42 protein-coding genes and 4 pseudogenes (1 of these 46 cut by a window edge) are annotated in these 57,671 nt (G+C 54.2%); 12 read left to right on the top strand and 34 right to left on the bottom strand.

Annotated features, from left to right (window positions below):
• Positions 1–198: 198 nt before the first annotated feature.
• The 29 genes and pseudogenes from BDD14_RS32600 to BDD14_RS25255 form a co-directional block, all read right to left on the bottom strand.
• Positions 199–729, bottom strand: a pseudogene (locus BDD14_RS32600) (SMP-30/gluconolactonase/LRE family protein); the annotation flags it as partial.
• Between the two features lie 219 nt (positions 730–948).
• Complete coding sequence (locus BDD14_RS32045; protein WP_165420242.1) at positions 949–1,158, bottom strand: aldehyde dehydrogenase family protein; 210 nt, start codon at positions 1,156–1,158, stop codon at positions 949–951.
• A gap of 37 nt (positions 1,159–1,195) precedes the next feature.
• Positions 1,196–1,786, bottom strand: a complete 591-nt coding sequence (locus BDD14_RS25380; protein WP_130422364.1) for an isochorismatase family protein — start codon at positions 1,784–1,786, stop codon at positions 1,196–1,198.
• Positions 1,779–3,401: an FAD-dependent monooxygenase gene (locus BDD14_RS25375; RefSeq protein ID WP_130422362.1), complete on the bottom strand. Its 1,623-nt coding sequence runs from the start codon at positions 3,399–3,401 to the stop codon at positions 1,779–1,781. The genes BDD14_RS25380 and BDD14_RS25375 overlap by 8 nt, the downstream gene beginning before the upstream one ends.
• A gap of 35 nt (positions 3,402–3,436) precedes the next feature.
• Complete coding sequence (locus tag BDD14_RS25370; protein WP_165420241.1) at positions 3,437–4,150, bottom strand: thiamine pyrophosphate-binding protein; 714 nt, start codon at positions 4,148–4,150, stop codon at positions 3,437–3,439.
• Between the two features lie 100 nt (positions 4,151–4,250).
• Positions 4,251–4,688 carry a universal stress protein gene (locus BDD14_RS25365; RefSeq protein ID WP_130422358.1) on the bottom strand — a complete coding sequence of 146 codons (438 nt, stop codon included), beginning with the start codon at positions 4,686–4,688 and terminating at the stop codon, positions 4,251–4,253.
• Positions 4,689–4,805: 117 nt separating this feature from the next.
• On the bottom strand, positions 4,806–5,804 hold the full coding sequence (locus BDD14_RS25360; protein WP_130422356.1) for a sugar phosphate nucleotidyltransferase: 999 nt from the start codon (positions 5,802–5,804) through the stop codon (positions 4,806–4,808).
• Positions 5,805–6,014: 210 nt separating this feature from the next.
• Complete coding sequence (locus BDD14_RS25355) at positions 6,015–6,737, bottom strand: hypothetical protein (RefSeq protein ID WP_130422354.1); 723 nt, start codon at positions 6,735–6,737, stop codon at positions 6,015–6,017.
• 450 nt (positions 6,738–7,187) lie between these two features.
• Positions 7,188–9,263, bottom strand: a complete 2,076-nt coding sequence (locus BDD14_RS25350; protein WP_130422352.1) for an FUSC family protein — start codon at positions 9,261–9,263, stop codon at positions 7,188–7,190.
• A 4-nt stretch (positions 9,264–9,267) separates the two neighbouring features.
• The gene (locus tag BDD14_RS25345; protein ID WP_130422350.1) at positions 9,268–10,467 is read right to left on the bottom strand and encodes an efflux RND transporter periplasmic adaptor subunit; all 1,200 of its coding nucleotides are present in this window, start codon (positions 10,465–10,467) and stop codon (positions 9,268–9,270) included.
• 8 nt (positions 10,468–10,475) lie between these two features.
• Positions 10,476–10,736 (bottom strand): YtcA family lipoprotein, encoded by a 261-nt coding sequence (locus tag BDD14_RS33860; RefSeq protein WP_130422348.1) that lies wholly within the window; start codon positions 10,734–10,736, stop codon positions 10,476–10,478.
• On the bottom strand, positions 10,733–12,067 hold the full coding sequence (locus BDD14_RS25335) for a TolC family protein (RefSeq protein ID WP_242618193.1): 1,335 nt from the start codon (positions 12,065–12,067) through the stop codon (positions 10,733–10,735). The genes BDD14_RS33860 and BDD14_RS25335 overlap by 4 nt, the downstream gene beginning before the upstream one ends.
• Before the next feature lie 1,649 nt (positions 12,068–13,716).
• On the bottom strand, positions 13,717–14,913 hold the full coding sequence (locus BDD14_RS25330) for a hypothetical protein (protein WP_242618192.1): 1,197 nt from the start codon (positions 14,911–14,913) through the stop codon (positions 13,717–13,719).
• 190 nt (positions 14,914–15,103) lie between these two features.
• Positions 15,104–17,305, bottom strand: a complete 2,202-nt coding sequence (locus BDD14_RS25325; RefSeq protein WP_207231828.1) for a glycogen debranching protein — start codon at positions 17,303–17,305, stop codon at positions 15,104–15,106.
• A 125-nt stretch (positions 17,306–17,430) separates the two neighbouring features.
• On the bottom strand, positions 17,431–17,925 hold the full coding sequence (locus tag BDD14_RS25320) for a DUF302 domain-containing protein (protein ID WP_165420240.1): 495 nt from the start codon (positions 17,923–17,925) through the stop codon (positions 17,431–17,433).
• Positions 17,867–18,244 (bottom strand): helix-turn-helix domain-containing protein, encoded by a 378-nt coding sequence (locus tag BDD14_RS25315; RefSeq protein WP_130422344.1) that lies wholly within the window; start codon positions 18,242–18,244, stop codon positions 17,867–17,869. Before BDD14_RS25315 ends, BDD14_RS25320 begins: the two co-directional genes overlap by 59 nt.
• Positions 18,245–18,334: 90 nt before the next feature.
• The gene (locus BDD14_RS25310) at positions 18,335–19,030 is read right to left on the bottom strand and encodes a hypothetical protein (RefSeq protein ID WP_130422342.1); all 696 of its coding nucleotides are present in this window, start codon (positions 19,028–19,030) and stop codon (positions 18,335–18,337) included.
• 210 nt (positions 19,031–19,240) lie between these two features.
• Positions 19,241–20,692, bottom strand: coding sequence for an aldehyde dehydrogenase family protein (locus BDD14_RS25305; protein WP_130422340.1), 1,452 nt, complete (start codon positions 20,690–20,692; stop codon positions 19,241–19,243).
• Between the two features lie 55 nt (positions 20,693–20,747).
• Positions 20,748–21,293: a hypothetical protein gene (locus BDD14_RS25300; protein WP_130422338.1), complete on the bottom strand. Its 546-nt coding sequence runs from the start codon at positions 21,291–21,293 to the stop codon at positions 20,748–20,750.
• 116 nt (positions 21,294–21,409) lie between these two features.
• Positions 21,410–22,132 (bottom strand): hypothetical protein, encoded by a 723-nt coding sequence (locus tag BDD14_RS25295; protein WP_130422336.1) that lies wholly within the window; start codon positions 22,130–22,132, stop codon positions 21,410–21,412.
• Positions 22,133–22,163: 31 nt separating this feature from the next.
• Complete coding sequence (locus BDD14_RS25290) at positions 22,164–23,210, bottom strand: alcohol dehydrogenase catalytic domain-containing protein (RefSeq protein ID WP_130422334.1); 1,047 nt, start codon at positions 23,208–23,210, stop codon at positions 22,164–22,166.
• A 503-nt stretch (positions 23,211–23,713) separates the two neighbouring features.
• A complete protein-coding gene (locus BDD14_RS35075) occupies positions 23,714–24,079 on the bottom strand; it encodes an AAA-type ATPase lid domain-containing protein (protein ID WP_479724015.1) in 366 nt (121 codons plus the stop codon).
• A gap of 48 nt (positions 24,080–24,127) precedes the next feature.
• Positions 24,128–24,580 (bottom strand): annotated as a pseudogene (locus tag BDD14_RS25285) (IS110 family transposase); the annotation flags it as partial.
• Positions 24,562–25,095, bottom strand: a complete 534-nt coding sequence (locus tag BDD14_RS25280; protein ID WP_130422332.1) for a reverse transcriptase domain-containing protein — start codon at positions 25,093–25,095, stop codon at positions 24,562–24,564. The pseudogene BDD14_RS25285 and the gene BDD14_RS25280, both read right to left, overlap by 19 nt.
• Positions 25,096–25,829: 734 nt before the next feature.
• Positions 25,830–28,760, bottom strand: coding sequence for a TonB-dependent receptor (locus tag BDD14_RS25275; protein ID WP_242618280.1), 2,931 nt, complete (start codon positions 28,758–28,760; stop codon positions 25,830–25,832).
• Between the two features lie 179 nt (positions 28,761–28,939).
• Positions 28,940–30,286: a YncE family protein gene (locus BDD14_RS25270; protein WP_165420239.1), complete on the bottom strand. Its 1,347-nt coding sequence runs from the start codon at positions 30,284–30,286 to the stop codon at positions 28,940–28,942.
• A 424-nt stretch (positions 30,287–30,710) separates the two neighbouring features.
• Complete coding sequence (locus tag BDD14_RS25265; protein ID WP_242618190.1) at positions 30,711–32,954, bottom strand: outer membrane beta-barrel protein; 2,244 nt, start codon at positions 32,952–32,954, stop codon at positions 30,711–30,713.
• A 382-nt stretch (positions 32,955–33,336) separates the two neighbouring features.
• Positions 33,337–34,767 carry a sensor histidine kinase gene (locus tag BDD14_RS25260; RefSeq protein WP_130422324.1) on the bottom strand — a complete coding sequence of 477 codons (1,431 nt, stop codon included), beginning with the start codon at positions 34,765–34,767 and terminating at the stop codon, positions 33,337–33,339.
• The gene (locus BDD14_RS25255) at positions 34,764–35,429 is read right to left on the bottom strand and encodes a response regulator transcription factor (RefSeq protein ID WP_242618189.1); all 666 of its coding nucleotides are present in this window, start codon (positions 35,427–35,429) and stop codon (positions 34,764–34,766) included. The genes BDD14_RS25260 and BDD14_RS25255 overlap by 4 nt, the downstream gene beginning before the upstream one ends.
• 513 nt (positions 35,430–35,942) lie before the next feature.
• Here BDD14_RS25255 and BDD14_RS25250 point away from each other — a divergent pair.
• The 4 genes from BDD14_RS25250 (at position 35,943) to BDD14_RS35070 (ending at position 39,450) form a co-directional block, all read left to right on the top strand.
• Positions 35,943–37,325, top strand: coding sequence for a TraB/TrbI/VirB10 family type IV secretion system protein (locus BDD14_RS25250; RefSeq protein WP_130422320.1), 1,383 nt, complete (start codon positions 35,943–35,945; stop codon positions 37,323–37,325).
• Entirely contained in the window at positions 37,322–38,302 is a 981-nt protein-coding gene (locus tag BDD14_RS25245) for a VWA domain-containing protein (protein WP_130422318.1), read from the top strand. The genes BDD14_RS25250 and BDD14_RS25245 overlap by 4 nt, the downstream gene beginning before the upstream one ends.
• Positions 38,303–38,809: 507 nt before the next feature.
• Positions 38,810–39,028 (top strand): hypothetical protein, encoded by a 219-nt coding sequence (locus BDD14_RS25240; protein WP_130422316.1) that lies wholly within the window; start codon positions 38,810–38,812, stop codon positions 39,026–39,028.
• Complete coding sequence (locus tag BDD14_RS35070; RefSeq protein WP_479724014.1) at positions 39,025–39,450, top strand: outer membrane beta-barrel protein; 426 nt, start codon at positions 39,025–39,027, stop codon at positions 39,448–39,450. The genes BDD14_RS25240 and BDD14_RS35070 overlap by 4 nt, the downstream gene beginning before the upstream one ends.
• Before the next feature lie 432 nt (positions 39,451–39,882).
• Here the strand turns inward: BDD14_RS35070 and BDD14_RS25230 are convergent, their stop codons facing one another.
• Positions 39,883–41,295: an ATP-binding protein gene (locus BDD14_RS25230; RefSeq protein ID WP_130422312.1), complete on the bottom strand. Its 1,413-nt coding sequence runs from the start codon at positions 41,293–41,295 to the stop codon at positions 39,883–39,885.
• A 285-nt stretch (positions 41,296–41,580) separates the two neighbouring features.
• Between BDD14_RS25230 and BDD14_RS25225 the strand changes: the two genes are divergently transcribed.
• Both BDD14_RS25225 and BDD14_RS25220 read left to right on the top strand, forming a co-directional pair.
• Positions 41,581–41,964 carry a hypothetical protein gene (locus BDD14_RS25225; RefSeq protein WP_130422310.1) on the top strand — a complete coding sequence of 128 codons (384 nt, stop codon included), beginning with the start codon at positions 41,581–41,583 and terminating at the stop codon, positions 41,962–41,964.
• Positions 41,965–42,128: 164 nt separating this feature from the next.
• On the top strand, positions 42,129–43,322 hold the full coding sequence (locus BDD14_RS25220; RefSeq protein WP_130422308.1) for a carboxypeptidase-like regulatory domain-containing protein: 1,194 nt from the start codon (positions 42,129–42,131) through the stop codon (positions 43,320–43,322).
• A 344-nt stretch (positions 43,323–43,666) separates the two neighbouring features.
• Here the strand turns inward: BDD14_RS25220 and BDD14_RS25215 are convergent, their stop codons facing one another.
• Positions 43,667–44,404: a response regulator transcription factor gene (locus BDD14_RS25215; protein WP_242618187.1), complete on the bottom strand. Its 738-nt coding sequence runs from the start codon at positions 44,402–44,404 to the stop codon at positions 43,667–43,669.
• Between the two features lie 491 nt (positions 44,405–44,895).
• Here BDD14_RS25215 and BDD14_RS25210 point away from each other — a divergent pair, with 491 nt between their 5' ends.
• The 4 genes and pseudogenes from BDD14_RS25210 to BDD14_RS25195 all read left to right on the top strand — a co-directional run.
• Entirely contained in the window at positions 44,896–45,558 is a 663-nt protein-coding gene (locus BDD14_RS25210) for a hypothetical protein (protein ID WP_130422306.1), read from the top strand.
• A 115-nt stretch (positions 45,559–45,673) separates the two neighbouring features.
• Positions 45,674–46,792 (top strand): YncE family protein, encoded by a 1,119-nt coding sequence (locus BDD14_RS25205; protein WP_130422304.1) that lies wholly within the window; start codon positions 45,674–45,676, stop codon positions 46,790–46,792.
• Between the two features lie 271 nt (positions 46,793–47,063).
• Positions 47,064–49,463 carry a TonB-dependent receptor plug domain-containing protein gene (locus BDD14_RS25200; protein ID WP_130422302.1) on the top strand — a complete coding sequence of 800 codons (2,400 nt, stop codon included), beginning with the start codon at positions 47,064–47,066 and terminating at the stop codon, positions 49,461–49,463.
• 1,237 nt (positions 49,464–50,700) lie between these two features.
• Positions 50,701–50,958, top strand: a pseudogene (locus BDD14_RS25195) (Tn3 family transposase); the annotation flags it as partial.
• Here BDD14_RS25195 and BDD14_RS25190 read toward each other — a convergent pair.
• The 3 genes from BDD14_RS25190 to BDD14_RS25180 all read right to left on the bottom strand — a co-directional run bounded on the left by BDD14_RS25190 (position 50,955) and on the right by BDD14_RS25180 (position 55,082).
• Positions 50,955–52,544 (bottom strand): GMC family oxidoreductase, encoded by a 1,590-nt coding sequence (locus tag BDD14_RS25190; protein ID WP_242618186.1) that lies wholly within the window; start codon positions 52,542–52,544, stop codon positions 50,955–50,957. The pseudogene BDD14_RS25195 and the gene BDD14_RS25190 sit on opposite strands and share 4 nt — an antisense overlap.
• 292 nt (positions 52,545–52,836) lie before the next feature.
• Positions 52,837–54,216: a bifunctional folylpolyglutamate synthase/dihydrofolate synthase gene (locus BDD14_RS25185; RefSeq protein WP_130422298.1), complete on the bottom strand. Its 1,380-nt coding sequence runs from the start codon at positions 54,214–54,216 to the stop codon at positions 52,837–52,839.
• A gap of 215 nt (positions 54,217–54,431) precedes the next feature.
• Positions 54,432–55,082 carry a DUF3455 domain-containing protein gene (locus BDD14_RS25180; RefSeq protein WP_165420237.1) on the bottom strand — a complete coding sequence of 217 codons (651 nt, stop codon included), beginning with the start codon at positions 55,080–55,082 and terminating at the stop codon, positions 54,432–54,434.
• Positions 55,083–56,318: 1,236 nt separating this feature from the next.
• Between BDD14_RS25180 and trpC the strand changes: the two genes are divergently transcribed.
• Positions 56,319–57,167, top strand: a complete 849-nt coding sequence (gene trpC / locus BDD14_RS25175; protein ID WP_130422294.1) for an indole-3-glycerol phosphate synthase TrpC — start codon at positions 56,319–56,321, stop codon at positions 57,165–57,167.
• 321 nt (positions 57,168–57,488) lie between these two features.
• A pseudogene (locus BDD14_RS25170) lies at positions 57,489–57,671 on the top strand (IS6 family transposase); it runs 519 nt beyond the window's last position.

Here is a 57,671-nt window from a genome sequence, read left to right as displayed (position 1 = left end):
CCTGCTGCTCCGAGGTGAAATATTGCTTTGAGGCTTGGTCGCCTTTTCAAGAGTGACTCGACAGGTCTCAACGTGATGCTGTGGTTTCGCATCGTCGCAATTCGATGACCCGACGGTCACGATCGCGCCTCACTCATTTTGCCCACGCGACGGACCTATTCGATTTACTCTGAGCGGCAGTGACATAGGATGGATTTCTCATTTGAGAAGGACAGGGCCCGCGTCAATTTTGACGCGAAATAGAGAGTAGGGCTTCTCTCTCAAATCTATACCCTCATGGAACAACGGCTGGCGCTCCACCTGGTTCACGGTGAAATACAAATAGCCGTTTGCCGCGACGGACAACGTATCGGGCCACAAAATTTGGGGATCGTGAGCGATGGTCTTCCACTCGCCATCTGTTTGCCGTTGGCGGATACTATCGTGTTCGTAGTCCCCAGCGTAAACGTGTCCTTTGTCATCAGACTCAAGCCCGTCGGAAGCACCTTTTTCTCCGAGATCGTTGACAGCTTGTCCCACGACAGTGTCGTCACTCGAACGATCAAGTAGAAGAACAGTCGGGACGGAGTAGAGATGACGGCTGGACAAAGAACAATAGTAGAGAGTGGCACCGTCGGCTGAGATTGCGATCCCGTCAGCGGACGCATTGAAGGTTGTTGGCCGTTTGCCTCTCTCGCGATTTGCCAGCCTTTCACCTTCGACAATTGGAATGAACGACGGGTCCGGAGATGTTGATGGATGCCCGGATAATTTTCGCCACTGTTACCGCTGTCGAGATCGACTACGATGATGCCGCCAAGTTCCGCTAGTGGGAAGTCAGTAATGTACGCAACCCTCCCTTCCCTTTCCTTAGGTCAAACCGGACATCATTGACATATGCCGTGGAAAATACTGTGGTAACCGGAAAGACGATTGCTTTGGCCACTTTCTTGGTTGCAAGATCAACCGCTACCAACTTCGCCGCACCCGGGGCAGGCGAGGAAAATTGATCTCGGCCGCGCGGTTGACGATTGCGGTACGCTGCACATAGCTTAGGCGGCACCAGTTACGGTACGCCTTCTGCGTAGTGGTAAGCGCGGCTTCCACTTCTACCGCAGTATGTTCTGAGAAAGTTTCCAACCGCTCACCAGTTGCCGGATTGATCGTTGCGTATGCCATGTTGTTCTCCTCCAAATCGCGATTCGCTTTAGTGTGTTCAGGCGGCCTTGATGCCTTGTACGATCTCAAACATCTGTTTTCCGAGATCTGTCGAAAAATCAGGCGATAGCTTTGTGCCAATAGAGACGACTGAGGTGGTGATTGCGCCAGCAGATTCCATTTGGTGAAGAACCGCCTGCTCGGTTCGGGCGCAAGGACTGCCGCAAGCATCGACAGCGACAAGAACTTCGTAACCAAGAGCAAGCCCATCGAGAACCGTATTGAGCACGACGGCTTCCATCATGAATCCGGCGACGATCAGCACTTTGCGGTCGGAGCGCGCGATTGCTTGCGTTGTGGCGGCGTCCCCAAAAAGGCTTGCAGTTGCACGCAGCATCTCGGGAGCGAAGCCGCCAATGCCACTCAACTCGGCGATGACCTGTGGAGGGTTGTTCCCGTCAGGAACCACGCTAATGATGGTGGGCAGTGAGAAAAGCTTCGCCAATTGAAGCAGGGCGCCGGCCGCACTTGAGAGTGCTCGCGCTGGAGTTGTTTCACTATGCTTGACGATGTCCGTCTGGAGATCGCAGAACAGCACTTGCGCGGTTTCACTAGACAACTGATCCCATGCAAGAGTTTTGTCAAGCATGACGCCCCTCCTGGTTGGTGGGGAGTGGTTTGGCAACAAGCCACTTGTCGCAATACTTCGCTAACTGCGGAATCGATCCTTCGTTGCCGGCGAAGGCAACGTAGCCGTCTGGCCGCACCAGCAGGATTGAGGAAGAGCTGCCAAAGAGATGTCTAAAGGCATCGTCATCGTTCTGCACAGCGGCGATCTGGTGCCCGTGCATGAGGTGGTGCCAAGACCGAAGGGTGCCGTTGATCTCGGCGTGGGTTTTGGAGGGGTCACTGATGTTGCTGTAAAAAAGGGTAAACGCGGAAGGGTCCAGCAGCTGAAATAGAGTAGATGGCTTTGGCTGCTGATCGGCTGAACCCTCCACGTTGAGCAGGGTCACTGGAAGGTCAGGGATGCGGTCACCGGCCTTTAGAGTGCCGGGACTGCCATGGTTTTCAGACAGCGGGCTTTCGCGATAGTTCAGACTAAGCTGACTCATACGCTCGGTACTGTTGTGCTGGACGAAATCCGTGCCTACAAACCAGGGAGCCAGGTGGTTGAAAACCGAGCGAAAGACCGGGTTCTCCGCGCCGATCGAGTGGGTTAGTCTTTCCGTCTTGGTAAGGACATTCTCAATGACCGGAATCCGATCCGAGGAGTACGTATCCAGGAGATCATCTTTCGCCTGACCCTTCAGGACCATTGCCAGCTTCCAGCAAAGGTCGATCATGTCTTGGATGCCAGTGTTCATTCCTTGTGCGCCAGCCGGGCTGTGGATGTGAGCCGAGTCGCCGCCGAGAAAGATGCGCCCGTGTCTCAGGTGGTGGATCATGCGGCTATTGATGTGAAACCAGGAACTCCAACTCATGTCGTGGAACTTGACCGGGATCGGTGACCGCTGATCGTAGAGTTGCTGAAGTTCTTCAATAGACGGCTCCGTGTCCTTTGAGGGCTTGCTGATGGGATTGCTTGCGATGAGGCGATAGCGTTTGTTGCCCATCGGGAACATGCCGAGAAAGCCATGTTCGGATGAGAAAACATGAAGGTCGGAATCCGGCAGGTCGCCGTCGATGTAGAAGTCGCCCAAAGCGTATTGCTCGTCCAAGGATTTACCTTCGAACGGCAGACCTAGCGTCTCTCTAACGGTGCTGTGCGCGCCTTCCGCCGAAATCAGATACGAGCAATCAACGCTTTCCAGAGACCCATCAGCACGCCTTAGTATCGCGGTGAGGTGATCGCCATGCTCCGTCTTGGAGAAGCCAATCATGCTTGTCTTCCACTCGATCTTGATGGACTCTCTCTCCAGGGCATCGCGGAGCGTCTTTTCTGTCTCCGCCTGCGAGATGAAAAGGATGTACTTGTACTTACTGTCGATGGTCTTGAACTCAAGGCGGAAGACTCGCTTCCCGCCCCCATAAACGCTTACGGCGATCCCCTGATTTCCACGTTCGACCAACTGCGAGCTCATGCCGCGCTGCTCAAACAGTTCGAGGGTGCGCGCCTGTACTCCTACCGCGCGAGACGTGGTTGCCGCCTTGGACGTCTTCTCTACGAGTCGGACGGGGATACCGAAGCGAGACAGTTCCATCGCCGCGGTCATACCGGCGGGTCCGGCTCCTACAATTAGTACCGATTTAATATTGCTCATCTCTAAATCTCCTCTTCAAGGGCGGTGCAAGTTGATTAGTCGTTCAGCCAGCGATCACCCTCATCCGGTTTGAGATCCCGACTGTGCGTTTCGAGGGTGTACAGACGAATACGATTTCCAGCCGTGTTCACAAAATCTTCCAGCATCTCAGTGTCGCTGGAAAAGGTGACCAAGAAGGGGGCCTGGGGTGTTTCGATCTTTATGTGGGCCAGGTCGGAGGGAAGTTGGAGGTAAACCGGCTGCTTCTGAAGGATGCATGCCCGGAGACAGTGATCGATCTCAACTACTGCGTTCTGGGGTGAAATTCGAGCCTGGGCAACGCTGAACTGACGGCCACATTCCATCATATTTTGAAAGTTGCCATCGCCGACCGTGTGGTGGACCAGTCCCCCGCGTGCGATCTCACTTATGCGAGGAGCCCCGGTGATCGCGATGATTGGGAGATGCTCGGCGAAGGCGCCAGCGATACCGCAAAGCGCGCTGAGTTCGCCGACTCCGTAAGTTGTGATGAGCGCACTCAGTCCGTGGGTCCGGGCATATCCGTCGGCTGCGTAGGAAGCGTTAAGTTCGTTGCAGCACCCTACCCACTTGGGACCATCCGCGGACTCCATTTGCTCCAGGAGCTCAAGGTTGAAGTCGCTCGCCACCCCGAAGACGTGAGCGAGCCCAACCTCACGGAGTCGCCGAAGCAGAACATCACCAATGGATTCTTCGAGTGTGATGCTGCTGGTCGGAGTCTTTCGCGTCACGATTATTTCCTCACTGTTTCCTGCCGGTCTGACGAGCCAGCAAAGTGGCTCAAAGAAAATGGTTGGGACAGGTCTTCCATGATTCCTTGGCTTATCAAATTTAGTGAACTCCAAGAACGTCACATCGCGCTCTCCGCGCCAGTTCCATCGCCGTACTACCCAATATCAGGCCGCCAATCCCGAAGTGAGGAGAGATTCCTAAAACGAGAAGGTCTGCATGTACTTGCTGAACAGCTTCCAGAATGCTATCCGCCGGCTTACCCTCCGCGAGGGTCGAATGCAGATGAATGGAATGGCTCTGTGCCTGCTTCTGCGCATCATCGAGAAGGTGTCGGTACAAATTCATTCGATCTTCTTCTAGTATTTTGGCGAGGTTGTCTGAAACCGCCCAGACAATGGACTCAAAAACAGGTAGTCCCTCGTCTATTGACACTACAAATAGATCTCCGTTATCGATTTCGGCCAGAGCTATCGCGCGATGCAGGGCTCGTTCGGCTGCCGGTGAATCATTTATGGCAATCAATACATTCTTGTACATGTCATCCTCTAACCGGGTCTTGCTGTTCCTGGTATTAGTGGCCCCTCCCAATTCGTCGCAACGACGGCGTCAATCCAAATTTAGGTAAGAGCAACGCAGTGCAGGTCTGCAAGGAAGTCATCCCGCAGCTTTTGAGAAGCAGAACCCGTCGCGCAACCACGCTGGTTGAATTTTGTTACGAGTCAGGATATCCATCACACGAGTAGGACTGCCGAGATCGGCCCATCCCGATGTCGTATCGGGCACCGCCAACAATCGATGAGGCTGAGGAGCCAAAACTTCGCGCGAAAAATCCACGGCCGGCATGAGCCGGTACGCAACGTCGAGTTCATTTTCTGCCATGGCCTTAGCGAGAGACGGAACGACGTTCGGAACCTGTGAACAGACCAAATCGAGGAAGGCTCTGGCGTGTCCGACGGTCACGAAAGTGTTCCAGAGGCAGCCGCGTTGCAAAAGTGTTTGAGCCTGCAGCAACGATGGCTTTTCCCAAAACCGGTTCACCTGCAGCAATGGAATTGGCACATGCGAAATGGCCGAGCCGAGTTCTATCCATCCGTATTCGACTTCCGGATAGTGGGCCTTGGCACCCACAAGGACGATCGAATCCGGATATTGTTCGGCGCCAGATATAGCCGCCCTGATGGCTCGGCCGCAAGCCTCAGAGTCGGAGTAGTAGTGATCACACGGGACGAACATGACTACCGCATCCGCGTCACGCTGCAGTATATGAAGAAGTGCTATTGCAACCGCGACACCAGTACCGCGATTCAAGGGTTGCGAGATGATGCGCGAGTCGTCCACATCCCGTAATTCCTCGCGATAGTAACTTTCGTGTGCACGTGTCACGACGAAGAGCTCTCGATCAACATGAATAAGCGATTCGATGCGCGCTCGCGTTTGGGCGAGAAGGCTCTCTCTACCGACGATGGAACAAAACTGCTTTGGCCTCGAGTCGCCCGCGATTTTTAGCGTCAAACTTTGCAAACGGGCCCCGTCGCCACCTGCTAGCATTACAGCCCAGCGGCGTCGTGATTTTTGGGCAGAAGGCCTGACGACTGAAGCCTCCTCAACTGGAGTCCGAACTCTGCTGCTTGCTTCGGTCAAATCGGAAGACACCGCTTCACCTCTTTCCTGAAAAGAACTCGTTGACTACCAACACCACTTTGCCCCTAGACTTTTGATAATCTCTCGTGGCCCATTGGGATTAGTTCGAGGTAGTACTTCCCCCCTTGACGTGCGTGGTCAGGGCGGCCACAAGCATTTCGCTGAAGACAAAATTGCTATTAAGTGTTTACTTCCTGTCATAGACTTCTATCCTTCCAAGAACTAGCTCATGACCTCGAAATCACTCAGATCAAGTGAGATCAGGAGAAGGTCGCGAATTGCTTTCAGATGTGGCCCGCGGACGTATGCACGTCTCTTCGTGGGAAAGCGGAACCCGTCCGCATCGACAAGGTCATATACGTATTGCGCTACGGGGACTCCACCAGCGATCTCCAAGTGGTAATCATGCCGGCGAAGGAGGAAGTCATCGCCGAAGTAGAAGTCCTGTTCTCTGCTGTGGCTGGCGATTGTGCCCGGAAATCGTGCGCGCAAACCTCGCCACTGCTCTGCACCCTCTTGCCACGGCGCAATCTCGGTCACCTCGAAGTCTGGCATTGCCATCAGGAATGGAGTCGTAAGGTATGTCCACCGTGCGTAACCGTTGAAGTATGCGCGATGAAGTAGGTCCCAGGGCGTATTCATCGTGTGACCAGCAAACGCTCCTCGGGGGTTCGAGCGCTCCTGTACGACAAGACCCGCGGTCGTTTCGATCGAGACACAGTTGGGCGTAAATATCATTCGCCAATCGGGTTGTCCAAAAGGTCGAATGACTGTACTTTGCTCATGGATTGTGACCGTTCCATCGAGAGGTTTCGGATCGGCCTCAAGCCCCTTCATGGGCAGCAATCCGCCTCCGGCCACAAATGTTGCGCTCACCTTGTTGAATTTGTTCCAGCGATCCAGACCGCCGTGTGCTCGTAAAACCAAATCAAGAAGCTCACTCATGGCATTCTCCCCGGTGACCGGCAACTCCTGAAGGTCATTGGCATCGCCTCCACGCCGAAGCGTAATTTACAGCCAAAATGTACATTTGCTAATGCAAGCGGAATGCCATTCGCAAATGCCTGAAAAGGCATCGATGTACGCTGATTCGTCATCGTGGTTTTCGTGGAATTCGTTGGGGTCGTGTTTCCACCTACTCGTAAATGGCCTGAGCAGAGTTCGAGGTGGCTGTTAGCTTGGCTGCGGCCCGTTGGCATGTTCGCTTACGTGCGTTTGTGCCTCTGCCCCTTGATCACGCAGACAAACGCAACTTGTCTGCCTCGATGCTGGGCCAGACGTGCTCTCAATGTGATCGTGCCGGGTGATCTTCTCCGAAACCGAATCGACCTAGTAATTCCGACGGTTCACAGCGATCACTCGCGTTGCCTTTCAGAGAAAAACGCCGATTGTGGCCTATGCTTCCCGGCTGAGGGCTGAGGCCAGATTTTGTAGGTCTTCGTAGCGAGCGATCGTGTTCCGGGTGTATTCGCCATTGTGCTCGCTATTCAACAACGACGGGCTGGCAAGGCCGGCTGAAGATTCTGGGGGAAAGCCGGTCTTCCGGCCTATAGCCTCGGCCATGACGTTCATGTGGTCTGCCAGTTTTCGGCGCATCTCCACAAGACCGGGTTCGGAAGAAACGTCTATCCCTTGTTGATCGTGCAGAACTGCGACCTGATTCCAGATCAGTGCTGCAGACGTGATGGAGATCTGAAGGATCAATTCACTTGAACGAAGGTGTTGATCACGATCGACACCGAATTCGTATTCGACTGCTTCGCTCATGGTTCGGAGGGCGGAGATATTCTTTCCCACCCGGTCGCGTACGCTCTCTGTTTCCCGTAGAAGTTGATCGCGCTGCTCGGCAGCGTCAATTAGCAGAAAGAGACTGGCCCCGCTTCTTAGTACGGAAGCCAGTACACGGCGCATGGCGGTCACCGTGCGTACCGGCCAGATTTGATCGAATACGAACCACATAACGACAAGAGCAAAGATTATTCCGATGAATCGATCGCGAGCTGGCGCCAACTCCGTGGACGCGCTAAAGTCCAAAAGCGCCACGAGGTAAAAGGCAAATGCAACCTGAATACCCAAGTAGTTGAACCGTGATCCTCCGGAGATCCATGATGCGGCAAACGCGATGGTACCTACCAGGACAATGAGCGAGGTGATCGAGTCCATGTAAGGAAAGAGAAGCGCAATAGTTCCGAGTCCAAGCAACAGGCCACCCAAGAGCGAGCCCAGTATGCGAAGAGTGACCCGCTGTTTCATCGCAGCTGTAGTGCTCAGTCCTGTAACCATGACTGTAGTGACCGATGTCGATACTCCCGGCCAGTCGATTGCGTTGTACACGATGTAACAGACCGTGGCGCAGAGACTGATCTTGAGAGCGAAGGCGATATTATCCTTATCTCGGATCGCACCCGGAATCAGAAAGGGGACATTTCTGGAGGGCAGGACAGCCAACTCCTTGTTCTTCGCAGCGCCCAGATTGACGGGCATCACCAGGATGGAGTGGATGGTCGCTTCCACACGATCCAGTAAGGTATTCGTTGTTTGCGGCCCGGGCTCCAGGCGCTTCTCCGATTGCGGGATGGCTGCAGGAATCAGGCGGCCACATTGTTCAGCGATGCGCGCACAACGCTCGATAAATTCGGGATCGTCGCGGGTGTCGCTCTGCAAGCCAAAGGCTGCAGAATGATCCATGAGTTCGGCCAGCATCGTGATCTGCACGCGCGTTCCAATGGGAAGGTAGCCAGTGTCAAGATTGCGGTCGACGATCTGGTTATATAGATCCATCATTCCTGTTTGCCCCGCAGCCGCAAGGCGTGACACACGGGCGGCAGCATCGAACCGTTGTTTCGGACTGACCCCCTCCCGTGCGCACAGGCTGAACATCTCCTCCAAAGACTGATAGCGAATGCGGAACTGGTCTTCCAGGCGATCAGCCGGGGCGCGCGCACCAAAGATGTACTCCACGGCAACGCCACAGACTGCAGCGATTGCAAACGCGGCTACCAGGCGAAGCGAATTCTTTACTATTGTGTCCTCGTGTGCGTGATGTTCCCAGAAGCCAATGACAACGCAGTAGATGAACCCAATGGCTCCGCCGAGTGACGGGAGGCTCGTGCTCACTAGAATCATTCCGCCAATGAATGTCACAATGGCAACGCTGAGGACGCGCGCCATCGGATCATTGTCACTGACAATAACAACAGCCATCTCGACGACGATCACGAGCACTATGGTCACAACAAGGACAAAGGCCGTTCGCAGGGATACGGAAGGACTCTCTCGTCCGATGAGAAACATGAAGTACAAGCCATAGGCGATGTACGGCATTTGCAGCACCAGCATCAACACCAGCACGAGGATGGATGCCAATGTCATCCGAAGAGAACTGTTGAGACGTCCGGGTGTGGGCTGGAGATCCTGCCAGACGCGTTGCAGCCACGGTGTGGGCTTCGGGAATGAGAAATCTTCGACCATCCGGCTATCTCACCACCGTCACGGCTGTAGCTCCGATACGGAACAGATCGGAATCGGGGTTCTGAATACGAATGCGAACCGGGAACCGCGACGAGAGATGCACCCAGTTGAGGGTCCGTTCGATATTGGGGAGTCCGGCGACTACGCTGCCATCCTCGGGGAACACGCCATACCCGATACTCTCCACCAGCCCAGTGAACTTTCTTTCTGGATGCCCCATGAGGTAAACTTCGACCGGTGAGCCGACGCGTATGTTTTTCACTTTCCCCTCACGATAGTTTGCGACGACCCACCATTTACGGGTATCGATGAGCGTGAACATCGGAGTGCCCGGTCGCGCGTAGGCGCCCTCTGAGATGTTCATATTGGTCACGTAGGCATTGAAGGGCGCGACGACGCGGCATCGTTCAAGGTCGAGTCGGGCGCGATCGACCTTTGCGGCGAGACCGGGCCGTTGCGACTCAAGAATATCCAGGGTGTCGATGACATGAATTGATTGGCCCAGCTTTGCGCGTGATTCGGATGCCTGATCGTCGGCTTCCTCCTGACGAAGAGCCGCCTGTGTCTCCTGGGCCTGTGCCTCGCTGAGCGCGGCCAGGGCTGCATCGTAGCTGCCGCGAGCTACTCGCACCGCCGTGTTGGCTTGATCTACTTGATCGACCGTCACGTATTGCTTCTGCAGCAAGGGTTCAATGCGATGCAGGTCGTTGGTGGCATATTTCAATTGGGCTTCTGCGGCATTGGCTGCAGCCTGGGCACGCAACACCGTTGCTTTGGCTAAATCAACCCCACTTCCGGCGGTGCGTATCGCGGTGGTGGAGTTATGGACGGCGGCACTTGCTGCGTCGACGGCGCTATTCTGCGCCGCGATTTTACGCTTCGTATCGATGATCCGCTGTTCCAGATTTTCCTGGTCGGAAAGAGCCTGCCGCAGAGCGTACTCGTAGTCGCGTGGATCAATGACGAATAGTAAGTCGCCCTGCTTCACGAACTCGTTGTCTTTGACCGGCAACTGGGCAAGACGTCCACTGATCTCAGGGGCTATTTCGATGAAGTTTGCCCGCACGCTGGCGTCGTCGGTCCGGGGATGCCGCTCGGTATCCAGAGTGACAAACAGCAATGCAACGACAGCGCCGGCAACTACTCCGAAAAAGATGCGGCGTCCCAGTTGCTTGCGATTGAGGTTCTCAGAGTCCTGTGTCATACATTGTCCTATCGGAAGAAAATCAACCACAACAAGCAGGTAGAAGCAGCGACCACGCATGGATAAAAAAGCGCAACCGGGCCCACTTCAGATTCCAATCGATAGCGCAGCAATAAATAGCGAACGGCAAATGCCAGAACCACTCCGGCGATGAGGCAAACCATCCACGCCGGGAAGAAGGAACCGATGATAGAGATAGAAGGCGCACGGCTACATCCGGTGCATAACAGGCACGTGACTGTAACGCCGAAGAGTCGCACTTTGGTCATTGCTTTTGGCCATCCTGTGTTTGTAGTTTGGTCGCGGGGGGCAAGCTTCGTAACAGATTCCCGGTCACGAATTCTAGTTGGACTGCTTGCAGAAAGAGTTGAGAGCGGGCGGATACAGAGGAGAGCCGGGCCAGCGCCAACTGCCTCTCTGCCGTTACCACGTCGACCAGGTTCTTGACGCCATACTTGTAGGCATCCAGCGATGCCGAGTACGAGGTACTGGCCGACTCGAGCAGCGCCACCGCTGCTTGTTCCTGCCTCTGTGCTGTGCGAAAGGCGATGAAACCAGTCCAGACTTGGCGTTGAGCCTGGTCATGCTTGTCCGTCAACTCATCCTGGGCCTCACGCTTTTTTGACTCAGCCATGGCCAATCGATTCTTTCGGTCGCCCCCGTCAAAGATTCGCCACTCTATGCCAAGTGAGGCAGACCATACGGGTTCATTCGCTGCTCCGAGCTGACCATAGTCAGCAGATGGCCAAATGGCTTGTTGCGCCCCCGAACCCGAGAGCACTATCTTTGGCCGGTATTCCGCCTTGGCCGAGCGGACCTCATTATCCGCGGCGCGGATTTCTGCGACCTGCGCCATCAGGTCGGGGCGGTCGGCCATTGCGCGATTGATCAGTTCATCGATGGAGAGGGTCAACGAGTCAGGCAAAGGAGCATTTTTTTGAGCGTCAATCACGATGTTCGGCGAAGGCTCGACGCCGAGTTCCTCTGCCAGAGTGACCCGTGCTATTTTCTCGTCGCCGTCGGCCGATTCCAGATCGAAGACAGATTGCGATGTTTCCGCCCTGGCATTAAGAACATCCGGCATCGTGGCTCGTCCGTTCTGTAGCCGGTCTTCGGCAGCGTCCTGCGTCGTCTGTGCGGTCTTCAGAGTTTCCTGGGCAGCTTGAAGACGCTCTTGTGCGGTGACCAGCTTGTAATAGTCGCTTGTGACCTGGAACGCTACTTCCTGGTTGGCCTGGATGAAATTCGCCCCGGCGGCCAGGGCCTCGGCTTTCGCCGCGCCGATGTTGGCCTCCCTCTTGCCAAAGTCGAAGATAAGATACTGCAGTGCAAGTTCGGGCTGCACAACAGTGGCTTCGACCATGATGTAGCCGCGCGGGGCAAGCGGTTTTGGAAAAGGCTCGATCAGTCGTTCATTTGCGAAGGTTGCAATCCCCGTCAAAACGGGATAATAGGCGCTTTTTGCGATGCCGAGTTGTTCCGCCTTCTGCTTAGCGCGCTCCCAAACCACGCGCGTGCGTGGATTGTTGTGTTCCGCAATATCGACGAGGTCAGCTAATGAATAGGCGTGGGTCGGGTCCAGCGTCGCGATCTTTCCCACAGGTATCTCATGAGCGGCGCAGTTGAATGCGGCGAGCGGAGTCGAAGCTACCCCGGCGCACTGCGACCATCCCTGTTCTCGCAAGAATAAGAAAAGGAAGAGCGACAAGGACAGCGGGCCGAATTGGCGCATTGAAGGAATGTACATCGACCTTATCGAAGTGAAGGAGTCAAACTTACTGGAAGATTTCAAACGCGCGAGACGGGTGGCCCGCCTGCCGATTGTTGTGCCACTGCAAGGGGCCTCCCGCTCACGTGCTAGGCACGCTAGGCGCGGAGTGCTCTACGACGGTGGCTGTCTGTAGCTCGGCGCCAAGCGTCTTGGCAAGAAAAATTGTTGAAGCCAGGGCCCCTAGCGATTCGTCAACGACTACAGCGATCCTTTGGAACATATCCTCTCCTACATCTACGCTTAAGAGCGTCGGCTGCCGTTCTACGCGATCTACTTTTTTCGCTCACAGACTGCAAGAAGCGTGGCTGCGTCGTCACCAGCTCGTGTCAATTCTGAAAGGTCGATCGTGTTCACAAATTCGATTTGCATCCGTCCACACACGTACACACGATGGCAATCACCTCGCTGTCGAGCCGTTTGATCGAGAAGCTCCTTGGCATCGCCTCCCCGCCGAGCCGAAAGTTACAATCGTCCTGCACGTTTACCAATGCAAGCCACATGCCATTCATAAGTGCTTGAAAAGGAGTCGAAGCAGGCTCATCTGTAATCGGGGATCTCGGGGATTTCGCGGATTTCGTGTTGCAGTCGAGGCGACATCTTCGCAGACTTTGAGGCAGCTCTTACGGATTCCAGTTTCGAGATCTTGGAATAAGAGCTGCGGTGGATTGATCGCTTTCGTACCGAGGTAAGTTTGCCCGATGGGTGTGCGCGATAGTGGATACTACATGGCATCCGGATTCCGTGATCGCAAGTTGTCGGGTTGGTTCGGACTCTGTGGTTGTGGTGACGATGGGCCTTCCCGAGGGGAAAGGTTTCAGAACAGAACGACCTTCTGAACCAACTCGAGTTGCTTCTGATTCTTTATGGGGCCAATCGGTAGGCTGGCCGGATCGCCGGCATTCTGACCTTGTGCGCAATCTACGTTCGGCCGATGAAGCACAACAAGCCATACTCGCGAATACCCGCGTCAGATGCTGGTTGCAACGGAATGCTGCCACGGAGTGCAACATTATGCTGCTAGTGGCAACATTCCCAATGCACTATTATCCTGCCGCCCGGTGCAATCCAACCAATCTTGCCATTCAATGCGAAGGGTCTCCATTGCCACATCCAGCGGCCCGCGGCTGCATGGCGAACCCCGGTCGGAGCAACCAGGCAGTAAGACGGGGTTTGCCCGTTATCCACCCGGACCCCGGAAGATTGGAGTTCGTCAGTGCAACTGGAGCGCTCCGTGAGTGACTCGGCGATGAAGCTCTCATTGAGATTCGCGGTAGCCGAAACTTCTCTATGGCCGACCACTCAGCAGGAACCGAAAAAGGGACCTCTGGCTCGTGCTTTCACCAAGTGCGTTGCCCGCCTCATGCTGAACCGTTGCGCCCAGCCATAACACTTTTCAGACACCCTCTTACAAGAAAAGCCCGATCTGAACCCCGTGGTTACGGGAGAACGCGCCCACGTGTAGAGACCGACCTAGGCTCTCATGCCTCCACAGGGAGTCGCATAGGGACAAGAAAGTTGCTGGCGAGAAGGTAGGTGAATAGATGTCCGAGAGGTGGCGCGCGACGCAGCTGGCTTGCCGAAACCCATCCATTCGTCTCACTCCACTCCCAACCGATAGCGGAAGCACTCTTCAGCCATTCCCGCAGATCCGCGACGGTCATCGGATAAACGTAGATGCGAACATTCTGGGCGAAGAGACGCGCGAGGGCCTCCAGAAGTCTGCCTTCGAGATTGCCGTAAACGTCTTCAAACGCTCGAATCACGAGGGAAAGACCTCCGACGACGCGTACAGGAGCCTGCGTATGGCGGTTTACGAGAGCTGTCATGTGGTAGAGCTCGGGTTTACGAAAAAGCAGCACGTCGCCGCCAGCGGCGAGAAGCGCATCGATGCGACGAAGCAAGTCGGGAATTTCCGGTGCTGGTTCGTCCGGCGTGAACGGAGCAACGTTTAGGCAAAAAAAACCAGCGGGCTCCGGTTTTGTTTCGCCAAGGTCCCCCTGAAGCTCTTGAATTGCCGAAGCCAATAATCGTAAATGGACGTGCGAGTGAACGGGATCGGTGTGGCCGAAGTATCCCGGCGCAAGCACGACGGCTTTCTTGTGGAGAACCTCGGTAGGGGGAACAGTCGAGCCATTGGCGGGGAAAAATACCGTCTCTGCGAGTCCCGCACGAACCAGGTGGACTTGCAGGGCACGGCGATCCCAGCTCTCGAATGCCGGCCCTCGAAGGTCCACGTAGTCGATCTCGATTCGCTCCGCGACGACGTCTTGTGTCAGGCCTTCCAGAAATGATTCCTTAGTTTGCACTTCATAGAACGCGGCATAGATGAGGTTGACGCCCAGAATACCGATGGCTTGCTGCTGGAGGACATTCGAAGGATCGCGCATATTGATGTGCAGCAGGACGTCGTTGGGAGGACCACCGGGCTGCAACTGGAACCGGAGACCTATCCAGCCATGGGAGTCGTTGGTTCCGGCGAAGTTACGCGCGGAGACGGTATCAACAAAGCAGAAGAACCGAGTCTGCGGCCCACGGGTTTTGCCTAATTGCGTGAGAAGTTGGGTCCATTCGTTGTCCAGCATCGCCTCAAGTCGCTGTTTGGATACGTAGCGCGACCCCGAGCCGTAGAGATCATCGCTGACTTCCTTGTCGTAAGCGGAAATGGTTTTAGCCACCGTGGCAGAAGCCCCTCCCACGAGAAGGAACCAACGCGCGACTTCCTGTCCGGCGCCGATTTCGGCGAAAGAACCGAAAGTGGATGTATCAAGATTCAGGGTGAGCGCTTTGTGGTGAGTGTCGAGTTTTTGATCAGCAGTTCCGTATCTCCGGCTCAGCGATAATGACCGCGACTGGTCACAGACTCTCTCATTCTGCATGGTTTTCTTCTTCCTTCCCATTGGAATCCTCCGGCGACGCGGTCGTGGTCCTCACGTGGCTCTTTCCGGATCGACGTAAGACAACGATCGATCTCGGAGCCAGCACGTATTTCGTCTGTTCTAGGTCAACTCCGTCGTTCGAGAAATCGTCAGGACTCGGTAAAGATGTGTCCACGATTCTCTTCCACTCCTGTGCCGCTCCTTCCTGAACCTGGAACTCTAGATCTTCCCAATACGCGTTGATCATCGTGTAGATGTCATCATCGCCTTGAGATGCGCCGTGCAGGCAGAGCGCCAGGCTGTGGGAGTTGTGAGACAGATCGACTGTCGAACCGGTTCCGTACCAGGAAACATCCTCCCTCCAGAACCTGCTGCGGCTGAGGGTAGGATGATTTTTTCGGAACGCGATCATGTTTTGGAAGAAACGGAAGATGTCGGCGTTCGCCTGGAGACGGCTCCAGTCCAACCATCCTGTTTCGTTGTCTTGATTATAGGGATTGTTGTTGCCAGACTGGGTGTTGAGGAATTCGTCTCCGGCGCGCAACATCGGTGTTCCGTTCGAGAGCAATAGCAAACAGCAGAAGTTCTTAGTCTGTTTTCGGCGCAACGCAAGCACCTCTGGCGGTGCTCCTTTGTCCCCCTCGTGCCCACAGTTCCAACTGTAGTTGGCGTCCGTGCCATCGCGGTTGTCGTTACCATTGGCCCAGTTGTACTTGCGATCATAGGAGACGAGATCGTACAAGGTGAAGCCGTCATGGCAAGTTACGAAGTTCACGCTCTGGTAAGGGTGATACGCGTTGGCGCGGCTGTCGGGGAACAAGTCATCGCTGCCATAGAGGCGACGCATCAGGTCAGGGACCATCCCGGGATCGCCATTCAGGAAACGGCGAACGTCGTCGCGAAAACGTCCATTCCACTGAAGCCAGGTCAATCCTGGAAATCCGCGACCAAGCTGATATGCGCCTGTGTCCCAAGGTTCTGCGATTAGATGTAACCGACTCAACTCCGGATCAGCAGCAATTTCGCTGAAGGTGGGGGCGTCTCCCCAATTGAGTGATCCATCGGCATTTCGGCTGAACACTGACGCAAGATCAAAACGGAAGCCGTCGATATGCATCTCCTCTTTCCAGTAGCGCAAGCTGTCCATCAGCATCTTGCGCACGTGCGCCTGGCCGAAGTTCAAGGTATTGCCGGTCCCTGAGTAATTTGCGTATGGGTTTGCCGGATCCGAGGACAGCATGTAATACCCAGCATTGTCGAGACCCTTGAAGCTGTAGATCGGCCCCGTATGATCGCCCTCGCAGGTGTGGTTGTACACGACGTCGAGTACCACGCAGATATCAGCCTCATGAAAGGCCTTCACCATTTCTCTAAATTCAATATGCTGTTGGCCGTCATCGCGCGTGCTCGCATATTGAGCATGCGGTGCAAAGAAGTTCAGAGGCATATAGCCCCAGTAGTCGCCCTCTTGTGGATCTCGCTGAAAGACCGGCATAAGCTCGACGATGGTTATGCCGAGTTTTTTTAGATATGGGATCTTTTCCACCAAACCGGCGTACGTACCTGCGATGTTTGGATCTACCCCGGAGTTAGGGTTCTTCGTGAAGCCGCTCACGTGAAGCTCGTAGATAATCGCATCGGACTCATGCCGCGGTGACCGATCTCCGGACCAGTCAAAGGCCGTGCGGTGAGCCATCAGCGCTCCCAAAGGCACGCGACCGGCATTTGCTCCTTCCTGCATAGCCAAGTCACGATCAAAACCGGGGGGGAAAAAGATGCATTTCGCGTATGGGTCGAGGAGAATCTTCTGGGGGTCAAAGCTATGAAGTGGAGGAACGGTCTGTCCCGATACGGAGTATGCATAGTAGCGAGCTTCGCCAATCTGTACGATTGGGATACGAGTGTGCCAAACCCGACCTGATTTGTTGCGCAGAAAATCGAAACGAAACGTCAGAACGGGGTTCACCAAATCGGCGGCGGAGAAGAGCAATAGAGTGACACTCTCCGCATGTTCAGAGTGAACGGCAAAGTTGAATGCCTGCTCTTCCTCAATCCACGTGACACCAAGCGGCAAGGGATTTCCTTCAGCCTGAGCCCATGTCGGGCGTTCCGTGAGTGTGGCCTCCATGGGGTGGGCGGCCTCAGTCGCACGCTCCACGTTGAAAAGCATGCTAACAGTTGAACTCTTCACTTTAGTTTCTCCAGTCCCCGGACCGACATATTGCCTTGGATACCCGCCGTCAGGCACGTCTGTCAGGGACCGTGCTTCGGTAGCACTGGGCATGATCCCACCTTCTAAATGTCGATGCCTTGATCTTAGGAGGCAGCCCGGGAAATCAGTTTTAGGACTTTAGAATCTAGATCCTTGGCTATCTCCAACGCCTTCGCGTTTCCATAAGGAGACAGAAAGCTCGCCATTGTGTCGTAAGCGAGATGTATCCCGTCCTGACTCTCGTAGATGAGAATGGTGACCGGAGCGTAAGAGCCAGCGTCGGGAACATGCTCCGCCATTCGCTTCATGATCAGAGGATTGCCTGCGATGATGCGTATCATCTTGTAGGCTGTTGCTGCGGGGTCCTTCCGCAAGGCCATACCCAAATCCAGGCGGAGGAATTCCATTAGATCAGAAGTGCCTACCGCTCCATTGACGAGTTGCTCAAACTCCGAAAAAGACTCGGCCGCAGCCAATTTTGGCGCAAGCGAACTCATTTCGGGGCGGCCGATCCCTGCGTAGATCCCGGCGAGAGTCTCCTCAAAGGATTTTGTCGATACGACGTTGAATCGCTCCACCCGAATCTCTGTAGATTTCATACCTCTGCTCCATTCTTCTTTGCAGGCTATTGGCCTGGTTGACTGTCGAAAGCCTAGTGTTGACCGCATAACCTTGTCCGCTAACCGTGCTCACATATCCAAGTTGGGACAGTGTGTACAGACATCGCCTAACGGCTGCGCGGCTGAGACCTGTTACAGCGCTGATTTTTGCGATCGTCGAGCACTCGATTTCCGAGCCGAAAGCCTCAAGAACAGCCAAGCCTTTGGCGAAGGAGAGCATGAAATCAGGGTCGCCAGAGAAGCGCCTGAGTTTCATAGCTTTGTTTTCGGGGTCGTCGATATCAGTGCCTGAAGCCATTCATATCTCCTTCTGACTGACGTGCAGCGAAACTGCGGGTGACTGGCCGAGAGTATCCCGCGCTCTGTTCGTGAACGTCTCACGCAGCATTCAGTGACGAGGGTAAGACATGGTCCAAACCGCCTTATCGCCCTCGCGGTATTCATTGCCTTCCCACGGGCTGCCGCAGACGTGCAGATACTCGTAGGGGGTTCCCGCGAACATCACCCAAGCGCCTTTGTCGCGAACGGTGGTCGGAAGCCCATTTGCCGCGGCATCGAAAGGCCACGTGATCATCCAGTGTGGTCCTATGGGAATGGCGGGACTGGTTTTATCCGCAGGGTTGGTGTTGCTTCTCTGTGTGGCGCCGCACAGCATGTAAATCATTCCGGGCGCTGTGTTCGTCGGCTTCGGCTTTCCTTGTATGGCATCCATCATCCATCGCATCCCCATAGGGTTCATACACATCGGTGGGACGCCGATTTTGTTTTCGTTTCCCGGTGTGCAAACCCACTCGTTGGTTCCTTTGGCTAGAACGGTCAGGCTGCCATCGGCAGCCATTTCGGCAACCGTCGCGTCTTTGGTCACTTGTTCGGGCCCAGCGAGGCGCGCCCTCGTAATTCTTGGATCTTCCCCCTTATCAGTCCCATATTGGCCTCCTGAAACCGGGTCGTTGGACACTGTATCGTTCCGTCCGATCTCATCCACAGTGGAGAGACCAGACAGAGCCTCAGCTTGGCCGGAACTGTTGGTCAGCAAAGCCGCAGCGGCTATCGTAGTTGCGAGAAATTCTCTTCGGGTTTTCATTGATACTCATTCCTCCAGTCAGCGTAAGTAACGCCAGCGCCAGAAGGAGACCGCCCCCAGTCTCTTCCAGGCCTGCCATTGACATGCAACGCCGGCTAGGTCCGCCGAACCAGCCGAACAACTTTTGTGTGCTGCGTGAGGTGAGGATCAATTCCACGATCAGCCGCAGAAAAAGAAATCCGATACCCATTTGACCCGTCCTTTGACAAGCTAGTAGTCAAACCACAGATTGGTTGCGCGCACCTTCTCCTCGGTGTAGGGCGGGAAGAGGTGATCAATGGCCACGTCAGGTGGCGAGAAGAGAATTGACTTGGCGTGGGTAAGGGAGTCGAACCCATACTTGCCGTAGTAATTCCCGATGCCGGAGCTTCCTACTCCTCCGAAGGGCATCGACTCAATGAAGACAAGAACGTTGGTCTCATTTACCGCGCCCCCACCGAACGAAAGTGACCGTAACACTTGGTCTATTGCCTGTTGATTCCGGCTGAACACATAACCGGCGAGTGGTTTGGGTAAGGACTTGATCTTCGCGATTAACTCCCCCAGATCGGAGTAAGTCAGGATCGGCAAGATCGGACCGAAGATCTCATCTTCCATGATTGTGTCGGACCAAAAAACGGGATAGAGAAGAGTCGGATCAAGGTAGCAGGCCGATTCATCGAACTTCCCGCCATAAACCACCTTGCTGGGATCGATCAGGGATGCAAGTCTTTTGACGGCTGAGGAATTGATGATTCGGGAGTAGTCCGAATTGCTCTTGGGGTCTCTACCGTAGAGCTCGACCACGGCCTTCATGCATTCCGCAACGAACTCCTCTGCCACCGATTCATGAACAGCGGCATAGCCGGGTGAAGTGCACCACTGTCCTCCCCACGCCGTTGCACCCCAGACAATTTTCTTGGCTGCATCGGGCAGGTTCGCCGTCTCGTCAACGATCGCGGGATTTTGGCCGCCCAATTCGAGCAACACCGGGGTGAGGTGTTCGGCCGCCGCTCTCATCACGACCTTTCCAGCGCTCACGCTTCCGGTGACAAACATGAAATCAAAGGGGAGTTGCAAAAGTTCTGTAACTTCTTCCCGGCTACCCATAACAGCGGCCAGAGCTTCCGGTTCGAAATACTTCGGGATCAATTCCAAAAGCAACTCGTCGGTCGCAAGTATCGCCTCCGACAGCTTCAATATGCACGGGTTGCCTGCGGAAAGAGCAGTGCAGGCTGGACGCAGCGACAAAACAAGCGGCCCATTGAATGGGCAAATGATCGGCGTAACGCCATACGGCTCGCGGTACACGATTCCTTTATGTCCGGACTTAGCGAGGAACTTTGGGATAGGCGCTTCGACTGGTTTCATCCACTCCTTGAGTTGAGACTTCGTGTATTCGATGGATGCGATAGTGGCAGAAACCTCGAAGATGTTCTCCTGGATCGCAGTCTTGAAATCTCTTCTCGATGCTTCGGAGAAGCGCTCGTTGTTTTCCTTGACCATGCGGGAAAGGCGGTCGAGCTGATCAATTCTCCATTCATAGGTCTTCGTGACGTCCGTGGCGAAGTACGCCTTTTGTTTGTTGAACAGATCTTGAGCAAAAGCTCCTCCCCTGGTGCCCTGGTTGGACTTCGCGAGGTCCGATGCTGCGACTTCAACTGCTCCAGTCGTGGCTTTCATTTGTCACTCCGTTTCATTTGTATTTCGTTCTGGTTGGACGACAGTGCACCAACCCTCAATGCTTGTCGGCTTCTTGAATCGGTATGACCAAAAACCATTGGTCGGCCTGACTGGGGAGAGGCAAATGAATGATGTATGTGCCGTTCTGGCCGCCGCGGGTGAAACCCTGGAGATCTTCTGGATGAGGGGTTACCAGCATAATGTGGGGTCCCACGTGAAACACCCCGCCGGACGCGCCCGGAACCCATTGCCCCATAAACATGTAGGAAACGCCAAGTCTCTCAGCGTGCTGCGGCCGTCCGGCAAGGCCATCTTTCAGCCACTGAAAGAAGACCTTATCGAAACATCCCGGGTCATCGTGCTTGGAGCCGGGCGGTGGGCCCGGCAGGCAGGTCCATTCACTGGTCCCCTGACGGAGAACTCGAAACTCGCCACCTTTGGTGGCTGGATAATCCACGATGGTCGCGCCATCGGTTATGAAGTTTGGTGCGGCCGTTAGTGCGTCCGCAATTTTCTCAGCGTCCGTTACAGGCAGGTGTTCGGTTGGGGTCTGCGCGCCGGCTGTGAGGGCAAAGAAAAGACAAAATACGGTTAACTTCATTTCAATCCTCCAGGAGCTTCTTTACAGCACAGCTTCGAATTCGACGTTGTCCATCTATGCAGCGCCCTTCGTCTATTGCAGCGCCAACCATCGAGACTTCCATACTTGCTAAGGGCTCACGTCTCGAACCGCACGTTGCTGATATCGATTGAGACCATCAGCATTTCCAGGATCGGCCGGCGATCGGGCCCACGCGTGTAGGCGCGCCGCTTGGTTGGCAGACGGATGCCATCCGCCACCACATAATCCGAAGTCAACTGCGCCGCATTAAAGCCGCCTGCGATATTCACGTTATAGTCATGCCGGCGCAGCATCAGGTCCTCACCGAAGAAAAAATCCTGAATGAGGCTGTGCGTCTCGATCGAACCAGGAAAGTATGCGCGCAACACGCGCCACGTCTCTGTGCCTTCACGCCAGGCTTCGGTCTCCTCGACTCGTACGCCATCCATCGCGAGGAGGAAGGGCGTGGTGAGATAGCTCCATAGGGCGTAGCCATTGAAATAGGCACGATGTAGCGGATCCCAGGGCGTGCTCATCTGATGGCCGGCGAACGAGTCTCTGGGCGCACCGCGCTCGGCAACAAGCGTGCCATCGAGTTTCTCAATGGCGATCCTGTCTGGCGTGAACATAGTGCGCTGATCAGGAGCTCCGTAGGGCGAGACTGACGAGCGTTCCTCCTGCAACCAAACGGTCATGCGACGCGGGCTTGGGTCCTGTGCGACTCCCTTGAGTGGGAAAAAGCCGCCGCCACTCACAATCGTCGCCTCGACTTTTTCGTATCGATTCCAGCGATCCATGCCACCGTGCGCGTCAATAATTCGGGCAAGTAATTCGTTCATCAGTTATCTCCTTCAGATTCAGGTTGATTCATCAGTTGACTGGCGCACTCTGCGCAGTTCCGTACTTTGTAACAAGCACCATGCGGAACCGCGCTTGGCCATGCATCATCCGAGCGTAAGCATCCGCTGCCTCTTCGAGAGGAACTGTTTCGATCATCGGACGGACGTTCTCTAGAACGCTGAAGGCAAGGGCATCCTCCGTTTCAATCGCCGTCCCGGTCAGCGAGCCATAGACCGAGCGTCCTCCGAAGACCAACGGCAACGCGCTTAGTTGCATCGGATCCTGCGGCACGCCCACTACGATCAGCTTCCCGCGGGCAGCAAGACCGGACACAAGTGGCCCCATAGCATCACCACTCGGAGCTGTTGCGAGTATCGCCCTGGCTCCTCCCATACGCTGCAGTGAGGCTGCGGAATCATCGACGGCAGTATCGATGTAGACGTGCGCGCCGAGATCTTTCGCAAGCTGTTCCTTCTCGCCTCCACGTCCGATTGCAACGGTATGGAATCCCATTTGTCGCGCAAACTGGATGCCAAGGTGCCCAAGACCACCAATGCCCTGCACGGCGACCAGATCTCCGCCGCGCAGGCCGGCATTACGAAGAGCATTGTAGGTCGTGATGCCAGCGCAGAGGAGAGGGGCGGCTTCTGCTGACCCAAGCTCATCGGGGATGGAGGCGAGGCCGCGCGCTTCAGCAATCACCACTTCCGCATATCCTCCATCTACGGTGACCCCCAAGACCACAGGATTCTGACAGTTCACCATGTCTCCGCGTCGGCAAGATTCGCATACACCGTCTTCGCCGGCAATGAGGCCGACACCCACCCTTTGACCGATCTTCCACCGGGACACGCCTGCACCGAGCGCTTCAATGCGGCCAATAACTTCATGCCCCGGAACGCGCGGCAGGGTTAGGCCCGGGTAAGTACCTGTGACCGTAGCGGCATCGGTGTGACAGATTCCACATGCTTCGACCCGAATCCGGACCTGACCCGCTCCGGGCTCGGAGATTTTCCGTTCCACTACCCGAAGCACGCCGGGTGCGGAGACTTCCACTGCTTTGTACGTGTCTTTCATGTGTCTCTCCCATGTGGAGTGGTCGTGGGTTGCTGCGAAGAGTCGAGTAGCCGATGTGGCCACAGCTTCGGTAAATTGCTACTGGACAATGCATTCTTGTTCTTTGTCAATCCACACACGAAGAAAGGCGGGGCACTTCCTGAGCCCGACACCTTTGCGCTCGCAAGCTGCAAGAAAAGTGGCTGCGTCGCGATTCGCAAGCGTCACTTCTGAAAGGTCGTGAGCGATCTTGGCGCTTTCCCCCTCGATCAGTTCCTTAATCGTGTCCACACAATCGATTTGCACCCGTCCACACACACGAAACACGATGGCATTCCCCTCGCTAACGAACCGGTCGATTCTAAAGGTCGTTGGCAGCGCCTCCCCGCCAAACCTAAGTTACGGCCAGGATGCGCGTTTACCAGTGCAAACCGGATGCCATTCTCAAATGCTTGAAAAGGCGGTCGACGCAGGCTGATTTGTTATCGGGGTTTTCGCGGAATTCGCGGAATTCGTGTTTCCATCTAGGGGTAGACGGCACTAGCTGAGTTTGATGGGGCTCTTACGAATTTGCAGTTTCTTGATCTTGGAATCAAGAGTAGACGCTGGAATTCGAAGCTTGGCTGCAGTTCCGTTGGTACTGTAAACTCGGCCTCCACTTTCCATGAGTACGGCTTCAATGATTTGGGGCTCTCGCGACCCGAGTCGCCGTCAGCAGGTTCAGGCACCTGTTGCCCCAATCTCTTCTTCGCGGTGTCTGTAGATAGCCAAGCTTCATCCACACAAAACACGTCATCAGGACTCACGATCACCGACCTCTCGACGACGTTCTGCAACTCGCGGACATTCCCTGGCCAATCATAAGATCGTCGAGAAGGAACTGAAACCAATCAACCCGCGCGCGGAAGTGACGAATGAAACACGGGGATTCACGTCCGAAACCGCAGAGACATTTCTTGCAGGCGCCGACGTGGTGATTGATGCAATCGACTTCTACGCAATCGAGGCCGATACCGTACACGGTGGATCGCCTGCAGGTCTAGCTGGTCATCGGTCTTGATCGGGACGAAGCGCATGTTTTGCCGAGCTACTGCTTCCGCGATGGCTTCAGCATCTAGGAAGTCGTTCTTGTTGGACTTCACGAATGGCTTAACGAACTGCGCAGGGATCAGCCGCACGTCATGACCCTGTGCTCGAAGGGCTCGGCACAGGAAATGCACCCCCGAGAAAGCTTCCAATCCGATCAGAGATGGCTGATTATGTTGGCCGTATGAGTCAACAAACTGCTTCTGCGAAAACTTCCGACGCACTAGAACCTGCCCAGTAGGTCCAAGTGCCACAAGCTGAAACGTCGTCTTACCCAGGTCAATGCCTATGGACGCAATCTGCATGTCGATAATCCTCCGATCAAAGTTGCCACCACAATCCTCCCTCTACGGGGAAGGATCAAGCGGTAGAGTCGAGATGTGGCGCGGTGGTCGAAATAGCTGCTGAGATCCGTATCTACAATCTTCCTATGGCCAGTGTTGATCAGCTTATGGACATGCCGCACTGCGTCCAATGCGCTGCGGTCTGCCCGATAGGCATACTGCTCCGGCTGCAGGTCGGCTTCGAAAATAGGTTCGAGCACCAACAGTGCTGCCGTCTGCACAACCCGATCCCGGATTGTTGGTATCCCTAACGGCCTTTGCTTTCCATCCGGCTTGGGTATGTATACCCGCCGCGCAGGGTGCGGTTGGTAGGTTCGACTTTTCAGTTCCTGCGCCAGTTCCTCCAACCACCGCTCCACACCGTACTGCTCGATGTCCTCGAATGTCCGATTGTCCACTCCGGCTGCTCCACCATTGGCTTTGCAACGTTTGCAGGCATACACCAGAACATCCTTGCGGTACACCTTGTCATACAATTAGGCTCATCACCAATCCCGTAGTCCTTTGTCGCTTATTACGTTCGTCTTCAACTGAGGCCTCTTCCCTCCACCGGCCTTACCCGGCTTCATCGGTACTACAAGCCTCTCCGCCACCCCAAACGGCCCGGCCTGTCTCTCGCGAGCTGCCAGTTGATCCAACCACAATCACCGCTGGGGCTTCCCGTGTTGCCTTCAGTCCCCTTTGCTTACATGCCGTCGCCACTACCCCGGCAGGTTGGAGGAAGCTGTTCGCTCATACTCTTCCCCCTCCTCGGCCTTCCCCAAGTCCGCGGCGGGTCCGCACCTGCATCATGAATTTCGAGGCTTGCTCAGCGTTCACTCACGTTACGGCCTGCACGCTTGCAGAGTCGCCTTTACGACCCTCTTCCATCGGAGGCTTCAGCAGCTTTGTTACCTCCACCGCTGCTCCGATTGCTACCGGGCGGAACGAACCAGTTCCCGGGTGGGACTTGCACCCACTGTGGACTAAACGCCTTTCACGGCGCACGCGGACCATCTCATTAGCCGACTTGCACTAAGACTTCCCAGGACTGGAGCACGTATGGAAAGGCAAGGAAGCTTCGCCCGCAAACGTCACACAGTCGGCATAGTACCGCCATCGAGGATGAACACGGACACTTGCAGTGCTCCTGGCCTCGCCTTTCACAATAGACGACCTCGGTTAATGCAACAAAGCCCTAAATTCGTTGGTGGTTATTTGATCTACCGGTTCAGAATGAAATGCTAGCAGCGAACTGCATGACACGTGGCGTCCCCGTCCCTATAAGGCCGGTGGCATTTGCTGTTGTGGTAATGGTGCCGAAGTTTCCTGCGCCAAAGGTTGCGTTTGGGTTTCCGTATTGTGCCCGATTAAATATGTTGAAGGCCTCAGCCCTGAAGTTCAACACGCAGCGCTCAACAAGGTTGAAGTTCTTGTCCAGCGCCAGGTCATCCTGCCAGAGGATCGGTCCGCGTCCGTAGTCCCGTGGCGCGTTTCCCCATGTCCCATTCACCGGAACGGCAAACGCACTTGGATTGAACCACTGCTTGATGGAACGATTGGCGAAATAGAGTGGTTGTCCTGGAACAAGATCAGGCCGTTGGTTCACGTTGTTGTGATCGGGAAGTGCGGCATTCGAACGGCTTACCACAATATTCACCGGAAGGCCTGAACGATAGTTCAGCAGATCGGTGAACTCCCAGCCACCGATAAGGACATCTGCGAGCCGATTTTGATTCAGGAATCTTCGTCCACGGCCAAAGGGCAATTCGTAAAGCAAGCTGATGTTCCCGGAGTTTCGGACGTCGAAGTCGCTTGATCCGCGCTCACATTGGAAACACACTACGTTTTGAGCGGAGTTGGATTCTCCCGCTCCCACCGATCCATCGTTGATGGCGTGGGACCACATATAGTTTCCTGCCAGGAACATTCCATTGTGAACCTCTCGTTTTACGTTTACTTGAAGCGCATTGAAACTGGAAGCACCTTCCTGGGTCTTCGTATCCACCTGACTTGGAAATGCAGGTGCGAGTGGGTTCTTGCCAAGCGCGGGGTCAAAGACATTTCCATATGTGCGACGGAATAGATGTGTGCCTTTGGCACCAAGGTAGGAGACCGTACTAACGACCTTGCCAGGCCACTGGTTTTGCATAGAGGCAGTCCAGTTTTGGACGTACGAGTCCGGATGGTGAAGAGACATGGATCGCGGAGTTACTGCTAGCCCTGTTGTCGGAATCAGACTGGGGTCGATCGGGTAAGCATAGGCCTGTGTCGCCGAACTCTGAAAGGTAATCGATGGCTCATCATTGACGGCAGGACTGTCCTGATCCGCAAGCTCCGACTCGCCGTGATACATTCCGTATCCAACCCTGAACACCATGTTGCCTTGGCTACCCGAGGGCGACCAAGTAATCGCCAAGCGTGGATCGAAGTTCAGATAGTTGGAATAAGAGAATGGTGAGCCAGGGCGGCAATAGCCCCCGCAAACCTGAATATCGAATGGGTTAGAGAGACCGTGCGCCAGGCTAAACGGCTGGAAGAACCCGTAACGTACGCCGGCATTCACGGTCACGTTTGAGCTAAACTTCCATTCGTCCTGAGCATAGGCAGCAATCTGCGTCTTACGCAGTCCACGATCCGGTAGTGGTGCCGTGGCCTGAAACGAGTTCAAGGTATTCGAGAGAAAGTTATCAAGGCTAGTCCAACTGGCGGTACCATCCGCCGTATTGGCCTCATTGAACTGCACTCTGCGTACATCCACGCCAAACTTCAACGTGTGCCGATTGAGGGTCCAGATAACGGTGTCGAGATAGGAGAATGTTGTGGAAACCTGCTGCTTATAGATGGTCTCGCCGAGCGATGTAAACCCACCCCCGAAGGAGAAATTAATGGGTAGACCTGTCACTTGATTCTGATGATATGTGTTTCGGTTAAGCCCGAACTTGGCTTCGTTAATCAGTCGTGGAGTGAACACATGAAGATAGTCAATGACAGCGTTATGAACGCTGGCATCCACTTCGATGCTCTGTCCTACAGCGTTTAGCGGGCTGGTGCTGGAACCTTGGTCGGTGTTATAGCGGACGTAGATGCTGTTTTTTTCGTTGATATGGTGATCGATCCGTCCAAGTCCTGAATCTTCCTTCACCGGACTAGCGGCGTAGCTGGTGTAGTTGTCGGCATAGCCTTCTTTATCGCCTGAAGGACTTTGGCCTGTAGGGTATGCGGTAATGATGGCCTGTAGCGGAGCGGACAAGGAAGCTACCTTCTGCCTAAACAGCGCGCTAGGCACCAGACCGACTTGGGGCACACCGCCCAACACCTGGCGAAACCCTTCATACGACGCAAAAAAGAATGTACGGTCCCGGATGATCGGTCCGCCCAAATCCGTGCCATATTGATTCAGGTGAAATGCCGGCTTCTTCGAGGTAGTGGGATTGAGCGGAGACCGAGCATCGAAAATATCGTTCCTCAAGAAGTCAAACACTTTGCCGTGGAACTGGTTTGATCCACTCTTCGACACAACACTGACCTGCCCGCCCGCGGATCCTCCGTTTTCGGCGGTGTAAACGGCGGAGTCGACTTTGAATTCGGCGATCGCGTCGGAAGATATCTGAAGACGTAGTGCCGATTTCAGGGCTTGCTTCATGACACCTGAAGCATCGACCCCGTCAAGGCGATAATTGTTGTCGTCAATCCCATTACCCGCAAATCGAATCGACGACTGTAGACCCGACCCGGAATCGATAGCTCCTGGTGCAAGCGTCTCGAGTGTTGCCCAATTACGACCGTTCAAAGGGATATTTCTGACCTGTTCACCGCTGACCGTACCGCCAAAGGTCGCTGTCGTTTTGTCAAGATCGGCGACGGTGTCAATTACCTCCACCGTCTCCGAAACCGACTGCACATGTAACGTAATGTCGAGAGTTCTGACATTTCCTGCAGTTTGTTGCACGTGTTCGATACGAGTTGTGGCGAAACCAGTTTTCTCGAATGAAATGGTATACAACCCGATTGGAAGAGCTGGAATTGTGTAATTTCCGTGCTCACCTGTTGCTGTTGTGCGAGTTACTTGAGAGTCCTCAAGGACAACCCTCACTCGGGCTTCACGTATTGGCGCACCGGATTGGTCGTTCACAGTTCCGTTCAGCTGCGTGCTGTCCACCTGAGCTCTGGAGAAAATAGTAATTAGGGTCAAGGCAACCAATACGGCATACTGTACTAATCTTTTCACTGTTGTCCTCGTCTAGTGCATAGTGCTGGTCCATAAAGATGCCGACGTCTGCATGCCGGATGTTTCTATCCAGTTGTCGGCAAATATTGTTCGGCGATGAATGATTGGATTTACGCGTGATGGAACAGTGCTTCCAGGCTCGGTATCCTGTGCTCTACCTCTTCACGAATGCTTTCCGCTTTGTGGATCGCGTCTGCTACATCCACAGCAGAGGTGTACGGAATCTCCATGACAAGAATTCCGATACGATGTCCCTGAGCATCGAACATCTGCATCTTTATGTTGTAGAAAGCCCCATCATCGATCTTCGCGCAATAAGTCTTACCATCTTTGACAGCCGCGAAATCACCCTCGCTGGTGCGTATTCCAATCCTGGTCGCGTTACCGTTCGCAACAAGCACCATATTTTGTTGGTCGGGAGGAATGACATGAAGCCCTAACTTTCTAAGAAATGGGTGAGTCGATAGTGTGTCCAGCACGATTTTTTCGGAGATCGGTGAATCGACCTGAGCCTTAGGCTCGACGACAACGCTCTTGGCTGGCTGTGTGTTGACTGGTTCGAAGATAATGATTCGCGCGTTCTTTCCGGCTTCACCAGGTACCGCAACAAATAGACGATTGAGCTCAGGCACGAGCCGGGCGGTCTTTCCTTTGGCGCCGGACGGTACACTACCCCGAACGACATAGTGGTCAAGGTCGGTCTGATCAAGCACATCCACAGCTCCATCACCAGCGGCATAGAGGCGCCTCGTCGCAGGGTCGAAGATCAGGTCGTCGACTCCCTTTGAGATCGGCAACGCCTGCAGCTCTTTCCCTGTGTTGGTGTCGAGGACGACAATCTGTCCGCTCCTGCAGCCGACGAACAAACGCTGGCGCTGTTCATCCAATGCCATAGCGACGTTTACCTTACCCATGGTCAGCGGCCAGGTGGCCACAACCGTGTTAGTCAACCTGTTGACAACGACAACCTGATTCTTCGCCTTGTCGTTCACGTAGATGCGGGGACGATAGTTATCAAGCGCCATCGCCTCGAGTGTGTCCCCATCGATTTTTACGTCCGCAATTTTCTTATGCTCCGTCGTGTCGACAACGGACAACATCGAATAGGGCTGGCCAACGTCACCACCGCCGTTATCAATGTAGAGGTACTTCCTGGAGATGTCGTAGCCAATCGAATCAGCATCTTTCAACAATGCAATGTGATCGATCAAACGGTACGTTTCGCCGTCATATATCTTAAGCGATCCATCTCCGCCATCAGAAACATAGATCTGGTCCAGATCTGGTCGATAGAAGACCGCATGAGGCCTCGCAATGCCGTCAATCTGATGAACCATCTTGCCTGTGCTGAGGTCGAATACAAGGACTGCTTTAAAAGCCTCGGGAGTAGCGAAGAGACGGTTACGCTTCAAGTCGATACCGAAGTGATCGAAGTTGCCTTGCACTGCACTAGGCAACTGAAGGGTCTGCACTATACGGAGTGACTCGCTTGTAGGAGGGGCCGTTGAAATCAAGACTCCCGTCTGGGCGATGGCACTGGGAAGGAAGGAAGCACAAAGTATTGCCAATATAAGACGATGCATGTGAAGGGTCCTGATCACTCTCGGTATCTAAATCTATGGCGTGATGAATAGATATTAGGCCGCAACGTGGTCAAGACAGTGACAATGCAATCAATTTGGAGATAAACCCTATTCAGTGAATACTCAGATTGGAACAGCATGACAGTAATCTAAGTGATGCGCACTTCTAAACGGGTCGACTCGTGTCTGTTGCCTGAACACAAACGAGTTGCTGACGTTTCCAACTTACAAAAATCCGAGAGCGCGCCTTCGGGAGTCAAAGTTGATCCGCAATGTGAGACTTCCAGTGTTCCCGCGATCAGAATTTAATATGCGCACTAAATTGTAATCTTCGTGCGGACAATGCCGCCGTTGGGCGCCCGAAGAACGTCGACTGAATATTACCTACATACGAGCTGAAGTTGGTGCGGTTTGTCACGTTGAACCCGTCGATAGCAAAAGACATAAGAGGTGCTCGATCCCCCTTTTTACTTGGGACATGCATATCGTGGCTCCATCGCAAGTCGAGCTCGACATTACCACCTGTTTCCAGACTATTTCTCTTTATTCCAGCGGGACGGGCATTCAAGATACCAGTATTGAACACGTCAACACCCGAAGTCTCGGTGTATGGCATTCCCGAATAGAGTTTCGTCCCGACGCCGAGATTCAACCAATGGTCTTCATTCAACGTACCTAGAAGATTGAATCGATGACGCTGATCAAAGTCTGCGCGGCTGTACTCTCCGGTTAGGTCATACTGATTCGCGGGGAACCATGCAATCCCTCCCGTGTTGTTGTTAGTTCGACTAAACGAATATTGAGCAAGCCCTGAAAACCACCTTCCGGTCTTTCCCTCCAGAGTCAGGTCCAGCGCATTGCCTACCTGTCTTCCTTCTGACTCAATTTGCCGTACAACACCAAGATTCGTGTTGGGCCTTGATGCATAGAATGGAGGGAGCGGAGCATTGATGTCTCTCGAGCGAAAGAGCGCGAGCCCAAGCAATCCACGATACGTTGCGGCAACAGTGAGTTCCTTACTAAGCTGGCGTTCAATCCCGAAGCTGTAGTGGGCGATGTAAGGAATGTGTGTGTTGGGAGCAAGCTGGACCAGGTTGGTGGGTAGGCTCGAAGGAGGAATGTCAGGAGGCAAAGGGATCGGATAACCCGGATTGAGAATGGTGTAGGAGCGAAGGACGACGCCGTTGTACCGCTTCAGATCTGCCATCGGCGTAGCTCCTGTTCGATCATAGAACAGACCACTGCCGCCCCGAAGCACGGTCTTCTGGTCCTTTGTGGAATAGGCGAAGGATATCCGAGGGGCGAAATCATGGATCGACTTGAAGTAAGTCTGCCAGTCGTAGCGAAGGCCTAACGAGACCTGAAGATTCGGCCGAACTTGAATCTGATCCTGGATGAATGTACCGATCTCATTCATCCAAAATACAGTTCTTCCTACTCCCGCTTGCTGCGTAAACGAGTATGGTCGATTTGCCACATAGTCCGAAAGACTCGAAAAGTTGAATGTTCCCTGCCGATTCGAACTGTCCTCCCATGCGCGCCTGCTCAAGTTTGGAATGTTGACGCCAAATTTGAGGTAATGTCGTCCTTTACTCCAACTGACTATGTCATTGATCTTCATATTATTCTCCGTTGCAAGAAGATCGGCCTGGGCACCACCGTCTGTAAATGCACCATCTACCACGATCTTCTGCAATGGTGAAACGCTGCGCGTCGGGTCATAGTCTTTCTCAAAAAAGAGCTGCAATTGATTGAGGAGGGTCGGTGACAGAATCAATCGATCGTTAAAGATTACGTCGTCCTCACGAGCTTGAGCATTGACCGCCGATTGAGCGAGAATGAGGCCGCCAGCTCCCAGATTCCTCGTAATGGTGTCCGTGACGTTGTATTGCAGTGAAACCCGATGCTTCGCGGAGAACTCATGAGATATTCGAAAGGCTACCTCGGTATCATGAATCGGCGTCGGCACATTGGTCGAGATGAGACCTGTTGGAGTCTGTGCATGAACGATTGCCTGCAGGTTATCTTCCTGTCGAGTACCCGAGACGAGGAACGTTGTCTTTTGATCGCTGCCTAACGGGCCGGTGATGGAGCCCTCATAGATTCGCTTCTGTTCGAACGGTTTGGTGAGGGCGAAATAGTTCTTCGCATCGGAGACTGAATCACGGAAGGTGAAGGTAAAGCTTCCATGTATTTGTGGAGTGCCCGGCTTTGTGATGATCTCGATGCGCCCTTTCCCTGGACGATTTGTCTCGGCACTATAGGGGTCATTGTTGATATGGGCTTCGGCAATGGCTGAGGCAGAGACACCGGTACCTTTCATCTCGACGCCGTCGACGATGATGGTGACCCCATTCGTGCCAACGCCCGATTGATCAAGAAAGGGTGCGAGGGCAGCGATATAGTTCTGATCGAAGACCGGAACCCTTTCCAACATCTGTGAACTTACAGCAACCTGATCTCGGTTCTCGGTTGGATCCGTCGTCACAGTGGAATCGGCAGATTCCACTGTGACTTGCGCCTCTACAGTTGGCAGCGCCAATTGAATCTTTAAGAATGGTTGCGACGAATGCGTAAAGTGTATCGGGGCTCTATACGCCTCAAACCCATACTTGGCTGGCACCTCCACTACGTATTGGTCGGGAGAGACTGGTTGCCAATGGAAATTACCTTGAGCATCGGAAACCGAATGCCGGATGATTGCGCCCTTTTTGGTCCGCAACTGAACATCTACTCCTGAGACAGCATCGCCAACCGGGTCAACAATACTTCCGTTCAGGGCTGACTGCCCCACAGCCAGTTTGCAGCCAACAATGAGCAGAAGGACCGCAAGAAATCGGGATAGTTTTTCCAAATAGGACAACATACCCCTGACACTAGCGCAAAATAGCTGAATTTCTCATGAGGAGAATGAAGGATAAGCCTTACATCCGGGACAGGTCGGTTAAATGCCTGGGTATTGACACGTGTTGCGCATTGTCAGCCCGAGGGAAAGCAACCTCAAAGGAGGTGCCACAGCCAATCTCACTATCAACCTTTATGGTTCCTGCGTGAGACTCGACAAGACTCTTGGCAATGGATAGGCCCAATCCAGAACCACCATCGCGCGGAGTTCTTGCCACATCTACTCGGAAGAACCTTTCAAAGATGTGCTCCTGGACACTGCGAGCAATCCCTATGCCAGTATCTCGGACAGTAAATCCACACCGTTCGTCTGTAGTCCAACTGATTAGCGTGACGTGCCCCCCAGTATGTGTGTAACGTACCGCGTTGTCGATAAAAATCATGAGGAGCCGCTCAAATGAAGCTCGGTTTCCAAAGACTGGGAGCACTCGGTTTTCTGGAAGATATTCGATCGTGATCCTCTTTGTAGCTGCGAGTGATCGAGCCCTCACAAGGATCGCATCAATAGACTCTCCCAACTCAAACAGCTCCATGTTGAGCAATCCATCGCCCTGTCCCATTCTTGCTAAGGTCAGGAGATCGCTGATAAGCCTTGCCATATACTCGCTCTCGCCCACGATATCGGTAAGTCCCTGCGTGATTCGCCGATTCTCGCCCGGCTCCATCAATAGAAGCTCTGCATTCGATCGGATGAGCGCGACTGGTGTTCGCAATTCATGCGAAGCATCTGCCGTGAACTGCGTGATTCGCTCATAAGAAGTCGCAATACGATCAAGCATAAAGTTGATAGTTCTCGAGAGCCTATCCAACTCATCATTAGTTCCTAGGAGTGGCAGACGTCGCGAGAGACTTTGGGCATCAATCGAGTTTGCAGTCTCCGTAATTTGATGGATAGGAGCGAGCGCACGTCCACCCATCCAATAACCTCCGAGAGCGGCAAGGAACGCAGCGGCCGGAATACTGAAGATGAGCAGCCATGCCAAATGGTCCGTCAGGTCTGCATATTCAGTCTGATCGACAGCGACCTGAATTACGAAAGTGGACAGGCCCACTGTCGCCAATTTGCTAATGGAACGAAAGGATCTTCGTCCAACACGAATATCCTGTTTAAGTATTTGATTCGGCAGCGGCGAAGAAGAGGTTACAACAGTCATCGCATCAGGTTGATACACCACGGAACCATCCGGATAGCTCACGCGGAACATCTTGCCGCGCGGGAGAAGAGCTGAGTGCTCCCGCAACTCTTTATTCAGATTGTTCATCTCGTGGATATCAAGCTTATGCCTGAGAAAAGTGGCGACACCATCAATGCCCGAGGTAAGCTCCAGGTCGGCCGCTCTTCGCAATCCCCATGATGCACCGAAAAACACGCCCATTCCAAGCAGGATTACGATGAGGGATACTACAGCCGAATACCACAGGGTCAGGCGAACTCGAATCGAAAAGGTCATGGGTGTATCACTGAGGTCAACCGGTATCCAAATCCGCGGACCGTGTGAATCAATTTATTTTCGAAGCCTCCATCTATCTTGGATCGGAGCTGCTTCATAAATACATCAAGCGTATTGTTTTCCACGGTCTCCTCATATCCCCAGACAGCATTGATGATTGCCTCACGGCGTAGGACGGTATGTGGTTGTTTCATCATGAACTCGAGAAGAAGAAATTCTGTCCTGGTGAGAATGATGGGTCTCCCCGACCGGGAAGCGTTATGCGTCAGCGGGTCAAGTTGCAGATCCTCCAGTTGATACAAGAGAGACGTGGCCGTTGGGGTACGGCGGCTAAGCGCCCGTAATCGGGCGAACAACTCTGCAAAGGCAAAAGGCTTCGTAAGATAATCGTCAACGCCATTGTCTAACCCGCGAACAACATCTTTTGTTGCATCGAGCGCAGTCAGCATCAGTATGGGGGTTGCGACTTTCGCCTCACGCAAGAATCGCGCCACTGAAAATCCATCCATTTCAGGAAGCATCGCATCCAGGATGATAGCTTCAAAGGGATGGCTGCGAGCAATATCTAAGCCATCCGTGCCTGTAGATGCAAGAACAATCCGATGCGCTTGCTTCTCGAGTGCGTCCCGGAGAAGCAAAGCCATCTTTCGATCGTCTTCCACAACCAGAATTCTCATGAGGGTACAAACCTGACTTTTAGAGTAATCAGATTTCCTGAATATTTGCTGAAGGACCCGATGGACACTCCAAATTTACATAATCTATAAGGACTTATGCGACGGCTGAGGTTTGATACGGTAGCGGTTCAAAAGCATTATTTGCTGAAGTCGGAGTCAGTGCCGACCCCGCCACAGGGTATGGCTATAGGCGTCGCATCTCGCGGTAATTGTCGCAGTGTTTTCGGCTTGCCCGGTGGCGGTAAGAAGCGAACTCTCTTTTTAATCTGCGGCGAACTCAATCTTAAGGATATCTTCAGCTACGCTCACTACAATCAATTCTCAAGTCACCGGGAGCATGCGAAACATCGCGGCGCGGCTGAGCGGTAAGCCGGCAGCTTCAACCCATCGGGCTTCCCTTCGCTGTGCCGGTACGGGTGCCAGGGCAGGAACCTTCAGGACGAGGCCGGCAAGTCGTTAGCAGATGCGCATTCTCTACGTGCTGAGGTCTCCTCCGGAATGATGTCCCGTCGTTTTCTCTCGATCCTTCTGTTTGCCTGGGCCTTCGTCGGCCGCCTACCTGCACAGATTGCGGCTCCCCAGCTCCAGCCCACCTCTCCACAGCCCTCATCTGAACCCCACACCATTGCAATGACCGCTCCCAACGGGACTCCGTTGCAGATCGCCCTCGATAAGGAAGTGCGTGTCCGGAAGGTTGGAGAGCCTATCACTGGGCGTGTCATGCAGCCCGTCTATGTTTTCGATCGTCTTGTCATTCCCGTAGGTACCGCGGCAAATGGTCGAATCTCTGCCATTGACCCCATCTCGAGCAGCAGGAGAACACTGAGCGCCCTGAACGCCGACTTCACTCCTTCCCATAAGCTTGCTGTCGTCTTCGACGAACTCATCTTACCCGATGGCCGTCATATCGACCTGCACGCCACCGCAGTTCCCGGGTCGGGACAGGTCATCCGTCTGGTGACCGCTAACGAGCATAAAAAGAACGTTGTGAAGGATGCCGCCGCCCAGAAGATGGATCAAGCCCGTGCGCAGTGGAACAATGCCATGAAACAAGTGGGGTCGCCCGGCCGGATGCATCTTGTGACGCGCTATGCCGTCGCCCAGCTCCCAGTGCATCCGCAGTACATCGACGCTGGAACGCTTTACTCCGCGGAGCTGTCGCAGCCACTCGACTTTGGCAGTGAATCCGTACCTTCCGATACTCTTTCTGGTATCGGGACCCAGCCTCCACCCGGAAGCCTTGTGCATGCCGACCTGTTGACTCCGCTGAACTCGGCGATCACAGCGAAGAGCGCCGACGTGGAAGCCCAACTTTCGCAACCGCTCGTGGACCAAAAACGCCTCATCCTTCCCGCCGGAACTCGTCTCCGCGGCTCCGTTCTCCAAGTGCGCCCCGCACGCCGTCTGCATCGCAACGGACAACTGCGTATCGTCTTCCGTGAAGTGATCCTGCCCAATGGAGTTGTTCAGACCGTGGATACCAGGCTCGAGGGCATTCAGTCCGACTCGGCAGACAATGCCCAGCTTGATTCTGAAGGCGGCACCAAATCTACTTCTTCGAAGACTCGATACCTCTCAACCGGTGCTTCTGTGGGTTTGGCACTGATTGGAAGCGGCGGACGGAACGACGTCGGAGATGCAAGCCCGATCGCTGGAGGCGCCACAGGCTTCAAACTCATCGGCCTGGTTGTGGGCATTGCTGTTCGGTCTCACACCTATGGCATCCTCATGAGTGCCTATGGTGGAAGCCGTTCCATCTATAACAACTTTCTTGGGAAGGGGCGAGAGATCGTCTTTCCGAAAGACACTGTTATGGAGATCGGCTTCGGCAGCAGAACGTCGCTTCCTATGCCCGGTATTAACCCCGGAGCATCAAAATGAAGCAGGAGCCCATTCTGGCAGTAGCCTTCGCAATTGTGATCTCTGGTGTGCTCGCCGCCGGTGCACAGAGCATTGCGAACGTGATGCAAAGTCAGCAACCTAAACCAGGCTCATCAGGCGCATACACTCTGCACGTCGATGCTGGAGAAGTTGTCCTGAACTGCACTGTTCTAGACAACAAGAGAGAACTCGTCAACGACCTGACCAGGAGGAACTTCAAGGTCTTCGAAGACAAAACGCTCCAAACAGTTATTTCTTTGCAGCACCAGGACACGCCTGTTTCCGTCGGTCTGCTCGTCGATAACTCGGGGTCGATGAGCACCAAACGAGCTGCAGTTGCCTCTGCCGCGCTTGATCTGGTGAAAGCTTCAAATCCACATGATGAGACCTTCGTGATCAACTTCTCCGACCAGGCTTACCTCGATCAGGACTTCACTTCGGATATTGGCGAACTACAGAATGGACTCGCACATTTGAGCCAGTCCGGTGGTACTGCGCTCTACGACACTGTCGTCACTGCCGCCGACAAGATGGAGCGATCCGCTACACGCCCCCGAAAGGTGCTGATCGTGATTACCGATGGTGATGACAACTCCTCGAAGCTCAACCTTGATAACGCGATCCATCGCGTCCAGGATCTGCAAGGTCCGATCATCTATTCCATCGGGCTGCTCTTTGGAGGCGATAAGTCGCGGCATGCCAGACGTGACCTCCAGGCGCTCTCCAGCGAAACCGGAGGAATCGCCTTTTTCCCGGGTTCGCTAAAGGATATCGATTCAGTCGCCGCCGAAGTCGCCCGCGACATTCGCAACCAGTACGTCCTCGCATACCATTCCCCACATGCTTCCGTTGACGGCTATCACACCGTCACAGTTGAGGCGCATGCTGAGGGACACGGCAAGATAACTGTTTATACCCGGTCCGGCTATCTCTCAAAACAATCCTCGTCCCGCGACACAAAGACTGATATGAAATGACCTCAGTCCGAACAGCAAATCAAAGAGCCATTCACGAATAGAATTCGTGTGACTAGAGTGGCGCGCAGAAACCGCAGCAGCAACAATCACTCTTCGTGGTCGTGCTTTTGACCATCTGGACCAACCTGAATCTCACATGAGTGCGGCGCACTGTATCGGCACTATCGTGCCGTCACCGCCATGAGCCTCCTGCAGTATTAGAAATAGGTGGGGCTGCAGAGGCTCGCCGTATGTTGCTCGCGGAGAGTCCTGATACGGCGACGGCCTTTCAAGTTGGGATGCCTCGCCTTTCTCAGTTCAGCCGCAAGTACGCGCGTCCCTTCGGAAGCCCGCCCACGGCGGATGCTGTTCGCCTCTGCAGTGGCGCTGAGCAGGTTGTGGTACGAAACGCATTGCTCGCGGTTTCGAGCCTTCGACGCATTTTGCGGTTATTGGATGTAGCGAGTTGAGTCGGGTCAGAAGCGGCGATATCGATCACCTGGTAGTCACGCGCTAACGTGGGCACCCATGCGCTTAGCGGGAGACACCGTCATTCGCAGCGGCTTCGGCATCTATCTTGGCGACGGACAGCTCGACGACCAAAACTTTCCGATCAGCAACGAGATTGCGCAGTACTCGCTGAACTCCATTCCGAACCTCTCGTATCCATCACGCCGTTTCTCAGCCATACGCCCCGCATCATCTCGCCGCGTGAAGCTGATCGCAATCGCAAGGATATGTAAGTGACGCAGTGGGGACTGTCGGTACAGCAGGCACTGCCGAAGAGCTTCGTGGGCACGCTCTCCTATGTGGGAAGTAAAGGCACTAATCTACTTAATACGACCTATATCAATCTCAAAGACCCCACAACCGGATTGCGTCCATATCCAGCGTTCGGCCAGATTCATCTGCCCCTCGCGATAATGCACCGCGAGAACCTGCCCGCTCACCTGACTGTAGATGTTCACGGTAGATATTGGGGTCACCGTACCGAGCGCATTGATAGATACGCCCATGTCACCTTGGTATGCCGTGCCGACATAGACAATGACAGAATGATCTTCCGCTCCAGCAGCGGCAGAGTCGACCTTGTGCTTCTGAGACCGCAGTGCAAAGAAGATGCCGAGGGTCAGAGTTGCGCCCAAGAAAATGGCCACTATCCTCTCTGACCTTGGAAGTACGCTTCGCAACGATGGCCAACTCTGCAGAACCAGGTTGTGCGAGCTTTTGTTCGCTCTCTCCCAGATAATCACTCACTTGCAGTCTCCCTGAGAGATCTTAAGACGCACCCGTGCATGCGCTCCTAGTGTTTGAACTCGGAACGAGTGCAATGCACAGGACTTATCGAGCAACCATCTTCTTACCTTCATGAGCTCTCCCAGAGTTCTATTGTGGAGAGGTCAACAACAAAGCGCTGTCAGGAACGGTTAGGTACATGTAAGGATTTGTATGGGCAGCAAATCCGTCAATGCAGGCACTGAAGCGCGTGGAGGCACAGCTCAAGCTTATCGAGCATTATCCGTAAGATATTTAGGCGAGGAATCCCGATGTTCTTTACCCGCCGGCTGACGGCCTGGACAGCCATGGATTGGTCGAAACTCTTAGTTTGTGCTGTTATGCTCGAGCTGCGAAAGCTCATACCGACGGGATGCTGCATCGAAAGCGATCGGCAATCGAATCGCTATTTCAAGGCCTGTCGGCCGAAGATTCGCGGCGCTGATCGTACCGCGGTGCAAACGAATCGCCTCAGAGGCAATAGCTAGACCGAGACCGTTCCCGTCCGTCGCTTGCCCGTCGCAGCTAATTCGATAGAAAGGTTGAAAGATTGCATCGAGTGACTCTTCCGGAACCCCCGGACCATGATCCCGGACGAAGAGAATCCCCAGCGGTTCCGGAGTGCTCCAGTCAATTTCTAATACGACCTTGACATTGGTTCCCGAGCGGGTAAATCGGACCGCGTTGCGAATGACGTTCTCACACGCGCTTCGAAGGGCATGTGGATCGGCATTCTCGAGAATGATCAAACCCTTTGTACGGAGACTCACCGACTTGCCCGACGCTTCTGCTTCGAAGTTGCTGTCGGCGGCCACCTCCTCGACGAGCTGCGTAAGGTCGACGTCTTCTCTCTCTGCAGACGAAAGACCAGCTTCGAGGCGAGAGAGTGTCAAGAGCTGCCCCATCAGGAGATCGATCCTCGCAACATCACGATCCAAACGCTGGAACATGTCATCGGAGTCTGCCGAGTAACGCTTTTTCAAAAGAGCTACAGAGAGATTGATGCGAGCCAGTGGAGAGCGCAATTCATGCGAGACCGAATTCAAAAGGTTCTTTTGCGTTTGAATCAACAATTCAAGACGAGCCACCATCGAGTCAAAATCTTTTGCCAGAGCTGACAACTCGTCGAAGCGCCTGGCCACTGAAGCCGGCACCCGTGCCTTGAGATCTCCTTGCGCGACTCTTCTGGCCGTCGACTGAATACTATGGATTGGCGCCGCAATATGATACGCAAGTGCGAGGCAAAGTAAGGTAACCAAAAGGATCAGGGAGATGGTATACGGCAGCCCCTCTCCCAACAGCGCGTCACCTACCTTACGCAGACCGGGCTTCAGGTAGAGCATCAGTATGTAGGGATGCCCCAAGGGAGAGATAAACTTGTAAGCGGCAATATCGTTTCGGAGCATTACGACCTGGCTGGTCTTTGCCGCGTGCGCAACTCGAAGGCCGTCGTCTGTTAACGGTCGAGATAGAACATCTTTATCGAATCCATCGAGCAGGTAGAGTTGCCGTTCGCGATCGGAAACACTGCTCTGCGAAAAACGAGCAAACGCTTCAGGACCGCCCGATTCATAGACCCTAACGGCTTCCGCCGCCAGGATAGGCGCGACGGTAACATACATATTCGGGGCTGAAACCTGTCTCAGGCCTCTCAGGTGGACAGCGAGAACCACGATAGAGAACATGGCCCAGGCAGTCAGCCAAAACCAAAGGAAGATCGTCAGGAAGAGCCGGTACATGGGTACTCTGGCTCTCACCCTGCAGAGTCTGGCTTGAAGATTGACAAACAAATGTTCTCCCTTCCTGTCATCGATCCTTACTTTGATGTATACGATACAACTCTGCCGACGAACAGCCTCCCTGCCAAATCTATACAAATCCTTACAATCGCTTCACGTTTCCTGACGGCACGCCATCCTTCGGCCAGCTACCTTTCGAATAACGATGGTCGTCCTGCTGGAACTCTATGCGTTTCAGAGGGGACAGATCCTCACGGGTCGGTAGTTTGGCAAGGGGAGAACAGAATGAAGAGAAGCTTTGTTGCGGCATCGTCCGCTGTTCTGATGATGCTATCGATGACGCCGCTTTTTTATGGTCAAAGCACGAGCGTCACCGGACAGTGGCTGGTGGTATATGAAGGAAAGCCCGAGACAGCGTTGTTGACGCTTAAACAGGCGGGGGGGGCCGCCACCGGACAGTGGATGTCGGAGAAGGGCGCTACGTCAAAGCTCAAGGATGGCAAGCTTGCAGGGGACACTCTCACCTTCTCGTTCGTTCACGACAAGTCACACTTCAATGCGACAGGTCACCTCACCGGCGACGCCATGTCGCTCGACCTCATTGAGCTGCAAAAAGGTGGCAAGACTGCTGAGATCCATGGAAAGGCAACCCGTGGAGGAATGCAGTAGCCATGTTGGTTCTTGTAAAGCCATTAATCCTAAGAAGTTGTTGGCAAAAGATCGACACGGGATTCGAATCTGTTCATTCGTTAACTCCCTCGTTGTGTGTCCTGTTTCTCTTCGACCACCTTCGGGTGCCGTTTTTAGACGAAATCCTTTGAGGGTAGATCACTATGCAACAGCTCACTTGTAGCCTCAAAATCTTGGGCCTGATTATGGCTCGCGTTGTCTCTACCGCCCCGGCCTGGAGGCGCGCTTTGAGAAGGGACATCTGGCTCCGGCCACTTGTCGTCCTTGCCTGCACCCCACTTCTTCTGTTCCTAGTCACCGCTACTACATTTGGCCAACAACAAACTGCCGAATTAGGGATTAGCAGCAGTTCTCTTCCAGATGCACCTCTACCCCAGTCAGGCCCGCAGAGCTCGGCTGAGCAAACACCCTATGCGGAGGGGTCAGCCACGGTCTCTGGCACCGTGTTGGACGGAAGCGGAGCCGCCATTTCCGGCGCACAAGTCAGTTTGACGCATAGGGACGGAACACAATTGCACAGTCTAAAGTCCGGGGGGAACGGTGAATTTGCTTTTACTAAGCTCCCTGCCGGTTCCTATCTCGTGATCGTCAACGCCAAGGGGTTTGCGCCGTTCACATCTGCGGAGTTCGTCGTCACGGCGCAGCAGTCCTACGAGGTTCCTAATGTCGCATTATCGGTTGCTTCGGCAGACACATCGGTGACGGTCCGTCCCACTGAGGAGATCGCCGCTGAGCAGATCAAAGCGGAAGAGAAGCAGCGCCTTATCGGCATCATCCCGAACTTCTACATAAGTTACGTCTACGACGCGGCTCCGATGACTACGAAACAGAAATTCTCGCTCGCTTCACGCGACACCTTCGATCCCATTTCCTTGATCGGAGTAGGCCTCGCTGCCGGCATCGAGCAGGCGAATAACACCTATGCCGGCTATGGGCAAGGTGCCGCGGGCTACGGCAAACGTTTTGCCGCACAGTTCGGCGATGGACGAAGCAGTGACTTCCTGAGCCATGCCGTCTTTCCCTCGCTCTTCCACCAGGACCCACGTTACTTTTACCAGGGAACAGGATCTACAAAATCCCGCCTCGTGCATGCCCTGAGCTACTCAGTCATCGCACGTAGCGATACCGGAAAGCCTATGCCGAACTACTCCTACTTTCTAGCCGCTATTTGCTCAGGAGCCCTATCCAACGCGTACTATCCTCATGCGGATCGGGGAATTAACCTGGTCTTCACCACCGCCGCTATCGGCATCGCGGGAAGGGCGGGTGGGACTGTCGTCCGTGAGTTCTTTTCGAAACGCCTTACGACGAATGTGCCCGGCAACGGAAAACCTTAACATGGGAGCATGCTGATTGCCGATGCGAGACCGCCGGGTCGCATATGCTGCGTGACATCGGGAAGCACCTTTAAGTTCACCAAAACGATGGTTTCGCTAGTTCAAGCGCCAAAGTGGAACCGCACCCGCCTTCTTTAGTTGGCGTGATCGCACGGGAGGAAAAAAGTGAGAACGTATACCACCCTCAGCTTTGGCTTGCGCTATTGTCGGAGTCCAGATGTCTCCAAGCTGGGCAGGCTTCGCAAGAGCTAATGCCAAGTTTGGGTTCCTCTGGCCGCTTTCACGGTCGATTGACCGATGTATGAGCAGGGCGTGCCAATTGCTCCTATGGCGAACACAGCGACCTAGGCTTGCATGGGCCATGCATAGAGATAGCCAATTCCGCGCACGCTCCGAATTCTCTCGGCACCATCGTTCTGCGGCCCAAGCTTGCGGCGAAGGTTGCTGATGTGGAGGTCGATACTTCGATCGAAAGGGGAGAACTTCCGGTCAAGAACATTCTCAACGAGTGCCTCACGGGTCAAAACCTGTCCTGGCGTTTCAAAAAACGCGTGTAATAGATCGAACTCTGCAGAGGTCAACCTCACAGGCTCTCCCGCCTTCAACACCGTGCGCGCCGCCAAATCGAGTTCGATATCTCCGGAACGAATGATCGGGGGACGCGATGTGGCATTGTTTTCGGATTGCCACCCGGACCTGCGGAGTATAGCCGAGATTCGCGCGATCAACTCGCGGGGGCTGAACGGCTTCGGCAGGTAGTCATCGGCACCGAGTTCAAGGCCCAGGATGCGGTCGAATTCGTCCCCTTTGGCCGTAAGCATCAGGACTGGCGTGCGGACGCGACTTCTGATCTCCCGAAGAACGTCAAAACCCTTTATGTCCGGCAACATGACGTCCAGAACGATCAGTTCATGAGTGTCCTCGATTGCGGTTCGTATCCCTTCGCCGCCGGTATGCACAACGGAAAGAGTGAAGCCCTCCGGTTCCAGGTATTGCATCACCAGATGGCACAACTCACGATCGTCGTCCACCACCAGAAGACGTGGGTTGGCTCGCTGTGTCACGCCCTTTGAGTTGTGCAAGGTCTGTATCTCCGCGAGCCAAAGGAGCGGGCTCTTATTTCATGATACCTCTGACGCTCTTTCCACTGACCAGTCATCTGTGTGGCGCGCAAGAATCTGCAATCTCAGCAAACTTACAAATCTTGACACTTTGCAGAGCTTTCCTGACAGCACCGTCCAAGCGCAGCCATGACAATGAAAACCATGGAGGAACTATGAAGCGCAGCATCTTGCTCTACTTCAACCAAATTGCATGGACACTGTCGTACTTTGCAATTCGGATGGCCATCTTCCTCAGTTAGTGGATTGTGTGTTCGTAAGCAGTATGGCGATTCCATGTAACGCCTCCGCCAACGGGACAAGAGATACCTTCGCACTTCAACAGCCTTATGAGTCCTTGCCTTATGTCAATATTCGAGAACTTACGCCCGCATCGTATACAGCACTCATTGGTTGTGTTCTGCTTACTGTCGGTCTTGCCTCCGCTGTCGGCGCAGACAGCGAAAGAGTTGATGATCGATGCATGCTACAACGAGCGCAAACAGCACAAGAACGACGCGTTGTGGGCAAGCCGGGTGGAGCGTCACACTGCCGGACATATTTACCTCGAAGAGGAAATTGAGACCGTGGGCGGTCCAATTCATCGACTCATTTTGGTAGATGGTCATGAGCCGTCACCTTCAGAACGAAAGCAGGACGACGATCGACTCGGCAAGTTGCTGCAAAACCCGAAGGCTCAGCAGGCCATGAAGAAGAACCGGGAAGCAGATCAAAAGAACGTTGATGAGATTCTTCGCGCGGTGCCCGACGCTCTCCTCTTCGAAGATCAAGGCCGGCAGGAGGGCTTGGAAAAGCTCGCGTTTCGCCCGAATCCTGCATACAACCCCACGCCCTATGAGGAGAGGGCACTTCCCGCTCTGAGCGGCGTCATCCTGATCGATCTCCAGGAGAAGCGACTCGCGCAGTTCTCGGCAACTCTGACAGAGCAAGTGGACTTTGGCTATGGAGTGCTCGGTCAACTGAAGAAGGGAGGAACCATCGAAGTGAAGCGAATCAGGCTTTCTCCCGGGATATGGAAGACAAACTCATCCAAGATCAGTGTCTACGGTGCATCGTTCTCTTCAAGACCATTAGCAAGCAGCAGGACGAAACTCAAAGCGGCTTCAAGCCGGTAGCTCCCGACACGAGCATCGAGTGGGCACTTGAAGAGCTTATGGGCAAATGAGGTAGCTTGTCCGATTCAATCCAGGGATGGCTGCACGCCGTCTTGGCTGCTATCAAACCAACAGTTTGAAGGAGGTCATAACAATGTTTGCTAAAACTACTCACGGCGCTCCCACAGTAGATACGAGAGATAAAAGAAGATATGCCATGAGAAATGGGCTCAAGACAATGGCGATGTTTGCAATTGTCCTAATCGGTTTTCTGGCGGTGGTATTCGCCTATCTTGCGTACCCAGGCACACCAAGCAAATCTAAGTTCGTGACATTCGAGGGATATATTGAACTGCCCAAGGGTGGATTGCTCAACATTCTTGACTATTTGACACTAAACGGGAGTACGTTGTTCGTTACAAGTGAGTCGTCGGGCGCCTTATTCAAGGTCGATTTAGATCTGAACCACCCGTCCATCAGCTCAGTATCAGAAATGCCTGGAGCCGGCGCCGCTCACGGCGTCGCACTTTTGCCTGACGCTAATATCGCCTTCATCACACGAAGCGAAGAGAACATGGTCGATGTCTTCGATCCCAGATCTCTTCAACAGCTTCAGAGCATTCCAGTGGCGGATGATGCGGATGCCATACTCTATGTCCCGTCAGCGAAGCTCGTGTATGTAGCGAATGGCGATCCAAGATTGGCGACCTTGATCGATCCTGAGAAACGCGTGACAGTCGGAACCATACCTCTCCCTGGAAAGCCAGAATTTGTCGCACAGGACCCACAGACGGGCTTGCTCTATCAGAATCTCGAGGATATCAACTCGATAGCCGCAATCGATCTTGGCAAGCGATCCATAGCAGGGCAATGGTCTCTCGCTCCTTGCGAAGGACCGTCCGGAATGGCCATTGATTCCGAGCAGCGACGGCTCTTCGCGGTTTGCTCCGGGAACGCCAAGTTAGTAGTATTCGACCTGGATTCGCATCGGGTCATCACGTCGCTAAAGATTGGTGGCGGCCCTGACTCGGTCGCGTTCGACCAAACGCTTCACACGATCTACTCGGCTGGCAAGGCCGGAAGATTGACTGTCATCCAGCAAGACGGCCCCGACACATATCGGGTATTAGACAAGATACATACTCACTACGGAGCCCATACCCTTGCGGTAGACCCTGTCTCGCACAAGGTCTTCGTGGGCTATCCAAGTCTTCTTGCACATCCCAGAATTGCTGTCTTCTCCCCAGCGCCATGAATGACGCGTGAGACACCATGGTGAAGCGACGAGTTCGCCAGGCTCTTATGTTGGCACGACAGGCACCACGAAACAGATGCACCTAACGGCCACAGGAATGGGCGACTCCATGAAACTCTGGTCCAGATCCGATAAGGAGCAGCGAGAACCGGCCAAATCAGTGCGCGTCGGCGCTTGGGTGCGTCGACGCGCACTGCTCACGTTCGCACTCGTCGGACTCTTTCGACCCTACTTGCAGGGATATCAGGGATCCCAGGATGCACCTCTCACTGTGAGCATTGCAGACGCCGATGGGGGAGCCGTGCCGAACGTCGAAGTCGTTCTTATGAGAGAGGGGAAACTGCTCGCTCGAATGAAAACCGGACCTGATGGTCGTGCTTCAGCTCGAGTGAGCCGGGGACTCGTTACGTTTTTCGTTCATCAGACCGGATACATACCGGTAGAGCAGGTTGTCGACACCCGGACCATGCCTGGGCCTGTCCTCGAAATCAGGATTTTACCCGTTCCGCAGGCACATGAGACGGTGAATGTACAAGCGACAACCGAAGACATTTCAGAACAGAGCTCCTCGCCAGGTGTCTCGATCAAGCCTGCAGAAGCCAATGAAAGCCCCATCCGGCCGCTTACTCTAACTGACGCTCTGCCACTTGTTCCAGGTGTCGTGCGCGCACCGAATGGTCAAACTCAGATCGAAGGTTCGGGAGAGATGCACAGTGCTCTTGTGATTAATTCCGTCGATGTCTCAGACCCGGCGACCGGACGGTTTGGATTGAGCGTGCCGATCGATGTGGTCGATTCACTCCATGTTCTGACTTCTCCCTACCTGGCTCAATACGGCCGTTTCACCGCCGCAGTGGTGACTGCGGAGACACGGCCAGGCGGCAATAAATGGCATTTTGATCTCAACGATCCATTGCCTGAATTTCGGATTCGCAGCGGTCATTTGCGTGGCCTGAAGTCGGCCACACCCAGAATCTCCTTTGGGGGGCCCATCGTTCAGAACCGCGCCTTTTTCTCCGAAGGTTTAGAGTTTGTCGATAATAAGATACCCATCCGTACACTACCCTTTCCCTTCAACGAAACCAAGATCACGTCCGTCAATTCGTTCACGCAGACAGACTTTACGCTGACGCCCCGGCAAACTCTTACTGCAAGCTTCCATGCAGCGCCCCAATCCATCCGATACGCAAATCTCGACTTCTTTAGCCCTCAGGAGGTGACTCCAAACGATGACACCCGGTCCTATACTGGCGCCATCACACATCGGCTAGCGATCGGAGAAGGACTCTTGCAGAGCACTTTTTCTTTGAGCGATATTGCAACCACCATCTCTCCGCAAGGTAACCTTGGCATGATTGTTCTACCGACTGGAAACAGCGGTAACTATTTTTCGGATCAGCAACGGCACTCCCGGCGCTTTGAATGGAATGAGTTGTGGTCTCTCGAACCGATAACGGGTCTCGGCATGCACAAGATTCAATTTGGTTCTTCCGTTGCCAGTACAAATGATGAGGGACAGTTACACGCGAAAACCATTACAATATTTGATGGCCAGGGAGCGAAACTTCGCACGATCGACTTTACCCCTGGAAGCTCATTTGATCGAAGTGACCTGCAACCAGCTATCTTCGTGCAGGATCATTGGACTTTCAACTCACATCTCGTGATCGATGCCGGCATACGTGCCGAAGCGCAGACCATTACGGCAACGACACGCTTTTGCACGCGAATGGGATTTGTGTGGAGTCCAACGGTAAGTGGACGCACAACTGTCAGGGGAGGGATCGGAGCCTTCTACGATAGCGTGCCTCTGAATGTATACGCGTTCAGCAATTATCCTGAGCAAATCATCACAACCTATCAGCCGGATGGGACAATAGTAGGCACTCCCCAACACTATCTAAACCTGACGTCGGAGGCAGCAGCGTCAGAATTTCCTTTCATCGACCGGGACTATAAAATTGGGAACTTCGCGCCCTACACCGTTGCCTGGAATCTTGAAGCGGAACATCGATTCTCAGAGCATTTGACGATGCGCGCAAAGTATCTTGAAAGCCACGGAAGCGGACTGATCACCATCTCCCCCCAGGTGGTTCAGGGACAAAACGCGTTTGTACTCGCGGGGGACGGAAGCTCAAAATATCGCCAATTTGAGTTGACTGCGCAACTTGCATTTCAACCCAACAATCGGATCTACGCGTCGTATGTCCGTAGTTTGTCCCAAGGCACACTCAACGAATCGGACACCTATCTGGGTGACTCCTCCTCGCCCTTCATACGGGGCAACCTGTACACGAATCGAGCCGGCGACCTTCCCAACCGCTTTCTAACCTGGGGCAGCCTGGCGCTGCCATGGAAGGTGAAGGTCTACCCGATGATTGAATGGCGGAGCGGTTTTCCCTATCAATCGGTCGATGTCTACCAAAATTACATTCAGAGCACGAAGGCGGACAGCGCTCGCTTTCCCACGTACTTCTCCGCGGATGCACGTGTAGCCAAGGATATCAAGCTGAACTCCAAATACACTTTGAGACCTTCGATATCAATCACCAATATTACGAATAACTTCAACGCGCTTGAAGTCCATGCCAGCACCGCCGACCCTCAATATGGGCAGTTCTTCGGAAATTACGACCGTCACATGCGTTTTGACCTCGACCTGGTTTTCTGAGTAATAGCAGGGCAAGACTGGAACCTCTTCCGTTACTTTGCGCAGGTTCACGATTCGACCTCTCATGGAGAGGGTGACGTCGAAGTCCCTTTCGCCTACAAATCCATACATTGTCCCCACATATCTTGACTGCATCGCGGTACCCCGTCGTTTACGCTGACAACAGCTACAAGGTGACTTGTAGCTGCCAGCTTTGATGCAGAGTACGCACAGGCTAGCGGGCCATAGAAAGACCACGAACGCGGAGAGCGTGAGCTTGTTGTTCCCAGGCTTCGCTCTCCGTCTCGTGCAAAATCTGGCATTTGAGCGGATGACACATGTTTTTTAGGAAAACCAGAAGTGTTTAGCTCGACCAAAAGATGTATGGACGATCGGATGATGGAATTAGAGATAGAGAATTCACGTTTGCAACGACTAATTGCCGAACTCCTGTTGAAAAATCAGCAGCTATGTAATGCGCATCTCCCCAACCAAAACGATAGCCGAACATTCGATTAGAACCCGAGTTGCTCGGGCTTTGCACCTCTTTTAGGAAGGAAATGACGACTCTCTATCAAGCTTAACTCACTCAAACATCCGCAGCGAATCGAACAGTCGGCTCTATGTCAGGTCAGCCGCAATTCTATTAACCTCGATGGTCTGTTGCGCATTCGTTCTTCGAGTCGCTGTAGTAGCATCCAGCTTCCTCAGTATTGCGGCACCTTCACTTGACCATGGACAGTTTGGCGCGGAGATGGGTTGGGTAGCCCGTAGTTTAGCTCTGGGCCATGGATTTAGGTCGCCCTTCTTCCCTTCAACTGGCCCTACAGCTCTTGTGCCCCCACTCTTTCCCTATTTGCTTGCCGCCGTCTTCCGCACGTTTGGTCTCTACACTGCAAAATCGCCTAAACTCGCGCTGGTGACTTCAACCTCCGGAACCGAAATTGAGCTGGTCGTCCCCGGAGGCATCATATTCCAGACCAGCAGTTCCCTTCGGCAGGCGCCGTTTGCAAAGATGAGAACTCTATTTCGATTGAAGGGCCAAGACTCTAATCTCGACTGATCCGCTGACTTCTTGGGGCTCAGAATCGTGAAATCATCATGCTTCCGCTAAGATTCATCTTCCCTTCCCTTCCCAGTTTTTTGAGGAGCCACAGCAGGACCAGCGCGCCTCTTTCGAGAGGACCGAGACGGCCTCTTCCATCGCGGCCGCGTGTTTCCCAAAGGGTCTTTGTGATAAGGGCCCGGCCTTTCGCGCCAGCGCTATCGCGAAGACCAGGAGGACCAACTCGGCGCGCCTCGACCTCGTGTCAATCTCGTCGCGCACTGGAACACCATTTACAGGCAAGCGGCGCTCAGCCAACTCCGCGCCGAGGGGTACCAGGCACTGGCCGACGATGTTGCTCGCCTGTCACCGCTCACCTTCAAACACATCAACATGCTCGGCCGCTACTCCCTCACCCTGTCAGACATCGTCACTAGAGGCGAACTTAGACCGCTGCGCCGGAAGCGTTAGACGCCATGGCAGCTTCGCATGGCGGCGCTTGCTCGCTCTCCAATCACCACGGAAGGTGCCATAGTGTTGCCCGTGGTGATACGAGGAAGCACCGAAGCGTCGGCGATTCGAAGGCCCCGCACTCCATGTACCAACAAGGCGCCGCCGACTACCGACATGTCATCGTTACCCATCTTTGCCGTACAACTCTGGTGCCAGAAGGTTTGTACGGTACGCCGCAGGTAGCCTTCCATACCTGCATCGTCGAGCGTCCCCGGTTTCAACTCGCGATCAACAACTTGTCGCATGGAAGGCGAATTCCCTAACTCACGACAGAAGTTGATGGCAGTTAGAGCAGCGTTCATATCCATCGGATCTGATAAGAGGTTCGGCTCGATGCGCATGCCGTCCGAGGCCTGTGGACCAGTCAAGAGCAGTTGGCCACGGCTTCTGGGCTGAAGCACAGCCGACCGAATTCCCCAGATCAGTTTCTTCGGCTTGCCTACTCCATTCTCCGTGGCAAGCGGGCGTGCAATCAGGAACGCAGCCACGTCCGGAGAGAGTTTCTCAGGAGCGCTCTTCCACAGGGCAATGGCCTGTGTCAACACAGAAGTCGATTCGGGGGACTCCGATGCTTCCCAGAGACAGCCCGATAGCGGGTGGTCCTGAAGGTTCTGGCCAACACCAGGCAGGTGGTTAATGACTGGTATACCAAAGCGGACGAGTTGGTCGCGTGGACCAATACCGGACTGCATCAGCAGCTTTGGAGTCTGTATCGCGCCAGATGAGACCACAACCTCCATACCCGCCTGTACGGTGATTACTTTGCCCAGATGAATGAATTCAACACCCGTTGCCTTGTTGCCAGAGAAGAGGATCTTCGTGACGATTGCCCTTGTCAGTACGGTCAGATTGGGACGGTCCATCACGGGATAGGTATAGGAGCGGAAGATGGACTGGCGCCTCCCATCCTCGACATTCAATTCGGCTATGGAGCAGCCGCCGTCCGATTCCATCAAAGGACCATTCTGTGTGTCGAACCGTGGAAGCCCGGCCGCCTCTGCTGCGTCGAAAAAGGCGGGCGCTAGAGGTGTGTTGGGATTCGGTGCTACATAAACTCGACCATTGCAGCCGCGGTATTTGATATCTGCATCTCCGCGCCAGTCCTCGATCTGGTGGTATATCTTGCGAACCGATTCGTGACTCCATGCCGGATCCCCTGTGCATCCTGCGAAGAAGTCCCAGTCATTCTTGTGACCTACGGCCCATACGCACGCGTTGATGCTGGACCCTCCACCAAGAACCTTGCCCATTGGGTATGGGATGGTGCGCTCTTGAAGATGCTTTTCTGGCTGTGTCTCAAACTGCCAGGCCAGATCTGATTTGAGTGTCGACGGCCAGAGGTTGGGATCTGTGCAGGAGGGCAAATCATCAGTCCCTCCTGCTTCCAGAAGCAGAACCTTCACGTTGGCATTCTCCGCAAGTCGTCGAGCTACAACCGAACCGGAAGTGCCGGCTCCGCAGATGACAAAGTCGTATGCGCTCAAGATATTTTCAGCCAGCCTCCACTGATTCTGGGACACTCGTACCGAGAAATTCGCACTCAACTCAGATTCTTTTAACGGTTCCACCATTTAGACGTCCTCGCATTATCTCAATATCTATATCTATATCTATAGAAAGCCAACATGCTGCGTACGTAGGTTTACCGTTACATGGAGCGCAACCGTAACCAAGGCAAAGAGTGACACCAATTGCAACGTCTGTCGCAGTCCCTCTGTCTCTCTGGATTTCACTTTCTTGCCCTTCTCGGCTGGCCCCCTCCAACGATGGTGCGACTAGAAGTACGCGGTCGAGTGAAGAACCGCGCGCGCCTTTTAATTGGCGATGGCGATGTGTTCATATGCGATCACCCAGGAGTAGAGTGCGCGCCTCAGCCACCAAGTAGAGTGAGCCTGCGATGACGATGATGGAGTTACCGCTGGCTTGGGCGTCTTTAAGAGCATCGGCGAGGGAAACATGCGTGGAGGTTGGGGTGTCGATAGCGTCGGCCGCTGCTTTGAGATCGTCCAGCGAGGCTGCACGTGGATTGTTCACGGCTACAAGATGAATGCGATCGGTGGGGCGGGTAAAGAGTGGGAATAGTACCTGCGCCATCTCCTGAATGGACTTGTCGCGGAGCGCTCCAAAGATGAGGTGGCGCGGTGCGACATTGTCGCTGCTGAAAAGTGACGAAAGATAGGAGCGGAGCGTCCAAATACCAGCGGGATTGTGGGCGACGTCGAGGAGAATGCGCGAGTTGTTATCGCCCAAAATGGATTCGAGACGTGCCGGCCAATGGGTCTGGCGAATGCCCTGTTCGATGGAACTCTGAGTAATTTTCGTGAACCGCTGATTCTTCTGCAGCTCATTTGCAGCGGCGAGAGCTAAAGCCAGGTTGCGACGCTGATGTTCGCCGAGAAGAGGCGAGTTTACATGAAGGCAACGGTCCGCAAAGGTAATCGTGTATTGGTTGCGCATGGCTTGAAAGCGTTCGGTACGGGCAGGAATGTACTCGTCTGCATTAATGCGACGGACGTCGAGGCTAACGGCGACGTTATCGATGGAGTTGTTGGCATCGGGATGTTGGGGCAGAGTCACCAAAATGCCTTTGGGGCGGAGAATGCCTGCCTTTTCGCGGGCAATCTCGGTGATAGTGCTGCCGAGCCATTCCATGTGATCGAGAGCGATGTCTGTAATGACGGAGACAAGAGGCTGGACGGTGTTGGTGGCATCAAGGCGCCCGCCAAGGCCAACTTCGATAACGGCTACTTCGACCTGCTGCTCGGCAAAGTGGAGGAAGGCGAGAGCTGTCACGACCTCAAAGAGTGAGGGTGAATGCGGAAGAGCGCCCTTGCGAACAAGCTCGGTGGCCGCATCATCGACCTGAACATAGAGGCGAGCGAAGGCATCGTCACCGATGGAGCGGAGGCGATTGCCTGGGACATCCTGTGCCGACGTTTGGACACGTTCATTGATGCGAGAAAGATGCGGTGAAGTATAAAGGCCTGTCTTGTAGCCGGAGGCATCGAGAATGCTGGCAAGGGTGGCGGCGGTGGATCCTTTGCCGTTGGTGCCGGCGATCAGGATAGAAGAGAATTTAAGCTGTGGGTCCCCGAGCGCACCAGCCAGAATACGCATATGGTTAAGGTCAAACTCACGGGGTGAAGTTTCACCAGGACGTGGTGCGAGCTCATATCCGCGGGCGTATAAGTGATCAACAGCCTCTTGGTATCTCATAAATGTATGGCACATCTCCCCGACGCAGTGACTATCGCCGCGACGACTACCACCGATATGACAGGTCGACTTCCCATCATTGTGTCCTCTTTCTGATGCTATTGTTGGTTGGAGCACAGACCGGGAGTCCCCTCTCGGTCTGTGGTGCGGGTCATCTCTAAGACCGCCGATTAGCAGATTGTGCTCATGGATGATCTCCGACAAGGAGTGACTCGCTATTCGTCCCCATGGAAGAAGTAGTAGTCGGCGGTGTACGGCACGAGCGTTTGCTTACCCACATCGCTTAGGATCGAGCAACCGGTGTTGGGGGCAGATCCTCCTTGGGTGTTCAAACGTTGGATGAACGTGGTTTTGGTCAAGAAGCTACCGCCAGTTGGTCCCGCTTCCGTCCCGATCGACTGCAATAAGAGGCAGGGAATGGCGCCAGTATTCGGGCAACTCTGGTCAGAGCCAGCGGGAATCGATTGCAGCGTTTTTCCCCACACCTTGCTGCTGTCGAAGGAACTCTGCCAGCTTGCGCTGCCGAACGGGAGCGGGTTTGGGGCGAACTGGTTGGGGTTGGTATCGGGGCTAAGAAAGTGTGTGACTACCTCCACGTACCGGTCAAAGACTTTAACAAAAAGGGTCGCTTCGGGGCGAGCGGCGTTGACAGTCCAGGAAGCGGTCGAAGCGCCTGCACTCGTGGGCAGGCAAACATAGCCTTGAGTCCCCACCGCTTGACCCAACAAAAATGCAGAGTTTCCAGCTGGTGGCGTAAGCGCGTTAGGAGTCGTTGGGGGCGTAATTTTCTGCGCCCCTGCGTGGGTGACCTCGCCGAACATCCATCCGAGCGCGAGAATGGCTAGGAAGAGGCTACGAACTCGCATAGTCTTTCTTGTCAGACGACTAAGGTTGACGCTCATTTGTTCTCCAGTTCTCTGGTTACTTTCCGGTTGAGGTTGTGAGACACATAGATTGCCTCAGGGCTGTTCGCCGCATTGTTGCGTCCGGCTCAAAGGGCCCGGCCGACGAGCCGTTCAATCTTGAAGGTCATTCGCATCGCTCTCCGTGCCGAAGCGCACGTTACGGCCAGGATGCGCTTTTACTAATTGCAAGCCGAATGCCAATCGTAAGTGCTTGAGAGGGCGTCGAAGTAGACTGATTCGCCATCGGGGCTTTCGCGGGTTTCGTGGAATTCGTGCTTCCATCTAGGGGTAGATGGCTCTAGTAGAGTTTGAAGTGGCTCTTATGAACTTCCGGTTTTTTTGATCTTGGAATTAAGAGTTGTCGGTGAAGTGATTGCTTCCGTACCGGGGTAATACGGGGCTAGGCAGATACCGTCGTACCTGCACACTCATGGACAGCATAGCCGCTGGTGGAAGTCCATTCCCGCTAGAGCGGACGAACTGACCGATAGAGCGATATTGAGGGCAATAGCGTCAGTATCCACCTTGTAGGGGCCGGCAGCATCACGGAGAACTGTAGTAGTGCTTGTTCGTGCGGCGGCTAAAAGGATGGCGGACTCCTCTTGACTCCAAGATCAAGAAACTGCAAATCCATAAGAGCCTCTTCAAACTTTGCTGAAGCCGTTACCTGCGGTGGAAACACGAATTCCATGAAAACCACGACACAAAGTCAGCCTGATTTCGCCCTTTTCAGCGCTTACGAATGGCATTCGTCTTGCATACATAAGTGGCATTCTGGCCGCGACCTATGATTCGGCGGAAAGGGAGGCCAATGAGCATCAACATCGAACGGCTCGTCAGCGGACAGGATGCTACGTGCTCCCTGTCTGGGGACGGGTGGATATCAAACGCGTGAACACGATTACGGAACTTATCGCAACGGAGAACGGCCTCCACCTCGCGAACCGAGATGCTGAATTCCATATGAACTGCACGAAATGACTACCTCGAAAGGAGTAAGAAGCAACCATGACATCAACGTATTCTTCGTCTATGTCGTTACGCAGGACTCATCGTCGGGAACATCCAGAGTAGCGATTGTCGCCGATTCTGAGCGCACCCGTTTCGTAATCCGTATGTGTGCGGGCGCGGTCCTTGGCTTCGACAGGTCGAGCGGGGCGACGAGTCTTATAAGTTTGATAGACATTGGAGATCAAAATGAATACACGGGCAGAGAATCCGCCATCCGTGCATGCATCTCAAACGACACAAGAAAAACCCGATATACTCGCCCGCATTGAAGCCTATAAGCGCCGAGAGATTGCAACCGCGAAGGAACAAATAGAACCTTCTGCCATGCAGAAACTAGCTCGGCAGGCGTCCCGGCCCCGCGACTTCGCGTCCGCAATAGAGCGCCACCTCAGCGGAGCCCGTCCTGCGCTGATTGCAGAAATCAAAAGGGCAAGCCCCTCCAAAGGGCTAATTCGTCAGGATTTCGATCCGCTGGAGCTTGCGAGGGCGTATGTGCAGGGGCGCGCCAGCTGTCTCTCGGTTTTGACAGATGAGCCGTCGTTTCAAGGCCACCCTCACTACCTCAATCTTGCACGCGAAGCATCTGGCCTCCCTGTTTTACGGAAGGACTTTTTATTCGAGCCCTATCAGGTATACCAATCCCGCGCATGGGGTGCAGACTGCATTCTCGTCATTATGGCAAGTGTCACCGACGTCGAGGCTCGGGAGCTTGTCGAGTCTGCACACGATCTCGGAATGGATGTTCTCGTCGAAGTACATGATGCGCGCGAACTTGACCGGGCACTTCCACTCGAAACAAAACTTGTCGGCATCAACAATCGCGATCTGCGCACCTTTGAGGTTTCTCTAACAACAACCGAAGAGTTGGCAATCCGAATCCCCAAGGATCGTGTCGTCGTTTGCGAGAGTGGAATATCGAGTCATGCCGATATCGTGAGACTCTCCGCCTTTGGCGTTAGAACTTTTTTGGTCGGAGAAAGCTTGATGCGGCAGCCGGATGTCGCGGCGGCCACGAACTCACTTTTGTTCGGCTGACTGTTGTTGCCTTTGCGGTTATTTCCGATCAGGCTCCGAGCTGTCTTCGCCCGCCACGACGCGCCTATCCTGTTCACTTTGCACTCGCTTCCTCATGTCAATGTCTCTTCCCTCTTCCCGGTGCCATCACAGACAACAATCCACAGCTTCACACGGGCTTAGTTTCTGGGTTTTGTTTCAAAGCGTGCCTTCGTGATCACGAGACGAAGCTCGGCCTGTAGCGCAGGGGGCTCTGGTGCAAATAGCGAGTTCCCCATTCGGATACAGTGTTATTTTGGGGAGCTTGGTGCTGGTATGAGTAATGGGAAAGGAACGAAGGCAATGTTTGCGGGTCGGCACTTCGATCGTGAGGGTGATCCTATTGTGCGTGCGTTGGTATCTTCGTTATAAACTCAGCCTCCGGGATCTTGTCGAGATGATCGCAGAATGTGGACTGGAGCTTGCTCACACGACCATCATGCGTTGGGTCCAACGGTATGTCCCGGCGTTCGAAAAGAGCTGGGC

The sequence above is a fragment of the Edaphobacter modestus genome, from assembly GCF_004217555.1.
Lineage (GTDB): Bacteria > Acidobacteriota > Terriglobia > Terriglobales > Acidobacteriaceae > Edaphobacter > Edaphobacter modestus.
The sequence above is the reverse complement of the archived record's forward strand: the minus strand, read 5'-3'. Positions and strand labels throughout refer to the sequence as shown.

Bases quoted from the DNA above. Each gene is read 5' to 3' on its own strand.
- BDD14_RS33860 (WP_130422348.1), bottom strand. From the start codon at position 10,736: ATGACCAAAGTGCGACTCTTCGGCGTTACAGTCACGTGCCTGTTATGC.
- BDD14_RS25290 (WP_130422334.1), bottom strand. From the start codon at position 23,210: ATGAAAGACACGTACAAAGCAGTGGAAGTCTCCGCACCCGGCGTGCTT.
- BDD14_RS25260 (WP_130422324.1), bottom strand. From the start codon at position 34,767: ATGACCTTTTCGATTCGAGTTCGCCTGACCCTGTGGTATTCGGCTGTA.
- BDD14_RS25380 (WP_130422364.1), bottom strand. From the start codon at position 1,786: ATGCTTGACAAAACTCTTGCATGGGATCAGTTGTCTAGTGAAACCGCG.
- BDD14_RS25180 (WP_165420237.1), bottom strand. From the start codon at position 55,082: ATGCGAGTTCGTAGCCTCTTCCTAGCCATTCTCGCGCTCGGATGGATG.
- BDD14_RS25185 (WP_130422298.1), bottom strand. From the start codon at position 54,216: ATGAGATACCAAGAGGCTGTTGATCACTTATACGCCCGCGGATATGAG.
- BDD14_RS25305 (WP_130422340.1), bottom strand. From the start codon at position 20,692: ATGAAAGCCACGACTGGAGCAGTTGAAGTCGCAGCATCGGACCTCGCG.
- BDD14_RS25300 (WP_130422338.1), bottom strand. From the start codon at position 21,293: ATGAAGTTAACCGTATTTTGTCTTTTCTTTGCCCTCACAGCCGGCGCG.
- BDD14_RS25295 (WP_130422336.1), bottom strand. From the start codon at position 22,132: ATGAACGAATTACTTGCCCGAATTATTGACGCGCACGGTGGCATGGAT.
- BDD14_RS25210 (WP_130422306.1), top strand. From the start codon at position 44,896: ATGATCGATGCATGCTACAACGAGCGCAAACAGCACAAGAACGACGCG.
- BDD14_RS25245 (WP_130422318.1), top strand. From the start codon at position 37,322: ATGAAGCAGGAGCCCATTCTGGCAGTAGCCTTCGCAATTGTGATCTCT.
- BDD14_RS25250 (WP_130422320.1), top strand. From the start codon at position 35,943: ATGATGTCCCGTCGTTTTCTCTCGATCCTTCTGTTTGCCTGGGCCTTC.
- BDD14_RS25230 (WP_130422312.1), bottom strand. From the start codon at position 41,295: ATGTACCGGCTCTTCCTGACGATCTTCCTTTGGTTTTGGCTGACTGCC.
- BDD14_RS25345 (WP_130422350.1), bottom strand. From the start codon at position 10,467: ATGACACAGGACTCTGAGAACCTCAATCGCAAGCAACTGGGACGCCGC.
- BDD14_RS25320 (WP_165420240.1), bottom strand. From the start codon at position 17,925: ATGAAATCTACAGAGATTCGGGTGGAGCGATTCAACGTCGTATCGACA.
- BDD14_RS25355 (WP_130422354.1), bottom strand. From the start codon at position 6,737: ATGAGTGAGCTTCTTGATTTGGTTTTACGAGCACACGGCGGTCTGGAT.
- BDD14_RS25375 (WP_130422362.1), bottom strand. From the start codon at position 3,401: ATGAGCAATATTAAATCGGTACTAATTGTAGGAGCCGGACCCGCCGGT.
- BDD14_RS25220 (WP_130422308.1), top strand. From the start codon at position 42,129: ATGCAACAGCTCACTTGTAGCCTCAAAATCTTGGGCCTGATTATGGCT.
- BDD14_RS25310 (WP_130422342.1), bottom strand. From the start codon at position 19,030: ATGAAAACCCGAAGAGAATTTCTCGCAACTACGATAGCCGCTGCGGCT.
- trpC (WP_130422294.1), top strand. From the start codon at position 56,319: ATGAATACACGGGCAGAGAATCCGCCATCCGTGCATGCATCTCAAACG.
- BDD14_RS25365 (WP_130422358.1), bottom strand. From the start codon at position 4,688: ATGTACAAGAATGTATTGATTGCCATAAATGATTCACCGGCAGCCGAA.
- BDD14_RS25240 (WP_130422316.1), top strand. From the start codon at position 38,810: ATGCGCTTAGCGGGAGACACCGTCATTCGCAGCGGCTTCGGCATCTAT.
- BDD14_RS25225 (WP_130422310.1), top strand. From the start codon at position 41,581: ATGAAGAGAAGCTTTGTTGCGGCATCGTCCGCTGTTCTGATGATGCTA.
- BDD14_RS32045 (WP_165420242.1), bottom strand. From the start codon at position 1,158: ATGGCATACGCAACGATCAATCCGGCAACTGGTGAGCGGTTGGAAACT.
- BDD14_RS25350 (WP_130422352.1), bottom strand. From the start codon at position 9,263: ATGGTCGAAGATTTCTCATTCCCGAAGCCCACACCGTGGCTGCAACGC.
- BDD14_RS25315 (WP_130422344.1), bottom strand. From the start codon at position 18,244: ATGGCTTCAGGCACTGATATCGACGACCCCGAAAACAAAGCTATGAAA.